Origin of the sequence: Acinetobacter sp. ANC 5054 (genome assembly GCF_002135295.1) — a bacterium.
In the GTDB taxonomy this organism is placed as follows: domain Bacteria; phylum Pseudomonadota; class Gammaproteobacteria; order Pseudomonadales; family Moraxellaceae; genus Acinetobacter.
In genome coordinates, this window is record NZ_NEGG01000004.1 from 115344 (window position 1) to 173014 (window position 57671).

General features: G+C 39.6%; 53 protein-coding genes, 1 tRNA gene and 1 pseudogene (2 of these 55 cut by a window edge). 27 read left to right on the plus strand and 28 right to left on the minus strand.

From position 1 onward, the window contains the following. From hfq to tsaE, 4 genes are all read right to left on the minus strand, one after another. Positions 1 to 517, minus strand: the 5' portion of a protein-coding gene (gene hfq, locus B9T33_RS05645) for an RNA chaperone Hfq (RefSeq protein WP_086177981.1). Its footprint begins 2 nt before the window's first position; the window shows 517 of its 519 coding nt (coding positions 1-517); the start codon lies at positions 515 to 517; its stop codon straddles the left edge of the window (only 1 of its three bases is visible, at position 1). Between the two features lie 92 nt (positions 518 to 609). Beyond that, a complete protein-coding gene (gene miaA / locus B9T33_RS05650) occupies positions 610 to 1554 on the minus strand; it encodes a tRNA (adenosine(37)-N6)-dimethylallyltransferase MiaA (RefSeq protein WP_086177982.1) in 945 nt (314 codons plus the stop codon). 6 nt (positions 1555 to 1560) lie between these two features. Then, on the minus strand, positions 1561 to 3579 hold the full coding sequence (mutL, locus tag B9T33_RS05655; protein WP_086177983.1) for a DNA mismatch repair endonuclease MutL: 2019 nt from the start codon (positions 3577 to 3579) through the stop codon (positions 1561 to 1563). Further along, positions 3569 to 4048, minus strand: coding sequence for a tRNA (adenosine(37)-N6)-threonylcarbamoyltransferase complex ATPase subunit type 1 TsaE (gene tsaE, locus B9T33_RS05660; RefSeq protein WP_086177984.1), 480 nt, complete (start codon positions 4046 to 4048; stop codon positions 3569 to 3571). Before tsaE ends, mutL begins: the two co-directional genes overlap by 11 nt. A 133-nt stretch (positions 4049 to 4181) precedes the next feature. Here tsaE and B9T33_RS05665 point away from each other — a divergent pair, with 133 nt between their 5' ends. The 3 genes from B9T33_RS05665 to B9T33_RS05675 all read left to right on the plus strand — a co-directional run bounded on the left by B9T33_RS05665 (position 4182) and on the right by B9T33_RS05675 (position 6088). Continuing rightward, positions 4182 to 5087, plus strand: a complete 906-nt coding sequence (locus B9T33_RS05665; RefSeq protein WP_086177985.1) for a pseudouridine synthase — start codon at positions 4182 to 4184, stop codon at positions 5085 to 5087. A gap of 112 nt (positions 5088 to 5199) precedes the next feature. After that, entirely contained in the window at positions 5200 to 5547 is a 348-nt protein-coding gene (locus tag B9T33_RS05670) for a type II toxin-antitoxin system RelB/DinJ family antitoxin (protein ID WP_086177986.1), read from the plus strand. A gap of 97 nt (positions 5548 to 5644) precedes the next feature. After that, complete coding sequence (locus tag B9T33_RS05675) at positions 5645 to 6088, plus strand: GNAT family N-acetyltransferase (protein WP_086177987.1); 444 nt, start codon at positions 5645 to 5647, stop codon at positions 6086 to 6088. Positions 6089 to 6213: 125 nt separating this feature from the next. Here B9T33_RS05675 and B9T33_RS05680 read toward each other — a convergent pair whose 3' ends face one another. Further along, positions 6214 to 6921 carry a pseudouridine synthase gene (locus B9T33_RS05680; protein ID WP_086178092.1) on the minus strand — a complete coding sequence of 236 codons (708 nt, stop codon included), beginning with the start codon at positions 6919 to 6921 and terminating at the stop codon, positions 6214 to 6216. A 152-nt stretch (positions 6922 to 7073) separates the two neighbouring features. Between B9T33_RS05680 and B9T33_RS05685 the strand changes: the two genes are divergently transcribed. Continuing rightward, entirely contained in the window at positions 7074 to 7529 is a 456-nt protein-coding gene (locus B9T33_RS05685) for a DUF441 domain-containing protein (protein ID WP_086177988.1), read from the plus strand. A 43-nt stretch (positions 7530 to 7572) separates the two neighbouring features. On the opposite strand, the gene B9T33_RS05690 is transcribed toward B9T33_RS05685, so the two are convergent. From B9T33_RS05690 to B9T33_RS05730, 9 genes and pseudogenes are all read right to left on the minus strand, one after another. Further along, complete coding sequence (locus B9T33_RS05690; RefSeq protein WP_228145790.1) at positions 7573 to 8739, minus strand: CynX/NimT family MFS transporter; 1167 nt, start codon at positions 8737 to 8739, stop codon at positions 7573 to 7575. Between the two features lie 111 nt (positions 8740 to 8850). Then, on the minus strand, positions 8851 to 9861 hold the full coding sequence (locus B9T33_RS05695; RefSeq protein WP_086177990.1) for a sensor domain-containing diguanylate cyclase: 1011 nt from the start codon (positions 9859 to 9861) through the stop codon (positions 8851 to 8853). 253 nt (positions 9862 to 10114) lie between these two features. Beyond that, positions 10115 to 11035, minus strand: coding sequence for a LysR family transcriptional regulator (locus tag B9T33_RS05700; RefSeq protein ID WP_086177991.1), 921 nt, complete (start codon positions 11033 to 11035; stop codon positions 10115 to 10117). A 150-nt stretch (positions 11036 to 11185) separates the two neighbouring features. Continuing rightward, positions 11186 to 12172, minus strand: coding sequence for an ion transporter (locus B9T33_RS05705; RefSeq protein WP_086177992.1), 987 nt, complete (start codon positions 12170 to 12172; stop codon positions 11186 to 11188). A gap of 103 nt (positions 12173 to 12275) precedes the next feature. After that, positions 12276 to 13991, minus strand: a complete 1716-nt coding sequence (locus B9T33_RS05710) for an AAA family ATPase (RefSeq protein ID WP_086177993.1) — start codon at positions 13989 to 13991, stop codon at positions 12276 to 12278. Between the two features lie 86 nt (positions 13992 to 14077). Beyond that, positions 14078 to 16126, minus strand: coding sequence for a hypothetical protein (locus B9T33_RS05715; RefSeq protein ID WP_086177994.1), 2049 nt, complete (start codon positions 16124 to 16126; stop codon positions 14078 to 14080). 105 nt (positions 16127 to 16231) lie between these two features. Next, a pseudogene (locus B9T33_RS05720) lies at positions 16232 to 17001 on the minus strand (1-acyl-sn-glycerol-3-phosphate acyltransferase). Between the two features lie 9 nt (positions 17002 to 17010). Next, positions 17011 to 18126, minus strand: coding sequence for a beta-ketoacyl-ACP synthase III (locus B9T33_RS05725; RefSeq protein WP_086177995.1), 1116 nt, complete (start codon positions 18124 to 18126; stop codon positions 17011 to 17013). 31 nt (positions 18127 to 18157) lie between these two features. After that, complete coding sequence (locus B9T33_RS05730; protein WP_086177996.1) at positions 18158 to 22126, minus strand: DUF3418 domain-containing protein; 3969 nt, start codon at positions 22124 to 22126, stop codon at positions 18158 to 18160. A gap of 413 nt (positions 22127 to 22539) precedes the next feature. Here B9T33_RS05730 and ahpC point away from each other — a divergent pair, with 413 nt between their 5' ends. The 3 genes from ahpC to B9T33_RS05745 all read left to right on the plus strand — a co-directional run bounded on the left by ahpC (position 22540) and on the right by B9T33_RS05745 (position 24353). Beyond that, complete coding sequence (gene ahpC / locus B9T33_RS05735) at positions 22540 to 23103, plus strand: alkyl hydroperoxide reductase subunit C (protein WP_086177997.1); 564 nt, start codon at positions 22540 to 22542, stop codon at positions 23101 to 23103. A 283-nt stretch (positions 23104 to 23386) separates the two neighbouring features. Beyond that, complete coding sequence (locus B9T33_RS05740; RefSeq protein ID WP_143223997.1) at positions 23387 to 23863, plus strand: hypothetical protein; 477 nt, start codon at positions 23387 to 23389, stop codon at positions 23861 to 23863. Between the two features lie 283 nt (positions 23864 to 24146). Next, positions 24147 to 24353 (plus strand): KTSC domain-containing protein, encoded by a 207-nt coding sequence (locus B9T33_RS05745; RefSeq protein WP_078189026.1) that lies wholly within the window; start codon positions 24147 to 24149, stop codon positions 24351 to 24353. 140 nt (positions 24354 to 24493) lie between these two features. On the opposite strand, the gene B9T33_RS05750 is transcribed toward B9T33_RS05745, so the two are convergent. Together B9T33_RS05750 and B9T33_RS05755 are read right to left on the minus strand one after the other, a co-directional pair. Further along, positions 24494 to 25087: an O-methyltransferase gene (locus B9T33_RS05750; protein ID WP_086177999.1), complete on the minus strand. Its 594-nt coding sequence runs from the start codon at positions 25085 to 25087 to the stop codon at positions 24494 to 24496. 47 nt (positions 25088 to 25134) lie between these two features. Beyond that, positions 25135 to 25353 carry a DUF1653 domain-containing protein gene (locus B9T33_RS05755; RefSeq protein WP_086178000.1) on the minus strand — a complete coding sequence of 73 codons (219 nt, stop codon included), beginning with the start codon at positions 25351 to 25353 and terminating at the stop codon, positions 25135 to 25137. 274 nt (positions 25354 to 25627) lie between these two features. Here B9T33_RS05755 and ahpF point away from each other — a divergent pair, with 274 nt between their 5' ends. The 3 genes from ahpF (at position 25628) to B9T33_RS05770 (ending at position 28081) form a co-directional block, all read left to right on the plus strand. Beyond that, entirely contained in the window at positions 25628 to 27193 is a 1566-nt protein-coding gene (gene ahpF, locus B9T33_RS05760) for an alkyl hydroperoxide reductase subunit F (RefSeq protein ID WP_086178001.1), read from the plus strand. Positions 27194 to 27474: 281 nt separating this feature from the next. Continuing rightward, positions 27475 to 27726, plus strand: a complete 252-nt coding sequence (locus B9T33_RS05765; protein WP_086178093.1) for a hypothetical protein — start codon at positions 27475 to 27477, stop codon at positions 27724 to 27726. A gap of 154 nt (positions 27727 to 27880) precedes the next feature. Beyond that, positions 27881 to 28081 (plus strand): hypothetical protein, encoded by a 201-nt coding sequence (locus B9T33_RS05770; RefSeq protein ID WP_086178094.1) that lies wholly within the window; start codon positions 27881 to 27883, stop codon positions 28079 to 28081. An 82-nt stretch (positions 28082 to 28163) separates the two neighbouring features. Here B9T33_RS05770 and B9T33_RS05775 read toward each other — a convergent pair whose 3' ends face one another. Both B9T33_RS05775 and B9T33_RS05780 read right to left on the minus strand, forming a co-directional pair. Continuing rightward, a complete protein-coding gene (locus B9T33_RS05775; protein ID WP_086178002.1) occupies positions 28164 to 28802 on the minus strand; it encodes a LysE family transporter in 639 nt (212 codons plus the stop codon). Positions 28803 to 28966: 164 nt separating this feature from the next. Beyond that, entirely contained in the window at positions 28967 to 29542 is a 576-nt protein-coding gene (locus B9T33_RS05780) for an FxsA family protein (RefSeq protein WP_086178003.1), read from the minus strand. Between the two features lie 132 nt (positions 29543 to 29674). Between B9T33_RS05780 and ruvC the strand changes: the two genes are divergently transcribed. Next, a complete protein-coding gene (gene ruvC, locus B9T33_RS05785) occupies positions 29675 to 30220 on the plus strand; it encodes a crossover junction endodeoxyribonuclease RuvC (RefSeq protein WP_067763317.1) in 546 nt (181 codons plus the stop codon). A 73-nt stretch (positions 30221 to 30293) separates the two neighbouring features. On the opposite strand, the gene B9T33_RS05790 is transcribed toward ruvC, so the two are convergent. Both B9T33_RS05790 and B9T33_RS05795 read right to left on the minus strand, forming a co-directional pair. Beyond that, positions 30294 to 30569, minus strand: a complete 276-nt coding sequence (locus tag B9T33_RS05790; protein WP_086178004.1) for an acylphosphatase — start codon at positions 30567 to 30569, stop codon at positions 30294 to 30296. Between the two features lies 1 nt (position 30570). Beyond that, a complete protein-coding gene (locus B9T33_RS05795) occupies positions 30571 to 32058 on the minus strand; it encodes an NAD(P)H-hydrate dehydratase (RefSeq protein ID WP_086178005.1) in 1488 nt (495 codons plus the stop codon). A gap of 22 nt (positions 32059 to 32080) precedes the next feature. Between B9T33_RS05795 and queG the strand changes: the two genes are divergently transcribed. Both queG and bioB read left to right on the plus strand, forming a co-directional pair. Then, complete coding sequence (gene queG, locus B9T33_RS05800; protein ID WP_086178006.1) at positions 32081 to 33175, plus strand: tRNA epoxyqueuosine(34) reductase QueG; 1095 nt, start codon at positions 32081 to 32083, stop codon at positions 33173 to 33175. A 291-nt stretch (positions 33176 to 33466) separates the two neighbouring features. Further along, complete coding sequence (gene bioB / locus B9T33_RS05805) at positions 33467 to 34456, plus strand: biotin synthase BioB (RefSeq protein ID WP_086178007.1); 990 nt, start codon at positions 33467 to 33469, stop codon at positions 34454 to 34456. A 73-nt stretch (positions 34457 to 34529) separates the two neighbouring features. Here bioB and B9T33_RS05810 read toward each other — a convergent pair whose 3' ends face one another. Together B9T33_RS05810 and B9T33_RS05820 are read right to left on the minus strand one after the other, a co-directional pair. Continuing rightward, positions 34530 to 34757: a hypothetical protein gene (locus tag B9T33_RS05810; protein ID WP_086178008.1), complete on the minus strand. Its 228-nt coding sequence runs from the start codon at positions 34755 to 34757 to the stop codon at positions 34530 to 34532. A 533-nt stretch (positions 34758 to 35290) separates the two neighbouring features. Further along, the gene (locus B9T33_RS05820) at positions 35291 to 37495 is read right to left on the minus strand and encodes an OsmC domain/YcaO domain-containing protein (RefSeq protein ID WP_086178010.1); all 2205 of its coding nucleotides are present in this window, start codon (positions 37493 to 37495) and stop codon (positions 35291 to 35293) included. Between the two features lie 414 nt (positions 37496 to 37909). Here B9T33_RS05820 and B9T33_RS05825 point away from each other — a divergent pair. From B9T33_RS05825 to B9T33_RS05835, 3 genes are all read left to right on the plus strand, one after another. Beyond that, positions 37910 to 37986 (plus strand) — tRNA-Ile (locus B9T33_RS05825). Positions 37987 to 38742: 756 nt separating this feature from the next. Then, a complete protein-coding gene (locus B9T33_RS05830) occupies positions 38743 to 39312 on the plus strand; it encodes a 1-acyl-sn-glycerol-3-phosphate acyltransferase (RefSeq protein ID WP_086178011.1) in 570 nt (189 codons plus the stop codon). A gap of 366 nt (positions 39313 to 39678) precedes the next feature. Then, complete coding sequence (locus tag B9T33_RS05835) at positions 39679 to 40431, plus strand: YebC/PmpR family DNA-binding transcriptional regulator (protein WP_086178012.1); 753 nt, start codon at positions 39679 to 39681, stop codon at positions 40429 to 40431. A gap of 91 nt (positions 40432 to 40522) precedes the next feature. Here B9T33_RS05835 and B9T33_RS05840 read toward each other — a convergent pair whose 3' ends face one another. Continuing rightward, a complete protein-coding gene (locus B9T33_RS05840; RefSeq protein ID WP_086178013.1) occupies positions 40523 to 40993 on the minus strand; it encodes an Lrp/AsnC family transcriptional regulator in 471 nt (156 codons plus the stop codon). Between the two features lie 481 nt (positions 40994 to 41474). On the opposite strand from B9T33_RS05840, the gene B9T33_RS05845 reads away from it, so the two are divergent. Both B9T33_RS05845 and B9T33_RS05850 read left to right on the plus strand, forming a co-directional pair. Then, positions 41475 to 42008 carry a hypothetical protein gene (locus tag B9T33_RS05845; protein ID WP_086178014.1) on the plus strand — a complete coding sequence of 178 codons (534 nt, stop codon included), beginning with the start codon at positions 41475 to 41477 and terminating at the stop codon, positions 42006 to 42008. A 21-nt stretch (positions 42009 to 42029) separates the two neighbouring features. Further along, entirely contained in the window at positions 42030 to 42794 is a 765-nt protein-coding gene (locus B9T33_RS05850; protein ID WP_086178015.1) for a hypothetical protein, read from the plus strand. 65 nt (positions 42795 to 42859) lie between these two features. Here the strand turns inward: B9T33_RS05850 and B9T33_RS05855 are convergent, their stop codons facing one another. Beyond that, on the minus strand, positions 42860 to 43624 hold the full coding sequence (locus B9T33_RS05855) for a glutathione S-transferase family protein (protein WP_086178016.1): 765 nt from the start codon (positions 43622 to 43624) through the stop codon (positions 42860 to 42862). Between the two features lie 273 nt (positions 43625 to 43897). On the opposite strand from B9T33_RS05855, the gene ychF reads away from it, so the two are divergent. Beyond that, positions 43898 to 44989 (plus strand): redox-regulated ATPase YchF, encoded by a 1092-nt coding sequence (gene ychF / locus B9T33_RS05860; protein WP_086178017.1) that lies wholly within the window; start codon positions 43898 to 43900, stop codon positions 44987 to 44989. A 331-nt stretch (positions 44990 to 45320) separates the two neighbouring features. Next, the gene (locus B9T33_RS05865) at positions 45321 to 45758 is read left to right on the plus strand and encodes a hypothetical protein (protein WP_086178018.1); all 438 of its coding nucleotides are present in this window, start codon (positions 45321 to 45323) and stop codon (positions 45756 to 45758) included. A 61-nt stretch (positions 45759 to 45819) separates the two neighbouring features. On the opposite strand, the gene B9T33_RS05870 is transcribed toward B9T33_RS05865, so the two are convergent. After that, on the minus strand, positions 45820 to 46362 hold the full coding sequence (locus B9T33_RS05870; protein ID WP_086178019.1) for a DUF962 domain-containing protein: 543 nt from the start codon (positions 46360 to 46362) through the stop codon (positions 45820 to 45822). A 103-nt stretch (positions 46363 to 46465) separates the two neighbouring features. On the opposite strand from B9T33_RS05870, the gene B9T33_RS05875 reads away from it, so the two are divergent. Continuing rightward, positions 46466 to 47173: a Crp/Fnr family transcriptional regulator gene (locus tag B9T33_RS05875; protein WP_086178020.1), complete on the plus strand. Its 708-nt coding sequence runs from the start codon at positions 46466 to 46468 to the stop codon at positions 47171 to 47173. A 98-nt stretch (positions 47174 to 47271) separates the two neighbouring features. On the opposite strand, the gene B9T33_RS16445 is transcribed toward B9T33_RS05875, so the two are convergent. Together B9T33_RS16445 and B9T33_RS05880 are read right to left on the minus strand one after the other, a co-directional pair. Next, the gene (locus B9T33_RS16445) at positions 47272 to 47442 is read right to left on the minus strand and encodes a hypothetical protein (RefSeq protein WP_171263583.1); all 171 of its coding nucleotides are present in this window, start codon (positions 47440 to 47442) and stop codon (positions 47272 to 47274) included. Positions 47443 to 47854: 412 nt separating this feature from the next. Next, a complete protein-coding gene (locus B9T33_RS05880) occupies positions 47855 to 48334 on the minus strand; it encodes a hypothetical protein (protein ID WP_086178021.1) in 480 nt (159 codons plus the stop codon). A gap of 102 nt (positions 48335 to 48436) precedes the next feature. Between B9T33_RS05880 and B9T33_RS05885 the strand changes: the two genes are divergently transcribed. From B9T33_RS05885 to dapC, 6 genes are all read left to right on the plus strand, one after another. Beyond that, positions 48437 to 49189: an AzlC family ABC transporter permease gene (locus tag B9T33_RS05885; RefSeq protein WP_086178022.1), complete on the plus strand. Its 753-nt coding sequence runs from the start codon at positions 48437 to 48439 to the stop codon at positions 49187 to 49189. Beyond that, positions 49186 to 49527 carry an L-valine transporter subunit YgaH gene (gene ygaH / locus B9T33_RS05890; RefSeq protein WP_086178023.1) on the plus strand — a complete coding sequence of 114 codons (342 nt, stop codon included), beginning with the start codon at positions 49186 to 49188 and terminating at the stop codon, positions 49525 to 49527. Before B9T33_RS05885 ends, ygaH begins: the two co-directional genes overlap by 4 nt. A 136-nt stretch (positions 49528 to 49663) precedes the next feature. Further along, a complete protein-coding gene (locus B9T33_RS05895; protein ID WP_086178024.1) occupies positions 49664 to 50266 on the plus strand; it encodes a hypothetical protein in 603 nt (200 codons plus the stop codon). 177 nt (positions 50267 to 50443) lie between these two features. Then, the gene (purT, locus tag B9T33_RS05900; RefSeq protein ID WP_171263584.1) at positions 50444 to 51658 is read left to right on the plus strand and encodes a formate-dependent phosphoribosylglycinamide formyltransferase; all 1215 of its coding nucleotides are present in this window, start codon (positions 50444 to 50446) and stop codon (positions 51656 to 51658) included. A 29-nt stretch (positions 51659 to 51687) separates the two neighbouring features. Beyond that, positions 51688 to 54354, plus strand: a complete 2667-nt coding sequence (glnD, locus tag B9T33_RS05905; RefSeq protein ID WP_086178026.1) for a [protein-PII] uridylyltransferase — start codon at positions 51688 to 51690, stop codon at positions 54352 to 54354. A gap of 24 nt (positions 54355 to 54378) precedes the next feature. Then, on the plus strand, positions 54379 to 55548 hold the full coding sequence (gene dapC, locus B9T33_RS05910; RefSeq protein ID WP_086178027.1) for a succinyldiaminopimelate transaminase: 1170 nt from the start codon (positions 54379 to 54381) through the stop codon (positions 55546 to 55548). A gap of 87 nt (positions 55549 to 55635) precedes the next feature. Here the strand turns inward: dapC and B9T33_RS05915 are convergent, their stop codons facing one another. Then, positions 55636 to 57671, minus strand: the 3' portion of a protein-coding gene (locus B9T33_RS05915) for a TonB-dependent receptor (protein WP_086178028.1). It continues 154 nt past the right edge of the window; the window shows 2036 of its 2190 coding nt (coding positions 155-2190); the start codon falls outside the window, past its right edge — the gene reads right to left on this strand; its stop codon occupies positions 55636 to 55638.

Consider the following 57671-nt stretch of genomic DNA (forward strand, 5'->3'; position numbering starts at 1 on the left):
AACGATTATTATTTTCGTCGTCTTGAGCTTCATCAAATTTAGTTTCACCTTCAAAGCCAGCGCCTTGACCACCGAAGCCACCTTGACCACCAAAGCCACCTTGTTGACCGCCGAAGCCGCCTTGACCGCCGAAGCCACCTTGACYACCGAAGCCACCTTGACCACCAAAGCCACCTTGACCACCAAAGCCACCTTGACCACCGAAGCCACCTTGACCACCGAAGCCACCTTGTTGACCGCCACCGAAGCCGCCTTGTTGACCACCGCCGAAGCCAGCAGCACCTTGTGCACCAGCAGGAGCGCCAGCTGGACGTGGGTTACGTGCAGGAACAACAGTTGAAATAGCATGTTTGTAAACCATTTGGCTTACAGTATTTTTCAAAAGCACTACATATTGGTCAAATGACTCAATATGACCTTGTAATTTAATACCGTTTACAAGAAAGATAGAAACTGGAATACGTTCTTTACGGAGAGAATTTAAGAACGGATCTTGTAAAGTTTGACCTTTAGACATGTTATAACTCCAAAAAATAATAAAAATCAGCGCAAAAGCTACCTTTACTTTTCAATTAAAAATTATCAAAAAGGTAGTCACTAAATTTTGCTTTATCCGTAGCACTTTCGCAAGTCTTCTTGAGCCTGCTTCGCAGTTAAATATGTAGTAAATTTATGCGTTTCTTGCAAAGATCTTAACCAAGTATATTGACGTTTTGCAAGTTGTCGTGTTGCAAAAAGCGCCTTATCCTCCATTTCCTGCTGTTTTTCGCTACTTTGGTCACTGTTTTTTAAAAAATCTAGGGCTTGACGATATCCAACTGAGCGCATTGAGGGTAAATCTTCGTCTAAATCGTATTTTTCCATTAGACCTTTTACTTCATTTAAAAATCCAATTTCCCACATTATTTTTAGACGTTGGGCTATACGCTCATGTAATTCTAATCTGTTGGGCAATAAAGCGTAATTATGAAAATTGTAACGATACGGTAAATTTTTCGGTTGCTCAGCTTGTAGCTTGGTAATCGGTTGCCCTGTTAGTTTATAGACTTCAAGCGCACGAATAATACGTTGCTTATCACTGGGTTTAAATTTTTCACCTGCAAGGGGGTCAACTTGACATAATTCAGCGTAGACCGCTTCCCAGCCTTCACGTTCACCTTTAGCTTCAATTTCTGCACGAACAGCATAATCAGCACTAGGTAAATTTGACGACAAGCCCTCTAATAAAGCTTTGTAATACAACATTGTACCGCCAACCAAAATAGGCGTTACACCACGTGCATGCATATCATCAATGAGCACACATGCATCTTCTACAAAGTTGGCAGCAGAGTACACTTCAAGCGGGCTAATGATATCAATCAGATGATGAGGATAGCGTGCTAATTCAGCTTTATTTGGCTTGGCTGTACCAATATCCATATCTCGAAAAACCAAGGCAGAATCAACTGAAATTAATTCAAATCCACCCTGCTCATAGAGTTCACATGCCAGCGCGGTTTTGCCACTTGCAGTAGGTCCCATTAAATTGATGACCGGCAATTGATTTGACATGTAAAACTACTCTCCCCGAGCAAAAAGTTTATCAAGTTGTGCCAATGGAAACGCACGCCAAGTTGGGCGACCGTGGTTACATTGACTCGCAAATTCAGTTTGCTCCATCTGCCTGAGCAATGCATTCATTTCCGAAAGGCTTAAAATACGATGTGCCCGAACTGCGCCATGACATGCCATTCCTGCTAAAATTTGATCACGCTTTTGTAATAATCCTGCAACCTGATCACTTGGATCTAAATCATTTAATAAATCAGGAATTAATGCATCGAAATCAGCTTTATGCAAAATCGCAGGCACACCACGGACAATGACTTGCTCATCGCCATATTGATCAATTTCGAGCCCTAAACGGGCAAGCTGTTCTTTAAGCTCATCGACGCGCATCGCTTGCATACGATTGATGCTAATAACTTTTGGTATGAGTAACTGCTGTGATGTCCAAAACTCAGGCTTATCCCACGCAGACTTCATTTGCTGCAACACAATACGCTCATGTGCGGCATGCATATCGACAATGATCAAACCTTCAGTATTTTGCGCCAAGATGTAAATACCATGCAGCTGTGCAATGGCAATCCCCAATGGATGTTCATCTACTTTTTGCTGAATATGTGCTTGGAACGACTCATCCGCAGAAGCAATGTCATTCGATTGACGTAGTGGCGCTAAATAGCTCTGTAATGCGTTATTGAGCTGTTTGGAGCCCGAAGTATTCGAAGTATATCCATTCGTTTGATTTGAGCCATTAAACGCACTTTGAGCACTATTACCATAAACCTGCTCTGCATGATCTGCATGCGTTGAATATTGTACTGGCATGGGTGAACTAAAATCAGTCAAACCCCCTGCAATATCTGGGCTTACAAATGAACTTGGTGTGCTTTTGTTTTCGCTATTTTGATGTAATTGAAATTGTTCCTGATGTCTAGGCTGAGGAACCTGACTCTCAGGTGTTTGCCCATCCAACTTCATGGCCGTTGAAAGTTCAGCCGTTGCAGTTTGAAACTGCGCTAAAGTTGATTTCGCATAATGACGAACAAACTCATGGACTTCACGTTGGTTCAAAAATCGAATTTCATGCTTGGTTGGATGCACATTGACATCAATATTTTCAGGATCGACTTCCATAAACAGTAAATATGCTGCATGCTGGTGCCCATGCAAAATACCATCATAAGCCATGCGCAGTGCATGTGATACGGTCTTGTCTTTCACAATCCGTCCATTCACATAGACATATTGCATATCTGCCTGCGCACGTGCATCTGATGGATGTCCAAGCCAACCACTTAAGCGCATATTGATACTGTCAGCATCTATCCAATAGGCATTTTCAGTAAATTGGCGACCAAGCAGTTGTTGTACACGCTGAAACCGTAACGCTCCACTATCTGCAATTGGCAAATTCAGCTTAATACTGTTGTTATGTTCCAGTACAAAGCGAATATCAAAATGGGTCAAGGCTAAACGACGGACAATTTCTTCAATATGTCCAAACTCTGTGCCCGGTTTTTTTAAAAATTTGCGTCGCGCAGGCACATTAAAAAATAAATCTTGCACACGAATGGTGGTGCCTTGGGTTGCAGCAACGGGCTGAATTTCTTGCGAATCAAACGCTGTGCCATTCACTTCGACCTGATAGCCCACGCCGTCATCGTTTTGACTACTAGTTAAGGTTAAGCGAGAAACGGCAGCAATTGAAGCCAACGCTTCGCCGCGAAAGCCTAAACTCACAATAGCATGTAAGTCTTCAGCAGTTTGAATCTTACTGGTGGCATGACGCATTACAGCAAGCGGCAAGTCCTCAGGATGAATCCCGCGACCATTATCAATGATTTCAATCAGTGTACTGCCGCCTTGTTCCACACGAACAATCAACTCAGTTGAGCCAGCATCAATGGCATTTTCCAGTAATTCTTTGACCACTGATGCAGGGCGTTCAATCACTTCACCTGCAGCAATTTGGTTGGCTAAAGCAGGATTAAGTGTATGAATTCGGCGGGCACTGATATCATTCAGCATGGTTAAATTTTTGCTCCAACGCATGTTGTAGATTTTCTGAATTAGACGTTAAGGTCGCTTTACGGCTAATTTCATCTTCTGATTTTTCAATTTGAATTACTAAATCTGCAGCAGGAATTTCATCACCGCCCTTAGATGGCCATTCAAACAAAAATAAGGCATTTGGCGTTTCTAAATAATCACGAATACCCATGAGTTCTAATTCATAGGGATCGTTTAGACGATACAAGTCAAAGTGGAAAATGTCTTTGCCTTGAATATTGTAGGGTTCAACCAAGGTATAGGTCGGACTTTTTACCGCACCTTGATGTCCAAGTTGCTGTAGGAAATAACGGGTTAACGTGGTTTTGCCTGCGCCCAAATCGCCAATAAGGTAAACTACGCCCGTGGTAAAATGCGTCGCCAGTACGGTAGCTAAGTTTTGGGTATCGACTTCACTATTTAAATCCAGACTGAATGAATACTGCATATTACTCACAACATGTACATAAGAATTAAATATGATAGCATCGCACTGGCTAAAATTGATATGACAGCTTTCGGTTTGAACATTTTTCGCATCACATTCAGCACATTATTTATTCAGTTTTAAGATTGACTCCATGCCCAGTTCAGAATTCACCCCGCCTATGATCAATGGTGTCAGTGCCAGTCAAGTATTCTTAGATGCGAATAAATCGAATGCATCCACTGTATATGAATATTTGTGTCAGCAATTTCCACATATTGCATCAGCTGAATGGCAGCAAAGATTTAAAGACGGTTTAGTCTTTACCGAAAATGGTGAAATCTTAACAACGCTAAGTGCCTTTATCGCAAATAGTCATGTGTTCTATTACCGCTTTTTAGCACATGAAATTCATGTGCCCTTCGAACATCAAATACTGTTTGAAAATGATCATTTCATCGTCGTTGATAAACCCCATTTTTTAACCATGAGTCCAACTGGACAATATGTACAAGAAACGCTTTTGGTTCGCCTAAAGAAACAAATGCAAATCGAACATCTTACCCCCATTCACCGACTTGATCGTGAAACTGCGGGCGTTGTGCTGATTTCAAAATGTGTGGAAAGCCGTGGCTTATATCAGCAAATGTTTGCAACTCGCCAAGTGCAAAAAACCTATCATGCCATTGCGGGCTATCGTGAAGATTTAAGCTTCCCTATGACCACTCAATTTCGCATGGAAAAAGGACAACCCTTTTACACCATGCGCATATGTAGTGGTGAAGCAAACAGTGAAACTCAGATCGAGTTGCTTGAGCAGCATGGTGAATGGGCGAAATATGAGTTAAATCCCCATACGGGTAAACAACATCAATTACGTGTCCATCTCAATCAACTTGGTATTCCAATTCAAAATGACCCGTTTTATCCCACGGTTCAACACAAACCCGAAGATGATTTCAGCCAACCTTTGCAGCTCCTTGCAAAGCACATAGAATTTATTGATCCTGTGACTCAGCAAGCTTTTCTGTTCCATTCTACCCATGAATTGACACTGTAATCTGATTGTCATTACATTAAATTGATAAAATTACATCGAACAATATTGAATTTATGGTAGTTTTGATTAGAATAAATGCGAAAAGTTAAGTATTTAAAAGCTTTCTAAGAATATGAGAAAAACTGAAGTCTACCAAATCCGCCTCGATTCACAAGAAAAGAAGCAGGCATTTGCTGTATTTAAACAACTTGGAATTACGCCTGCCCAAGCGGTACGCTTATTCTTTAAACAAGTGGTTTTAACCAAATCCATCCCCTTCTCTATTGAAAATCAAAATATCAATATTGAACAATTGATTAAGTTACGCCGTCTAAAACAGCAAGAAGCCCAAGCTATTGCCAATACAGATATCAGCCCTGCTGAACTTGAAATTTTAAATAATGATCCTTTATTAGATGATGATCATCTGGATCTATTTGAAGAACTCAATGCAATTTTAGGTGAAAGTGACAAAACTTAACACTGTCGCATTTATAAACAATTTATAAATCAACCAATTCCAAAATTTAGATATGCTTCATGCAAGACAGATAAAAACAGCATGGAGTATATAAAAAATGATTGTTAGACGCGCAACCGAAGCAGATCTCCAGCCTCTCGCAGTATTATTCGATGAATATCGCCAATTTTATGGCACTTCTTCTAATCTTGATCTCTCACTTAAATTTCTCACTCAACGTTTTGAAAATAATGAGAGTGTGATCTTTATTTGCTTAAAAGATGAAGTGATTACAGGATTTATATTACTCTATTTAGGTTTTTCATCTGTCGCATGTTCAACTTATTATATTTTAGACGATGTCTATGTCACGCCTGTCTATCGTCGACAAGGTTCAGCACGACAGCTTATTGATACTGCAATTTTATTTGCCCAACATGAAAAAGCTTTAAGGATTAGCTTAGAAACACAAAAGAATAACTACCACTCACATCAATTGTATGAGTCAATGGGCTTCGTCAAGGACGATGAGTTTAGAACGTATCATTACTTTATGCGTTAACTTTTAATCCCATTAATTTTTAAAATTAATTTATTTTTTAAATACTTAAATTGAAATAGCAGCTTCGAGGCTTTTATCACTTAAACTTTGAATCTTGATAGATGAAAGCCCTATATTTACTTTACTTACTGTTCACGGAATTTTGATTGCTCAATTTGGTCTGAAGTTAAATAAACCCATTCGCCTTCAGCAAGATCTTCTAAATCCAACTTGCCAATTTGCGCACGATGTAAATGTTCAACTTTATTACCAACTGCTGCAAGCATTCGCTTCACTTGATGGTAAACCCCTTGATGTACCGTCATTTGCAATTTATGTGTATCTAGCAGATTGACATCGGTAGCAGCAAATATTCCATTTTCATTGCGTAATTCAACACCTTGCTCAAGTTGTTGAATTTGCTCAGCCGTGACTGCATCCGCAGTTTCCATCACATATACTTTCGCCACATGCTTTTTCGGATGCGTTAATGCTTGCAAATATTGCCCATCGTCCGTCAATAACAATAGACCCGTAGTGTCTTGATCGAGACGCCCCACACATTGCAAGCCTCGATTTAATAAGGTCTCATCAAATAATTCAAATACGCTAAAATGATGTGTGGCTTGATGCGAGCATTCATAGCCTTTAGGTTTATTGAGTGCAATATACAGATGCTCACGGTACAAGTATTCTTCACCGTACACACTAAAATGCAAATCGCTTAAATCAAGTTTAAGTTTAGGGTTATCTACAACTTCTGCATTGATTTCGACAGCGCCATTTTTAATCAATTGTTGGCAATATTTGCGCGAACCAAAACCTTGTGATTGCAGCATTTTTTCCAAAAACATAAACCGACCTAAATTCAATTTTTCACTGGCTATTTTAGCCTGAAAATTTGTGCACTGACGACTTAAATCCACCAAATCGACTCATCATATGCTTTGCTCTGTCGAACTAGGTTAAACTTATCACCTCCCCGTCATTTCCCCCGCAACACACTATGTCTCAGTTGGATTTAAACTTAATTGTGCTGATTGTTTTGTTAGCATGTGGTATTTTTAGTCACAACACAGCGATTACCATCGCAGCCGGTGTATTGATTGTCTTTAGAATTACGCCGCTCAGTGAATTTTTTCCTTATCTTCAACAATATGGTTTAAATATCGGGATTATCATCCTAACCATAGGCGTACTGACTCCGATTGCAAGTGGAAAAATTCCCGGTGATTCAATTTTAAAATCTTTTCTCAGCTGGAAATCACTCATCGCCATTGCGATCGGTGTTTTTGTTGCATGGCTTGGTGGTCGTGGTGTAAAACTCATGTCGAATCAACCTGATGTCGTCGCAGGTTTATTGATTGGCACGGTGGCAGGTGTCGCTATGCTGCGTGGCGTTCCCGTCGGCCCACTTATTGCAGCAGGTATTTTATCTTTACTGATCGGGATCAAATCCTAAATTAAATCTAAAATAAAAGCGGAAGTAATTTCCGCTCTTATTTTCAAGCTATTTGCTTTTTGAGATTAAACAAACGTTGACTGAGTAATATCCCAATCACTGAAAGTGATGACATTAAGATCCCAACCCAAAGCCATGTATTCGTTTCTGAAACGATTAAAGCAATCGTTGGTGGTAGCATGAATTGTGAGATTGCAGAACATTGCAATACCAAACCAATGGTTGTGCTAATCGCAGCGGAATACGGCGCAAAATGTAAAGCCTGTGCAAAAATTACTGCTGCAACCAATCCACCAAATAATGAAAAACCAAATACACTTAAATATTGTAATAAAAATGGCAAATAATCTTTAAATAAATAAAAACTTAAGGCACAAATAATTAAAACGACGAAACCAACTTGGACTAAAGTTTTAGCCTGAAAACCACGCTGTAACATCAGACCACATGCAAAAGCCCCAACAGCATTGGCAATGGAAACACTTGCGGTTAGGGCACCTGAAAGCTGTAGTGAAATATGGTTTTGTTCGTAAATCGTGGGGAGAAATCCAACCAAGGCAAACCATTGCCCTGCATAAGTCCCAAAAATCAGCGCCAATAACCATGCAGCGGGATGTGTTAAGGTATCCTTGATTAAGCCCAAAACCGACATATTATTCAACGCTGTATCTGGTCGTGGCACCCAAAAAGTGATCATTAAAAATAAGCTAGCGGTTAAAATGCTCAAGTTTAGCCAAACTGATGCCCAACCAAAGTGCATAATGACAAATGGAGCGATCAATAACGCAATACCCATGCCCCCACCCATGTAAGACGTCCAAAGCCCCATTTTTAAATTCAGCTGCTCAACTGGAACCATTTGGCGAATAAAAGCGGGCGCAGTTAAAGTCACCAGTAGAAAACCAAATCCTTCAAGGATCCGTAAGCCAAGTAGCACATGAATGGATTGCGAAAAACTTCCCAATAAACTGGCCAGTGTCAATAAAGCCAAACCCAGCAAAATACAAAACTTAAATCCAATACGTTGAATATAACTTCCAATCAGCAAGCCAAAGCACATGCCAGCGCCTTGCACCAATGAAAGCAATAAACCTGATTGAATAAAACTAATACCCAGTTGCTGTTGCAGTACAGGTATCGCTGGCGGTAATTTACCAATATGCATTGCTGCAACAAAACCCGCAGCAATAATCAATATATCTTTTGACATCCATTTCATTGAAAAGCGACCGCTCATTGCATGTTCAAGAGTTTCAGCTTAACAACTTCGGGCTTCTGTGTGAGTCAAAAAAGTGCTTAGTTTAGATGAATAATCAATAAATTATTCGATATTGACTTGTTTGCGTTCCCGCTTATTGGCGTACATTTTTAAATCTGCCAGTTCGAGCAATTGATCAATCGACTGAGCATCTTCTGGAAAGAGTGCCAAACCAACACTTGCACCAATTTTCAAACTGATTTGTTCAAAAGCAAAAGGGAGTCCACAACTTTCTGCGATTCGATTCATTGCAGATTTTGCCCTTTCTTGATTGGCAATATTGCTTAAGATCACGGCAAATTCATCACCCCCTAAGCGTGCAACCAAGTCATCTTGACGTGTTTCGCTCAAAATACGCTGTGCAATTTCTTTTAGCGCTGCATCGCCAATACGATGACCAAATTGATCGTTAATTGGCTTAAGCCCATCCATATCAATCATCAAGATGCCGAGGACTTTTTTATTATTACGTGCTTTTTCGATGCCTTGACGTAAAAAATCGACAAACAATGCACGATTTGCCAGACCCGTTAGACTGTCTTGTGTCGCTAACTTATACAGTTCTGTCGCACCATAGCGCGTTGCATGATACATCGCTGCTGCGATCAACTCAGACATTAAACTTAATATGTGTAAATCTTCTTCTTTAAAGGCATCCACCTGTTCCGAATAGATTTTTAGTACACCCACCCCTTCATCACAATGAATCAGCGGTACAACAGCCATTGAACGAAGCCCTACACGACGACAGGCTTCACGATCAACCCGTGGATCATTTTCCGAATCATTGCAGTACAAGGTTTGCTTTTGCTCAATACACATACCCGATAAGCTGTTTTGAATATATAAGCGTAGTCCAAGCAAGTGACTCGCACCATTCGATACAGCGCGATACACCATATCTCCATCTTCTGCCAATTCGACCACAGCACCTTTGGCGTTGGTAATCAGTTGGGCTTGTTCGGCGACCACCGTCATTACCGCATTGAGATCCAATCCAAGTTTGGCAATTTTCGTCTGGGTCTGAATGACCGACATCAGTTGACTTGGCGTAGGTTCAAGGTTCTTAGACATAGTTCAGCTCTTGGGGAAAGCACACAGTTGTAATTCTGACTGATTTTAAAAATTATTCATCCACTTGTATAGTAATGAATTATGCCCTATTCAACGGAAGTAAAAATTATATTTTAAAATGCTTAAAATTCATTTTATCTTCAACTCATCGATGAATATGCACTCCATACAAAAAAATGATCAAAGACAAAATTAGGGAAGTCTAAACGCAAACAACCATCTCAATACCGCTGTTTGCGTATACACCTTGTGATTAACTTGAATAATATTGATTTCGTTTTTGCGAGAATTTTGCCAACTGTTTTAAGAATCCTTCAAAATAACTCTTTTCGGTTTCTTCAGTTCTGTAACCTGCATACAGTGTACGTCTTAAACCTTGTGGCGAGACGCAATCTAGTCGTCGTGATGTTACCCATCCTTTTTGTTCATATTCATTTACCACCCAATCGGGCAATGCTGCAATACCACGACCACTGGCCACCAATTGAATCAGCATCTGAGTCAGGTCAGTTGTACGCACATGCTTAGGTTGAATATTCGCAGGTAAAAATAGCTTAGCCATAATGTCTAAACGATGCTTATCGACAGGATAAGTAATCAGGGTTTCTTCTGCCAACTCTTGTACTGTGATCTCCGTTGCTCGAACTAAGGGATGCGTATTTGATAATACTAAGCGCGACTCATATTCAAAAATTGGAAAGTATTCAACACCCTTCAAGCTGATTGGATCTGCCGTAATCAACAAATCAAACTCACCTGTTTGCAATAACTCATGTGGGTTAGCTTCAAAACCAGAAGCAAAGTCGAGGTCCACATCTGGATATTGCTGACGGTACACATTGAGTAGTGGCATCAACCAATCAAAACAACTATGACATTCGGATGAAAAAATAATGCGTCCAGTTTGACCATGCACAATACGAGTAATGTCAGTTTGGGCAATTTGTACTTGAGGCAAAATGTCATCTGCCAAACGGAGTAAACGCTGCCCCACATTCGAAAATGTCACTGGACGTGAACGACGATTAACCACTTCCACGCCATACCAATGATCTAATTCTTTTAATTGATGTGAAAGTGCCGATGGTGTTAGACACAAATCATTTGATGCAGCCACCAATGAACCGTGCTCTCTCAAAGCCAATAATGTTTTAAGATGGCGTAATTCCAACATTTAATAATCTCTTGCTTATGCGCGATGCTGCAAAATTAATATTCAGCAAAGCATTAATGAATTTCACTCATCTTATCATTATTTTAATCAATTTTATTCAACAAAAATCAAATGCTGTAAATTCAAACAAATATCCCAAAGCTAGGTAGCTTACAGTTCTGGAAGTTTTTTACCGCAGTGCGGGCAATACGCATATTGTTCCCGCTCCTGTTTTAAAGCTTCTTCGCGCTGCTCCCGCATGAGCTGCAGTAAAATATCCTGCGTTTGTTCTTTGGTGAGTCCAATATCTTTTCGGATGTCTTCAATTTTGTCTTGATCAAGCATCAGATCGATTTCTGAATGCTGTAGTAGCTCTCTAAATTTTAGCTCTAAAAATTGTTTACGCTGCTCCAGTTCATTGGCCAAGCCATTGGCTAAAATACCTGCGGGCAAAGCAGCTAAACCCACACCCAGTATGGTAATTAGCGCACCTAGAAAGCGACCTAAAGGTGTAATGGGCGTGACATCGCCATAGCCCACTGTCGTCAGCGTAACAACTGCCCACCACATTGATGCTGGGATAGAGGTAAATACTTGCGGTTGAGCCTTGCTTTCTACTGCATAAATACAGGCTGCTGCTGTAACAATCATAATACTAAGAATGAAAATGACGGCTTGGAAAGATCCTTTTTCGCGCTCAATCACCCGCAATAAAATTTGCAAGGAAACAAAATAACGCGTTAGCTTTAATAGTCTAAGTAGGCGAAGAATACGCAAGAACCGCAAATCGAGCGGCACCCAGAAATTAATATAAGCAGGTAAAATCGCCAGCAGATCAATCAGCGCACCGCCACTTTTGACCCATTTCAACCGATTTTTCCAGCCAGACTCAAAGGGTTCTTTCTCGGCAATAGACCAAAATCTCAACACATATTCGGCACTGAAAATGAAGATAGAAATATGTTCAAAGGCATCAAAAAAAACACGATAGGACTGATAGATATCGTTTACAGATTCCAGCAATACGGCCGTGGCATTGCCTAAAATCAGCAAGATCAGGAAGTAATTGACTGCTCGACTAAACGCCGTTTCGTAGTCGTCATTATGCAAATTATTGTAGACAAACTTGCGCAGCGTATACCAAGCCGTAAATGCCATAGCAGTCAAATTTTAAGGAAAATAATGCACCAGTTTAACTGATGCATCATAAAATTAAATCAAGTGCTTTGCGCAATTTATAAGAACATTACTACCTAGCTCATTATTCAACAAATAGTAGCGCCAAACGTACTTGGTCATAGCCCATACGCGGACTGGTAAGTTCCACAATTGGACGAAGTTTAATGGAACCGTCATCATTGTAATGTGCAGGATCTTGGCGTTTCGCAAGGCGTTTATAAATTTTACGGACTTGTTCCACCACATCTTCACCTGGATGTGCCACAGATATATCCAGACCTTGATCTTTTTGCAGACGCGCCAAATGGTTAATAATGGTGGCTGGGGTTAATCCACGTTCTACTGCAATATCAGAAATTTCATAGCCTTCTTCAAATAGTTCACGTGTTTGATCTAGTGTCGCAGTGGCAAAACTTTGCTTATTGCCCGACTTGGCTATTTTCTTTTCATTACGTTCAATTTCAGTTTCATTCAAGGTACCACCACAATGGCGAATGAACGCTTTATGTTGAACCGTCAAATCACTATCTGCAAAATTGGTTTCAGCTTCATCCGACAATTCTTGGAAGCGTTTATCTGCTTTAATGGCAAGACTATCAAGCTCTAGCGCCTGTTCATTGAACCCAAGTAAACGCAAACCATCCAAGGTTTTTAAACGCGATAACGCCACATAGCCCTGACCATTTTCAAAGGTATGTGTCAAATTAATTTCTGCGGCTTCAAGGGTCATCCCTTGTGATTTATGAATGGTAATGGCCCAAGCCAAACGCAGTGGAATTTGTTGAAAACTGGCAATGGTTTTGCCTTCATCATTATCCACAGACCATGTTTCAGGTTCGACGACTAAGGTTGTTCCATCGGTAAGTTTAACTTTCGGTAAGATGCCGTACTCATCATCTTCCTCAAAGCTCACCACTTCGCCCAAACTACCGTTGATATAGCCTACATCGAAGTTATTTTTAACAAACATGACTTTGGCATTTTTCTTTAAAGTCAGTGTTTCTGGTGCGCGAACCGATGACTTTAAAGTTTCAATCAGTTTGTCATTACCATCACATTGTGCATCAAACTGTTTTGACTCTTGGTCAATTTCATTGAGGTGTTTAAAATTAATACTGTCCACATCCATATTGTGGGTATATAGACGGGTAAAAGTTTCGCCAACATTTTGCGTGCGCGTATTTTGCAATGCCTGAATATGATCCGCATTAATTTGTTGGGCACGAATGGCATTTAAGATGTCATTTAAATAATCATTCCCCTGACGGTGCTGCTCAGTTAAATAGCAAACACGAAATTTCGCTTCAACCCATGCTTCAGACATGAAACAAAATTTATCTCGGTTGCGCTCACCATTACGACCGACAGGCGGTAACTGGAAAAAATCCCCTGCGACAATGACTTGAATGCCCCCAAAGGCTTCTTCACTCTCTTTAAAGAATTTCAAAACTTTATTGACCAAGTTTAATTGCTTGGCATGCAACATTGAAATTTCATCAATAATTAAAACTTGGGCATTTTCTAAATGTTCTTTTAGATATTTTCGTTCTTTTAAGCGCTTCAGTTCATCTTCAGAAATGGCATCTTTAATCCCGATACCTGCCCATGTATGAATCGTCATTCCATTCATATGGGTCGCAGCAATACCCGTTGATGCAGTAATAGCAACAGACACTTTGCGTGCTTTTAAATAATTAATATATTGATTTAAGGTATACGTTTTCCCTGCACCAGCCGAACCTGTTAAAAAGACATTTTCGCCTGCTTTGAGTAGCTTGAGTGCAGTTTCCTGTTTCATAAGACCTATACCGTAAAAGAACGGCTATAGCCTACCGATTTTTGCCTAAAAAGTTAAGCATACAATCCAAATTGCTTGAGCCAATTCTACCCATTTTGCTCTAACTGATTGAACCAACTCACAAATCGCTTTGCGACACTGATCGCCTTTTCTTCGGCTTTGGCGTTATTGGCATATTCCAATTGATCAAATATCAACTGCTGATTTTGGATAATACAACCCAAAGTCATAAACTGTAACTGCGCATGGTGATACATATGGAAGGCAACGTATTCACCGCGAATAATGCGTTCACTATAACTGGCAGCCAAACAATGTCGAAAGCGTTGAGATTCCTCAATGATCCGATCGATGGTCTTTAGCTCTTCAAAAAACCAACTTTCAAAAATTAAATTTTGCGTGCGTGTACGTGGCGTCCAAACAGCAGTGATCAAATTCTTTTTAAGTTTAGTCAAAATTTCTTGCTTATGGGCTTGATCATGCCAATAGGTTGCTTGATGAAATAAACCATTCCAGCTGACATTCTTGGGTATTTCCGTTTTTTGGGAAATGTTCGCGCTTAAAAAATCACGCACATAAGAATCAAAAATGGTCACTCTTAAATTTTGATGCTTTAAATAAAATAACTGCCGAAATTCATTCAGCTGAATTTGATTACGATGCAGTAGATTGTGAAAATCACGATTTTCTTGCTGCTCTGGATGCATATAGGCAATGAGCTCATTTGGCAAATGTGCTGTACAGCGATTTAAATGCAATAAATACGCTTGCATCAAACGACTCAAAGGCTGACAGACTTTTTTAATCGCTAAATCATCCATCGAGACCATGTCACGCATCAGCAGCAACCATTCATCTAAATATAATATGGATGGACTAATTGCCACGCGATGATCGTCCATATACTGACGCTTCTCCTGTAACATAAAATGATGCTGCTGCTCAGGGTTGAACCAGTCATGTTTCATGGCTGTTGTATAACAACTTTGAATAAATATTTTCGCTGCAATGAACTGAAAATATTGTAAGGTCGCCAAAACAATCATGGGATGACTATGTCGCGTATCCACATAACTTAAAGCCATCACTGCAACACGCACACTACTATGTTGAATATTTCGACTTAGCCAATCAACCACCTCAGTCGATTGTTTAAATAGCCATCGAACCGACCGTTTATTATCAAGCAATGGTTGTTTGCCCACTTTCTTTTGCCAAACATGACTTAGTTGCAGGAAATTACATTGACTCAATACATTTTGCTGACACCAAATATTACGTTGCATTAAGCGTACAAAGCCCAACAAATTGGGCCGTTCATGCGCATGATTTAGTAACAGTAGTACATCATCTACATGTTCATTTAACTCATGCAAGTTAAACCGTTCTTCATAGGTCAAACTGATAATGCGATAAATTGCTGGATCTAAAAACTGTGCTGCTGCAAAACAAAAATCATCCAGACTTTCCATCAACATTTGAACAGGTAACACGCTTGGCTCAGTAAAATGATTAAGCACAAAGCATTGTTCCACTCTGTCTAGCATTACTGTAGACAATGCGTGTTGCTTCTGTGCATCGCGCTGTCCATTGCTCTGCATCAGGTCATGCACTATGGGCGTTTGATACTCGCTTTGCTTTTGTCGTAATTGTTCAATTAACTCTGCCTCTGCATCATCCATATTCGCCAGAAATTGTGCGACCCGAGCATGTCCGTCTAGCACTTGAAATACATGCTGTAATATCAAATAGCGTAATTGCTTGGCTTTATTGCGCAGATACAACGGATGTTGAGGTTTTAAATCCTTGGTAAAAAAATAAATGTCATGTAAAAAGAATTCTTCCAACGCATCTGAATTAGAAGCTTGCGAATGAAATGTCGCTATTTTGATTGGCTGAAATGGATGAGGCGGAAATTGAAAGCCTAGAGAAATTGAAGTGTGTAGTTGGATACTGCAAAGTCCATTGCATAAAATAATCTGCTGATGTTCCAAATCAATTTTAAATAAATTTTGCCCATTCATCATTGCAACAAGAGCAATTTGATCTTGATAGAGCTGATGTAGTATCGGTGAAATTCGTATTAATTGCCGAGCTATCTGCTCTAATTGCGGTTTTAAATCATCCTGATCCATCGTCCGCCTCTTTTTGAATATTTTAACTTCAAATCAATATAGTCAATCTCTTAACATTAGACCACTATTATTCATTTTATTATTTTTATTCAATATCTTGCATAATTACTTAGCAATATTTTCATGCTGTTGTGCTCGAACCTGTTTCAGCTGTTCAATCGCTTGATAGATATCTTGCTGAAGTGAATCACGATAAATTTTTAGGTCATCCATACTGTCTATATGAGCCAGACTTTGTCTAGGTAAAACTGAAAATAGAACGGGATACGCTTTGGAATGATTTTTCTTGGTAAGGACGGTATCACATCCCCGTGTCGCAGTAATTTATTCAGTTTTTGTATTTTTAATAATTGTTTAAACCAACGATTTTCAATAATCACACTGGCATCAAAACCAAGATCAAACACTTCATCACCACCTAGAGCAGCAAATGGAATAATGTCATATTTGAATTCTTGTGCTAATTTTAAAAAGCCATAGCGCTCTTTCCAAATCAGCTGATAAGCTTCACCTTTACGTTTTAAGACCTCACGCCCGCCACCTGGAAAGACCAAAATCGAGTAGCCTTGCTGCATCACCGTACGTACATAGTCTTGAATACCTTGTACCGCACCAAACTTTTTTACCATGCCGCGCCAGCCGGGCAAATAAAAATGGCTATGGTCAGCAATACTCACCACAGCCACTTTATGTTCATTGTATAAGTAGTCGATAATCACAGGTGAATCAAGTACACCGTAAATCGTGTGATTACCGACATACATTGCAGGTTTAGACGCATCAATATATTCAGCACCTAAAAAAGTTGGCGTAAAATACATTTTGGATAAAGCACTTACGCGCTTTATCCATTTTGCATCATGCTCAACCTGCAACGTTATTCCTTATGCAGCGTCGTGTTTTTGCACAAGTACAGAACCAACTGAATAGCCTGCACCAAATGAGCAAAGGACACCATATTCACCATGATTCACTTCGTTTGCAGTACGGTGTAATGCAATGATCACGCCTGCTGAAGAGGTATTGGCAAACTCATCAAGAATAATTGGCACTAAATCTGGTTGTGCATTTTCTTTACCGACGACCAGCTTCAAAATCAATTCATTCATACTGGCATTGGCTTGGTGTAACCAGAAGCGTTTCACATCCGTTGCTGCGATTTTGTTATCTTCCAATTGTTTGGTGATCATTTTCGCAACTAAAGGACACACTTCTTTAAACACTTTACGACCGTCTTGACGGAAACGGTTGTTGTCGATGTCTGCATCTACTTCGCTCATGTTCAAATAACCGAAGTTGTTACGGATGTTATTTGAGAATTGAGTGAATAGATCGATATCTAATACTTCAAAGCCTGCTTTGGTTTCAGTTTCTTCAATAATTGATGCTGTAGCTACATCACCAAAGATAAAGTGACAGTCACGCATACGGAAATCAGTGTGACCCGAAGTAATCTCAACGTTCACCAATAACACACGGCGTGCGCCCGCTTTGATCGCATCATATGCTTGCTTAATACCAAAGGTTGCCGCAGAACACGCAACGTTCATGTCGTATGCATAACCTTGGATACCTAAAGCCGTTTGGATCTCAATCGCAACTGCTGGATATGCGCGCTGAATGTTTGAGCAAGACAAAATCACCACATCGATGTCTTCTGCAGTCACGCCTGCATTTTCCATCGCTTGTTTTGCTGCTGCTACGCCCCATTCAGCTTGAATAGATAATTCATCATTTGAACGTTCATGCAACACTGGACGTAAACGTTTTGGATCGAGAATACCGCTTTTTTCCGCAACATAACGTGCTTTTACGCCAGATGCTTTTTCGATAAATTCTGCACTTGAACCGCGACGAGCTTCTAACTCGCCTGCTTCAATTTTTTCAGCGTTGTCGCTGTTGTACTGTTCCACATAAGCATTTAAAGCTTCAACTAACTCTTCGTTAGTGATTACGTCTTCTGGATGGTAAAGACCTGTACCCGTAATGCGGATGCCCATGTAAAACTCCTTTTCTCAAATTACCTATATATTAACTGATTCCAAGTTTATCCCATACTTTTTGCAAGCGGGATGGAGAAATTGGCATCTTGGTCTTCATCGGTTGAGAGAAAATAGAGATACGTAACTCCTCAACCATGAAATACAATTCTTTAAGGCGAGTGTCATTTTTAAACTTGAATAATTTTTCCATCCACGGGTCAACTTGATCAATGGCAGAATTGTCCCTTTGTAGGTTATTTGGCAAGCGATCTAAACGCAAGATTAAAGCTTTTAAATATCTTGGAAATTCCAACCACACATCGGAAGTTTTGCCATAAACAAAGTCTGAAAGTTCCATCAAGTCGAGCTGATCTTCAATATCATCTATATTTTTCCCAAACACAGAATCATCTAAAACCAACAATTTCCGACGTATTTCCTGCCATTGGATGTAAGTTTCGCTCAAAACAGCCAGTGCTTGTTGACCATAGCTTAAGAAAGATTTTTTTACATTTAAAATGAGCTTTTGGTATTCCTCAGCATTGACAGGTAGCTCATTTATTGAAAGTTGCAGTGTGGCATAAACTAACATTTGCTCAAGTTTTGCTTTGTCACCTAAAGGCGAATACGCCAATGCCAACGGTTTTGAAATCTGCTTTTTCAACTGACGAACCAAATCACCCAACTGCATATGCACCAGATGAATGATCCCTTCACGATGTTGTTTTACCGCTTCGGCTTGATCATTAAAGGTCTGAATCACCACGCCAGATTCGTCTTTAGCAGTTAAAGCAGCAAAATCTTTAGATGGCACCAATGCTTGATACTGTTTAACCACAACACCTGTGACTTTTTGTGATGCTTCAAAGACAAAACTGTCTGGGAAATTTTTAAACTCACCTTTTAACTGTTTAACAGGACTATGGGTTTCTGTACGGCAACGCGCTTTCAGCTCATCTAAATCACGCCCGTGCTCAATAACCCGACCTTTCTCGTCGATCACCTTGATTAATGGCAATAGATATTGCTCGACACGCTCCCAAGAAAAGTCTTTTTCCGTAATTTGTTCACCACGTAATTGGAAAGCCAAGAAACTGAAAATATGCTCACGCAAATGCATTGCATCGACACGCCCCATTAATTTTCGAGCGGTATCAGGAATAGGCACCAAATGACGACGTTTCTCTTTTGGCAAGCCCTTAAGTAAAGCTTCAATCAAATCTTGACGCCAACCCGGAATACCCCAAGACCAGATATTTTCATCGACCTGCGGTAGAGCTTGTACTGGAATTTTGACGGTCGCACCATCTTCATCATGACTTGGGTCAAAACGATAACTGGCAGCAAGGCGCAGCTCGCCATTGCGTAAATAATCGGGGAATTGCTGTGTTGTTGGACGGTCATTCAGCCACAGCGCATCATCATCCACAAATAAAAAACGCGGATTTTTTGGTTCTACGGTGGCGCGCCAATCTTCAAAAGAACGGCGGCTAGCAACATCTTCTGGCACTTTAGACGCATAGAACTGGTAAATGGTTTCTTCATCCACCACCAAATCACGACGACGCAGTTTATCTTCAACACGCTCAACTTCTTCGAGTTTTAATAAATTGTGTTTTAAAAATGGCGGTGTAATGCCCAAATGCCCCGTAGTCAAAGCATCCCGTAGGAAAATTTCATGCGCCGCCGGATGATCGACTTTTTCATAATTAATCTGACGACGTGGCTCAATAATCAAACCAAACAATGAAATTTGATCATAAGCATTCACGACACCGGTTTTTTTCGACCAATGCGGCTCAAAATAATGATGTTTCAGCAAATCACCTGCAGCCAATAAAATCCATTCAGGTTCAATTTTCGCTAGTGTGCGAATAAAGACCTGTGAGGTTTCCACCATCTCAAACGCCATGACCCATGGCGTATTGGTTTTATGCAGAGTCGATGCAGGGAAAATCCGTGCCTTTTGCTGACGTACTGCCATAAAGACATTGCGTTCATCAGTTTTATTGGCAATGAAAGATAATAGACCCGTCAATAAAGCACGATGCAGATTTTCATAGCTGGCTTTCTTCTCATTAAAAGAAAGATTTAAGCCCTTTGCCAAATCCACCAATTGCTCATGGGTTTTCTTCCATTCACGTAGGCGCAACCAACTTAAGAAATGATTACGAGCAAAGGTTCGACGTTTACTCTCACTCATACTGTCACGGTTCGAGTGCAAGGTTTCCCACAATTTGGTGTAGAACAGAAAGTCTGAATCTGCTTCACGGAACAAGGCATGCTTTTGATCAGCTTGCATTTGTTTATCTGCAGGGCGTTCACGCGGGTCTTGTACAGCCAAAGCAGCGACAATGACCAAGACTTCATTTAACACACCAAAATGCGCGCCGCCCAAAATCATCCGCGCAAGACGTGGATCAATCGGCATTTTTGCCATTTGCTGACCGATTTTGGTTAAGCCACTCCCCTTAACGGGAGCAAGTCTCCCTTTATTAAAGGGAGATTTAGAGGGATTGCTTTCAATCAAATCTCCCCCTTGCGTAGCAGTGCCACTCACTCTTTCAGAAAGAGGGGCTTTCCCTTTTTCAACCATCGCCCCAAGCTCAATTAAAAGCTTACGTCCATCATTCACCAAACGATGATCAGGCGGCTCGATAAAGTCAAAATCTTCTAATTCACCAAAGCCCAAACTTTGCATCTGCAAAATAACCGAGGCCAAGTTGGTTCGTTTAATTTCAGGCTCGGTAAATTCAGGGCGACTTTGGAAGTCTTCTTCACTGTACAGACGAATACACACACCCGGCGCAATACGACCACAACGACCTTTACGCTGATTGGCTGCCGCTTGCGATACTGCTTCAATTGGTAGGCGCTGCACGCGTGAACGGTAGTTATAACGTGAAATACGCGCAAAGCCGCTATCAATTACATAACGGATATTTGGCACGGTTAATGCTGTTTCGGCCACGTTGGTGGCAATAATAATGCGTCGACCACCGCCTGCTGGGTTAAAAATTTTTTGCTGCTCACCCAAAGCCAAACGTGCAAATAGTGGCAACACTTCTGTATGGCGTGGACCATGTTTAATTAAAGTTTCTTGTAATTCACGGATTTCTTGCTCTGTACTGGCAAAAATTAGAATATCTGCATGCTCAGGATGACCTTTGCTTTGTGCATCCTGTAAGCATTCTTCTACCGCAGAAACCACTGCCCGAGGTAAGTTTTCTTCAAAATCATCAAATTCATCATCATCACTACCGCCAATGTTCATTTCAGAAATCGGACGGTAACGCGTTTCTACAGGGAAACTACGACCTTCTACTTCAAAAATGGGGGCGCCATTAAAGTAATTCGAGAACCGATTAACATCTAGAGTTGCAGAGGTAATAATGACTTTTAAATCTTTGCGGCGCGGCAAAAGCTGCTTGAGATAGCCCATGATGAAGTCAATATTTAATGAACGTTCATGTGCTTCATCAATGATAATGGTGTCGTATTTATTTAAAAAACGGTCATTGGCGAGTTCTGCCAGCAAAATACCATCCGTCATTAAACGAACTATCGAGTCTTGCGAACCTTGCTCATTAAAACGAACTTTAAAGGAGATCGACTCACCCAGCTTTTCACCGACTTCTTCAGCAATACGTTGGGAAACACTACGTGCAGCCAAGCGTCGAGGTTGAGTATGACCAATCAAACCCGTTAAACCACGACCCGCCAACATGGCAATTTGCGGTAGCTGTGTGGTTTTGCCCGAACCTGTTTCACCCGCCACAATAATCACTTGATGCTTTTGAATAGCATCAATCAACTTATCTGCATATTGAGTAACGGGCAGGTCTTGGTTCAACTTAATGTTCGGAATACGCGCAAAACGCTCGCGGACTTTGGTATTCGATTTTTCAAATAATTCCTGATGCTGTTTTTGATCCGCATCTTTGCCCTTTTTCAGTCGGTTTAAACGGTGAAGGTCACGCACCATCACAAGCTGATCTACATTTAAACAACTCTGCACAGAACAAGATTCCTAATAAAAACAACAAAGCGCTATTTTACGCTGTAATGAGATGAAGCGGAAGAACATCCCAGCCCCGATAAAGGAGATATATTTTGTTTAATTTTAACTTTTTTTAAAATTAACCTTGAATTTTAACAACACAGACTTCATGTTCTTAAGCAAGTTGAGGAACTGATGTTTTTTTGCTGATTTTGTCATTTCAGCATTATATGACTATGTTAAAACGACTTTGTTTTTAAACATAAGCATCAAATTTGCTGAAATGTTAAAAATCATGACCTTGCTGAGATGACATTTTAGCTAAGTTCGGTTTTTCCGATATCTTTAATGTAAAAATACCATTTCAGCAATAAAAAGAATTCCTATACTCTATCGGAAATTAAATACAAACCTCAATCATGGAGACAATGATGAGCTTAATTAATACTGAAGTTAAACCATTTAAAACAACTGCATTCCAAAACGGTAAATTTATCGAAGTTACCGAAGCTGATCTTAAAGGCAAATGGTCTGTTGTTTTCTTCTATCCAGCTGACTTCACTTTCGTTTGCCCAACTGAACTTGGTGACCTTGCAGACAACTACGCTGAATTCCAAAAATTAGGCGTTGAAATCTACTCAGTTTCTACTGACACTCACTTCACTCACAAAGCTTGGCACGATTCTTCAGAAGAAATCAAAAAAATCCAATACGTAATGGTTGGTGATGCGAACTGGACTCTTGCTAAAAACTTCGACGTATTAATTGAAGCTGCTGGCCTTGCTGACCGTGGTACTTTCGTTATCGATCCAGAAGGTAAAATCCAAATCGTTGAAATCAATGCTGGTGGTATCGGCCGTGATGCTCAAGAACTTCTTCGTAAAGTTAAAGCAGCTCAATACGTACACGCTCACCCAGGCGAAGTTTGCCCAGCTAAATGGAAAGAAGGCGACGCAACTCTTGCTCCTTCAATCGACCTAGTTGGTAAAATCTAATCTGTATTAGATTGAACTGATTCAAAAAACCACGCTCTATGCGTGGTTTTTTTATGGTTAATTTTTATTTGAAATAATCAACCGAATTCACATTTTTTCTCAAATGATTTAAGTGGTTTAATCATTTTAAAAATAACCCGAAAACCATCTAATTCATAATTACATAAACATAATAAAAATGTAGAGCATCAGTCTATTCCCCTACTATTCATCACTTATAGAGTCCAGTATTTTTAACATGAAATTTTATTCTTATTGCTACGTTCGGGGGAGATACAAGCAAATGAAAAAAATGATGCTCCTTAGTTGTATATTTTTATGTTCATTCAACACTTTTGCCGCCATTGACTGTGACGGACAAATTAAAAATCAAAGTATCCGTGAAGACATTAAAGTCAAAAAAAACTGCCAACTTGAAGGCTTAATTATTCATGGCAATATCATTCTACAATCTGGTGCCACGATCGAACTCCGTGATAATCACATCAAAGGCAATATTGAATCCAATAAAAACTTTTCTAAAATTATTGCAGACCATAACAATATCAGTGGCGATGTTAATTTTAGTGAAGGACAAAATATTCAACTACAGAATAACCAAATTAGCGGCGATCTAAAATTAAAGAAAAATAGTGGACATATTTCGCTAAAAGATAATGAAATTGCTGGCAACTTAATCTGTAGTGAAAACTCGTTCAATATGAACGGAAATAATAATCAGGTCAAAGGCAATAAATCGGAACAATGCCGCACTTTCTAGAGCCTACATTGTAGACCGCTCTTTGTCGTCCATTTTTCAAGTCATTCGAGTCGCTATAAAAAAGACATTCCGTCAGATTTATAGTCACTCGCCCTTTAATATCATTTGCTGATCGCCAAAAATCACAATCAATACGTATTATATTTTTTCAGCAATATTTAGCTGATAAAACTTTATTTTTTAACAAATCTGCAATAGTCCAACATAATATTTTGTCTTAAGTTCAAATAAGAATGACCTTCAACTGCAACACAACAATAACGATGCAATAAGGGGGATTTTTATGACAACAACTGTTGTAACATCTTGGAAATACAGTTCTTCTTCACGTTACTTAAAAATTTTTTATGCAAATGGCTCTGGCGATTTATTTTATCCAGTTTCACCTTTTATTTACGATAATTTATTACGCTGTAGCGATAAAACAGCCTTTGTCCACAAATATTTAGAATATGATTTACATTTTTCCCGTGTCTCTTTGCAGGGTTAAAAGATTAAGATCGTGTCAGGAAGATACTTTGAATAACATGGATATTTCAAGGTAGAAAATTAAAATTTTTATAAAAATCAGGGTGTAAGACCCTGATTTTTTATTGCAAATTTAGACTTCGTTTTGAATTTAAACGCACCCTAATCACGCCAAGTGACCATCAGCAAACCCGCACCGACATTAATTGTCGTACTGACAAAACGTGGGTCTGCTTTAACCACACGAATAAATTCAACGACATCCTGTGCATGCGATAAGACATTATCCACAAATAACACCCCACCTTTTCTACTAAGCAATTGAGGTAAATGGGTCCAGTATTCGACATAAGCATCACGCTCCGCATCAAGCAAAATGAAATCATATTGTGTTGAACAATCTTGTAGAAATTGCAGTGCATCACCTTGGTTAAATTGAATGAACCCACTTAGTCCAAGCTTTGCCGCATGCTCTTTTGCTTGCTCAATACGCGATTGATCAATTTCAATGGTTTCAACAATGCCTTGTGTGGATTGTGCTGCATCCGCCAACCAAAGTGTCGAATAGCCTGTCGATGTACCAATTTCTAAAATCCGTTTCGCTTGCTTCATACGGATTTGCATAGCTAAGAGCAAAGCGGATTCTGGCTCAATATTACGGTAGCGAGAAAGTCGATCATTTTGCTGTGCATCATGCGCAGTGAAGTCAGCATATAGCTTTTGCATATAATTCAAAAAAGCAGCATCCAAGCTCATCTTTTAACCTCACTCTCAGCTTAAACTTAAAATATATTTGTCTATATTTAATGGGTTTCTTGAATCAATTTAAAACGTGGAAGAACCTCTCCATCGATTTTGACGGTTTCAGTAAACATTTCAAGTGGTCGTACCCACATCGAATAATCACCATATAAACATTGATATACCACTAATTTTTCTTCAGTTTCACTGTGGGTTGCCACATGAAATACTTGATATAACTTGCCTTTATAATGTTGATAAATACCTTGTTTTACTTGCATTTCCATTCTCAAAAATCAGATTCAATTTAGTAAAATAGACTCTAACACTACAATACATTCATATCGACAAAATCCGTTATCTTTCATTTAATTGACTTGTTTTACGTCTCTTAGCCCCCACCTATAGCTCAGATATTCTTCTGATTTAGAAAGATATTTTAATTATTGATTAGTAAAACCGATTGTTTTTATAAAAACAAACCGTTTCACCTATGTGATGGTTTGTCCTATCATTCTCTCATCGAATAAATTTACTCCTTTGGAGACGTTAGCAATGTTAGACCAAAATACTTCAGCTCAACTCAAAACACTTCTTGAACGCCTTGAAGGTCCGATTGAAATCGTGGCGACTTTGAACGGTACGGATAAATCAGACAAAATTAAAGAATTAGTGACTGAAGTTGCTGCACTTTCAAACTTAGTTACAGCGCGTTTTGACGGTACAAATAGCCGTGCGCCAAGCTTCGGAATTGCAAAAGCAGGTGAAGCACCTCGTGTATTCTTCGCAGGTCTGCCTATGGGCCACGAATTCACATCACTGATTTTGGCATTGTTACAAACGTCTGGTTATGCACCTAAAGTGTCTGATGAAGTATTGGCTTCGATTAAAGGCTTAGGCATTCAATCTAACTTTGATGTATTCGTATCGTTAAGCTGCCATAACTGTCCTGACGTGGTTCAAGCATTGAACCTGATTGCTATTAACAATCCAGGCACAACAGCAACCATGATTGATGGTGCATTCTTCCAAGACGAAGTTGAAGAACGCAAAATCATGGCTGTACCCATGGTGTTCCAAGATGGCGAACATATTGGTCAAGGTCGTATGACTTTGGAAGAAATCATTGCCAAATTGGATACTAACTCTGCGGCGAAAGATGCTGAAAAGTTAAATGCCAAAGATGCCTTTGATGTTCTTGTGATTGGTGGTGGCCCTGCAGGGAATACCTCTGCAATCTATGCAGCACGTAAAGGCATTAAAACGGGTATCGTGGCTGAACGCATGGGCGGTCAGGTCATGGATACGATGGACATTGAGAACTTTACCTCGATTCAAAAGACTCAAGGTCCTAAGTTTGCCGCTGAAATGGAAGCACATGTACGTGAGTACGGTGTGGACATTATGAACCTTCAACGTGTATCCAACATTAAAGGTGCGGACGAAACTGCCAACGGTTTAGTAGAAGTAACTTTAGAGAATGGTGCAAAACTTGAGTCTAAAACTGTCATTTTATCAACTGGTGCACGTTGGAGAGAGATGAATGTTCCGGGTGAGCAAGAATACCGTACACGTGGYGTAGCTTACTGCCCACACTGTGATGGTCCATTGTTCAAAGGCAAACGTGTTGCCGTCATTGGTGGTGGTAACTCTGGTGTTGAAGCAGCGATTGACCTTGCAGGTATTGTTGAGCATGTAACGCTTGTTGAGTTTGATACTAAACTTCGTGCTGACCAAGTGCTTCAAGATAAATTGAACAGCTTGCCGAACACCACTGTGATTTTGAATGCACTTTCTACAGAAGTGGTGGGTGATGGTTCACAAGTGACTGCATTGAACTACAAAGACCGTGCAACAGATGAAATCAAAACTGTTGAATTGGCGGGTATCTTTGTACAAATCGGTTTGTTACCAAACACTGATTTCTTAAAAGACACAGCCGTTGAACTTTCAAACCGTGGTGAGATTGTAATTAACGAACGTAACGAAACCAATGTGAAAGGTGTGTTTGCTGCGGGTGACTGTACAACAGTTCCTTATAAACAAATTATCATTGCTACAGGTGAAGGCGCGAAAGCATCGTTATCTGCATTCGATTACATCATTCGTTCTGGTCAATAAGCACTGATACAAATCTAAAGTTAAATTATAAAGCCAGTCTTAGGACTGGCTTTTTTGTAGCTACATTAATCTCTTTTATAACTTTACCCATATTTTAAAATAATGATTTAACAGCAAATAACAGAATATAAGGTCAATCTCTTACACAATGATGCGCAATCCATATCGTTTAAAACTTGTGCAATTTCATTAAAAAGCATTAAGATGAAATAAGTGATCAAGGATTGCTGATGAATAAAAACTACAAGAATGTTGGTCAGGCCCAAGACTGGAGAATGACGATGCTACACTATCAATATCACTGTGCTTGTTGCAACAAAGTCGTTAATTCAACCGATAAAGAGTGTCCTGAATGCGGCTCACATAATATTCGTAGTCCATTTGGTTTCTGGATATTTTGTATACTCACTTGCCTTGCTGTTGCCATTCTATTTAAAAGCGTACAAGTGTATTTACAGCAGCATGATACAGACACACCCGCTCAAATGAATATTTTTGAAATTTTACAACACGACGAAAAAACCAATAAATAACAGATTTTCCATCAACAGAACTTAAATTATATTTTTTCAAAGCCTGAGTTTACTTGGGCTTTTAGTTTTTCTACCCTATGGAATACTCAACACCTTAACCTGTGGGCTTTTTTTATTTAAAATAGCCGCTACAAGATTTATGTAAGTGAATGTCATGGTTCAATTGATAAAGAAAGGTGGTTTACGTGAACGTGCAAATCGCAGTCGTTCGTATAAAGGGTCGGAAAATACTGAATCGACCCTTAAACCTAATCGCTACCGTGAACATTTAGAACAGACTGAAACCGTAACAACTGATGAGCCACAAAAACAAGACTTATCGGATTCAAAAACAACAGAAATGACTCAAAAATAATTACGCTTATAATTTACTTCATCATGAAAAAGCCAAGCAGTTTTGCTTGGCTTTACAGCATTGAATTTTATGTCCTCTGCGCTTAAGCACGGAAAAGACTGATAGCATCAAACCACAACCAAATAGCAAAGATCAGGAACAATACACCTGAAATGATATCAATATAACTTCCTGAACGCTGATACAACACTTTAATTTTTGGCATTGAGACAATCATCATGAGCAGACTGAACACCAAAAAAGTTTGGATGGGAATAATAAATGCCAATTGAGTTTTTAAATCCGAACCCGCAGAAGAACTCAGCGCCAAGGAAAATACACTACTAAAATAGATGAGCGTTTTAGGATTGGATAGATTGGTGAATAAACCCTGTAAAAAATAATTCTGCGGCTTTCCCAACTCGTCTGAACTGTCCAATGGAACATCTTGCGTAAGCGACTTTAAGCCACCACTCAGCATACCCCAACCCATTTTTGCTAAAAATAATCCACCAATTAGCATGAGTACTTGTTGAATCCATGGAAACTGTTCAATTAAAACCGTGAAACCGAGTAAAGTCAGCACGACCCAAACCACAATACCCACTGAAATTCCGGCAATAATTTTTAAAGTATTGGCACGTGTTGTGGAGGCTGCACTTTTAGCAATCAGTAGAACATCTGGACCTGGGCTAAGCTGCGCCACAAAATGCAGCGCACAAATGGTAAATAACAGAGACATGAAGCAATATGTAGAGTGAAATAACCACGATATTATATCGACTGTTCAAACTAATAACTCGAAATGAGTGCACTTAATTTGAAAATCTAAGTGTTTAAATCTTATATTAAATAAAAGCCATAAAAAAAGCCGAATAGGTATTCGGCTTTCAATTACTGATTAGATTATTTTTGATTTACATCTTTCAGTTCAATTTGTTTCGCATCTGGTGTCACTTCACGTGCTTCGCCATCAATCACACTTGAATCACGGCTGCCACCCTGCTGATTTTGCATATCTTGCATTTGACGCATCATGTCCGCGAAAGGATTTTGTCCCTGAGCACCGCCCATGCCTCCCATATCGCCCATCATGCCACCCATCATTTTTTCCATCATAGCTTGCTGACGTTTCATCATGGTTTTCATCATGACTGCTTTAAGAGCATTTTGCACAGGTGGAATTAATATCAATAGTGCCAATACATCTGAGATTAGACCCGGCAACAGCAACAGAAAACCAGAAATAATTTTCGGTAAATTGCCAGTTAATGCAGGATCACTACTCATTTGCCCAGCTTGCATTTGCTGCATTTGTGGCATTAAACCAGTTGAATACTTGCGAATAATATTCAAACCAATGAAAAATGCGATCACGAACCAGAAAAAGACGTACCACATACTACCGACGAGGTCGCCCACACCGATCCAGACAAACACTTCGAGGATCAAGCCTGCGAAAATCAGAAGAAATAATTTCATGAAAATTAATCAAATCTCAGTAAATTAATTTAAGGTGTAACAATCAATTGCTTAATCACTATCAAGCTTTTTTGACACGCTTATGTAACAATATGGGCATTATTTTATTTTTAAAGGGCAAATAGGGCAAACATGTCATTAATTATCGGTATTGACCCAGGTTCTCGCTTAACTGGTTATGGCATCATCGAACAAGATGGTTCAAAACTACGTTTTGTCGATGCGGGCACCATTCGTACCGAAACGACTGAAATGCCCGAACGCTTAAAACGTATCTTTGCCGGCATCGACCGTATCGTAAAGTTCCATGGCCCAACCCAAGCTGCTGTAGAACAAGTGTTTATGGCGCAGAACCCTGATTCAGCGTTAAAACTGGGGCAAGCACGTGGTGCAGCAATCGCAGCTTTAACGAATTTAGATTTGCAAGTCGCAGAATATACCGCGCGCCAAATTAAACAGTCTGTGGTGGGTTATGGTGCTGCGGATAAAGAACAAGTCCAAATGATGGTGATGCGCTTACTCGACTTAAGCATCAAACCACAACAAGATGCTGCCGATGCCCTTGCTGCAGCCATTTGCCATGCCCATGCCTCTGGTAGTATGAGCAAAATGGCGGTTTTAAATGCACTTGGTGGTATGGCACGTGGGCGCAGTCGAGTAAGTAGCCGTCGTCGTTAATACAAATAATTCTGTGTTTGTATCCACCTGACAACGAGATGATTTTAAAATCACCTGCTCTTAACGATTAATCTTAACGCATCATTTTAAAATCATCATAATCTAAGTCATGCATCGGGATAATGTGCTGATCTATTTGAGTAACATTAGCACGTAAAGGCCCAATTTGACTGTGTTTCAGGATTTTATGAATGGCATCTTCGCTGCCTATCACCAGTGCTTCAACATCGCCTGTCGCTAAATTTTTCACATAGCCTTTGAGATCGAGAGCAATCGCTTGTTGCTCAAACCATCGACGATAGCCCACGCCCTGCACTTTGCCTTGTATCAATAGTTTTACTGCATGCATTTTAAACCTCAGCCATTGAATGGTTCACCACATGATAAACCGCTTGCGCCATATCTTGCGCTTGCAAGCCACGCATGCCTTGCTGCGCTAAATAGTCTCCAGCAATAGCATGTAGGGTCACGATTTCATGCAGATGAATGTCTTGATGAAATTGAGCTTTTAAACTTGCGACCATTCCTGCAAGTACATCGCCCATACCACCAGTGCCCATACCTGCATTTCCTGCGGTACAAATCCATAATTCATCTTCCAGAATCAAACTACCTGCACCTTTTAATACCCACTGTCCTTGGTATTTTTCTTGCAGTTGCTGAATCGCCTGAATACGATCTGCTTCTATTTGTGCAGTTGTTATTCCAAGTAATTTTGCCGCTTCACCAGGATGTGGCGTTGCATAGCTTTGTGTATTCAACTGAACGGGAAATTCTGCTAAATACCAAAGTGCATCCGCATCTAGAACTATTTCTAAATCTGAATTTTGAATCAGTGGAAACCACGCCTGAAATTGTTGTTCTGCCCAAGCATCACGTCCCAAGCCCATACCAAAACTAATGGCATCGACATGATCAATCAGTTGCTGAATGTCCGATTGATTGAGTTCGTTAATATCTCGTAGCATGATATTTGGCGCACGAGACAATATGGCGGTGTGATGACGTGCATCACATACAACAGTCACTTTACCAGCACCTGCATGAAAGGCCGCTTCGGCAGCCATTATCACTGCTCCGCCCATGTCGGCATGACCACCGACAATCAACACATGACCATAACTGCCTTTGTGTCCAAAAGCCTGACGCTGTGGTAGATGAATAGTATGCGAAGAGAGTTGTGCCAGTGGACGAAGCTCGGCATCAGTCGGAATACAATCAATGACACCAACCAGACCTGCAAATTCTTTACCTTGACCAGTAAACAGCCCTGCCTTTAAGCCCAAAGCGGTATAGGTATAATCCGCTTGAAATGCAATGGGTAAAGGTTGCCCAGTATTCGCCTGTAAACCGCTTGGGATATCAATGGCAATTTTCAAACCTGTAGATAGATTGAGCCGTTGGACGATCTGTTGCCAATCTTCAGCTAACTCACGGTTTAAGCCAATGCCAAACAAGGCATCAATGTAGACATCGTAAGAATGTTGAAAATTAAAATGTTCATAGATATTTAAGTCAGCAGCTTCAGCTTCTTTATGCGCCAAATGCAAATCCTTTGACTCACCCAATTCAGCCGCATAAATATCTACTTGAAATCCAGCTTGCTTTAAATATTTCGCTGTTAGATAACCATCGCCAGCATTATTCCCCTGACCGCAGCATACCGCGACACGTTGAATTTGTTGTTTTAAAAATAGCGGGATTAGCTGCTGCGCAATCGACCAAGCCACCTGCTGCATCAACCCATAACTGCTATTGTGCAAGGCAAACCAACGCTGCTCCCACGCTTGAATACTTTGGCTATGATAAACAGGGCTATGGTAAACTTGCGGACGCATTGTATTTCCTTGTTATTCGATTATGGCCGCTTCTACTCCTGCTCAAAAAATTCCTGTTGATCAATTAGATCCAGAATCCTTAAAAGCATGGATTAAAACGCAGGCACTTAATTTAGGTTTTTCTGATTGTGTCATCGCCAAGCCAGATGCTCAAGAGGAACTCCCGCGTTTTAAGGAATATTTAAAACGCGGCTATCACGGCGACATGAAATTTTTAGAAGAAAATCTCGAAAAACGCGCCAATCCTGCCCTTTTGGTTCCAGGCACTCGCAGTATTATTTGTGTACGTATGGATTATTTGGTGGAAACTCCGAAGCCTCGCTATGTCCCGCATGAACCGAATGCCGCCATTATTGCGCGTTATGCACGCGGGCGTGATTATCACAAAACTATGCGTGGACGCTTAAAAACCTTATCTCAAATTATTCGTGAAAAAGTTGGCGATTTTGAATCACGTCCCTTTGCCGACTCGGCACCCGTATTTGAAAAATCTTTAGCTGAAAATGCGGGTATGGGATGGACAGGTAAACACACCCTGCTCATTCATAAAAAATCTGGTTCCTTCTTTGTCTTGGGCGAATTGTTCACTTCACTGGATTTACCTTTTGATGGGCCAGCCGAAAAACACTGCGGATCCTGTTCAGCCTGTATCGACATTTGTCCAACGCAAGCCATTGTCGAACCTTATATGTTGGATGCACGCAAATGCATTGCCTACTTAACCATCGAATATAAAGGCATCATTCCAGAAGAGTTGCGTAGAGGGATTGGCAACCGTGTGTTTGGCTGCGATGACTGTCAGTTGATTTGCCCTTGGAACAGCTTTGCCAAGAAAACCACCATTGAAGACTTTCACCCGCGTCATGGTTTAGATCAGGTGTCTTTATTGGATTTATGGCAATGGGATGAGGCAACATTTTTAAGCTGTACTGAAGGCAGTCCAATGCGCCGCACGGGTTATCAAAGTTTTATGCGCAATATCGCGATTGGACTAGGTAATGCTGATTATTCACCAGAAATCATTTCCGCATTAAAGCAAAACCGTGAATTGCATGATGAGATTGTGCAAGTCCATATTGACTGGGCAATCGCAGAACAACGCGCTAAAGCAGATTAAGATATATCCATATTGATTCAACAAGTTCGCTTTCAAGTTCAAGGCTAAGTTTGCAAAATTTAAAACTTGAACTGACCCATTCCATGCAATATTTAATTTTCATTAAAAAACTTTGCGACTAATTCACAGCAATAATGATTAAGTTTGCAACTAAATATACAATCTTATATTTCAATCCATTTAAATGTTTTATCGTTAGATACTATCAAACTTGACGTATATTGCCTTTAGCCTTGGCATGCTTTCTGTATGATCTATACAACGATAAAACAATGATGATGGACAGCTAGCATGAATTTACGTAATGACTGGACGCGTGAAGAAATTCAAACTTTATATGAGCAACCTTTTTTAGATTTGGTTTTTGAGGCACAGCGGGTACATCGTGAGCATTTCCCTGCAAATACCATTCAGGTCAGCACATTACTTTCCATTAAAACGGGTAAATGCCCTGAAGACTGCAAATATTGTTCTCAGTCAGCACATTATGATTCAAATTTAGAAGCTGAAAAACGCATTGCGGTGGATAAAGTTATTTCTGAGGCCAAAGAAGCTCTTGCCTCTGGTTCTTCACGCTTTTGTATGGGGGCTGCTTGGCGCAATCCACATGAACGTGACATGCCTTATGTCTTGGAAATGGTGCGAGAGGTCAAAGCACTTGGTCTAGAAACCTGTATGACACTAGGTATGCTGAACGAATCGCAAGCGGTACGACTTAAAAATGCTGGACTCGATTACTACAATCACAATCTAGATACCTCTCGCGAGTATTATTCGCACATTATTAGCACACGTACCTTTGATGACCGCTTAAATACCTTGGAATATGTACGCGGCGCTGGCATGAAAGTTTGTAGTGGCGGCATTGTGGGTCTCGGTGAAAATCGTAATGACCGTATTGGATTGCTACAAGAACTCTCTACCTTGCCGATTCATCCTGAATCAGTACCCATCAATATGCTGGTACCCATTGATGGCACACCACTGGCAGACGTTGAAAAACTCGATGTAACCGAATGGATTCGTACCATTGCTGTGGCACGTATTATTATGCCAAAAAGCTATATTCGCCTATCTGCAGGTCGTGAATCCCTTTCGGATTCAGATCAGGCATTAGCATTTATGGCGGGTGCAAATTCACTCTTCTCGGGTGAAAAGCTACTGACCACGCCAAATGCGGGTGAAGGTAAAGACCGTCAACTGTTTGACAAACTTGGATTGGTCGCTGAAAAAGCCAAACTCAATGCGGCTCAGCTTTCTGTCGATGCGATGACAGTTTAAAGATAATAGATATTTAAATGCCCCTAGATTGGGGCATTTATTATATCGTGGCAGTTCATACCTCGTTGCATTTTCAAGGCTTAGCAAAATTGTGTGCCGTAATCAAAATGCCATAACCTGCATTCAGATAGTCGCCTTCTCGGATCACGTCTTGCCCGTTTGCATGTTCCACGACTAACTGCTGCTGTATGGCATCGTAGTGAAAAGATTCAAAACAATCCTGATGTTGCAATAGCCACGTAATGGTATCCGCTATATTGGCATCGACCGTATAACGCTCTGCTTGAAAGTCTTTGGTCATCTCTTATCTAAAATTATAAAATCAACACTCAGTGTACTGAATTCATATATTTCAGACATTAAAAAAGTGAGCATTAGCCCACTTTTTTTACAGCAAGATTAATCATTACTTAGTCACACCACACTTTCTGCATTCCTTGTGTGAACCGATCTCTTCCATTTGCTCGTATTCATAAATATGGACGCAAAATAGTTTTCTGAATAAATGAAGCATGTTCTTAAAACTCCCGTTTAATTTAATGTTGTGCTTCTTAATATTTCTTCCTGAAATATTTTGGCTTGTGAAAACCATAAATAATTAATAATCATATTTTGCCAATGAGTCAAATTTTTTAGTTTAATTTTCCTTAATTTCAGATAATCGGTTAAGACTTAGACAAAACTAACATTCCACTGAGTTCTAAGAGGTTTTATTATTAAAACTAACTTAATAAAAGATCACAACTCAACTAATTCGATAGAAAAAAACTCCCCCTGAGGAGAGTTTTTCTAAACATTTATGCCAATCAACTTATAAAGTTGATTAATTTCACACTATGCATTCTGTCCTGCAAACTTTGCACGTGCTGCATGAAGTTTTTTATAGCTATCGATCAGACGTAAATGACGATCTAAGCCCTCAAGCTGCATATTGGTTTCAGTGAGACCATAGAAACGAATGCTGCCGTCCATCGAACCAATCACAGCATCCATACGTTCATCACCGAACATGCGACGGAAATTTGGCTCATAATCATTGAGATCTAAATCGTCATCCAATTCAACTTCTAAAACGACATTCATACATTGATAGAACAAGCCACGTTCTACCGTGTTGGTGTTGTATTGCAAGAAGGTTTCGACCAATTCTTTTGCTTCTTCAAATTCTTGTAGCACAATATAGATCAACAGTTTTAGCTCAAGAACCGTTAATTGTCCCCACACCGTATTATCATCAAACTCGATACCAATGAGCGTCACAATATCCGTGTAATCATCGACTTCGAGTTCTTCTAAACGTTCGGCCAATGAAACTAACTCGTCTTCATCTAAACGATGAAGATTCAAGATATCTTCACGGAAGTCCAAAGCTTTATTGGTATTGTCCCAAACAAGGTCTTCTACCAAATACACTTCAGAATAACCCGGCACCAAGATACGGCAAGCTGTCGCACCTAAGTGTTGATACACTGCCATATAAACTTCTTTGCCCATTTCTTCCAAAATCGCAAACATTGCGGCAGCTTCTTCCGCATTGGCATGTTCACCTTCAGATGTGAAATCCCACTCGACAAAGTCATAGTCCGATTTTGCGCTAAAGAACTTCCATGACACCAAGCCGCTTGAGTCAATAAAATGTTCAACGAAGTTGTTTGGTTCAGTAACCGCATTTGAGCTAAAGGTTGGTTTTGGTAAATCATTTAAACCTTCAAAACTACGACCTTGTAGTAACTCAGTCAAACTACGCTCTAATGCAACCTCTAGTTTAGGGTGTGCGCCAAAAGAAGCGAATACACCACCTGTACGTGGGTTCATGAGCGTCACACACATCACTGGGTATTGACCACCTAATGAGGCATCTTTTACCAGAACTGGGAACCCTTGCTCTTCTAAACCTTTAATGCCTGCGACAATACTCGGATATTTCGCCAATACTTCTGCTGGCACATCTGGTAAAGCCAGCTCACCTTCCAAAATCTCACGTTTCACTGCACGCTCGAAAATTTCAGATAAACATTGTACTTGTGCTTCAGCTAAGGTGTTCCCTGCACTCATACCATTTGAAAGGTAAAGGTTTTCAATTAAGTTTGATGGGAAATAAACGGTTTCACCATCTGAATGACGTACAAATGGTAATGAGCAAATACCACGTTCCGTATTACCTGAGTTGGTATCAAATAAATGCGTGCCTAACAACTCATCTTCAGGGTTATAAATTTCACATGTGTAGTCATCTAAGATTTCTACAGGTAACTCGCCTTCTGGACCCGGTTGGAACCATTTTTCATCTGGATAATGCACAAAATCTGCATTGGCAATCTCTTCACCCCAAAACTGATCATTATAGAAGAAGTTACAGTTTAGACGCTCAATGAACTCACCCAATGCTGATGCTAAAGCACTTTCTTTAGTTGAGCCCTTACCATTGGTAAAACACATCGGAGACTGCGCATCACGAATATGCAATGACCAAACATTGGGTACGATATTACGCCATGACGCAATTTCAATTTTCATGCCTAAACCAGCCAAAATACCCGACATATTGGCAATAGTTTCTTCTAATGGCAGATCTTTACCCGGAATAAACGTCGTACTTTCTGACGCTAAGTTTGGCATGAGCAAAGCTTGTGCATCTGCATCAATGCTTTCGACTTCTTCAATGACAAACTCAGGACCGGTTTGAATGACTTTTTTAACCGTACAACGGTCAATTGAGCGCAAAATACCTTGACGATCTTTTTCAGAAATATCAGATGGTAGTTCGACTTGAATTTTGAAAATTTGCTTGTAGCGATTTTCAGGATCAACAATATTGTTCTGAGATAAACGAATATTGTCGGTAGGAATGTCTCGCGCTGCACAATAGACTTTCACAAAGTATGCCGCACAGAGTGCTGAAGATGCCAAAAAGTAATCGAATGGTCCGGGAGCAGAGCCATCCCCTTTGTAGCGAATTGGCTGATCGGCAATTACCGTAAAGTCATCAAATTTCGCTTCTTGTCGAAGGTTATCGAGATAATTAACCTTAATTTCCATGTGGGCACCTAAATATTTTTATGTGTCAGTGCAACACATAAAAATGCAAAAACATAAGCCAATTTACAGCAGGAAAAGGACTTAAAAAATGAAGCCCGTACACATGGCCACAAACTTGGCAGGTACAGGCGAGAATGGAGCGTATTATAAGGTCTTTTTGGTTGATTGATAAATTCTATTCTCCCAGACCTTTCAGATTTGGTCGACGCATAGTTTCGTATTCGTGCAAATTTCTTTATAGATCAAGTTTTTTAATTGTATTTAACCGACTTACTACACCGCATCAATTTTATTCAAAGCATGGAATTGTTGCGTTAGTGTGCAGCCGTGAAGAAAAAGGCTTGTCTTTTAAAAAAATCTTCGCTAGTATGCTTTGCGTCTGAACTTGTTGATATATAACGCTTTCAGAATATAGGGCCTATAGCTCAGTTGGTTAGAGCAGCGGACTCATAATCCGTTGGTCCACAGTTCAAGTCTGTGTGGGCCCACCATATAAAACAACCTCTTACGTGCATTAATCGTAAGGGGTTTTTTATTGCTTAAATCAATGTAAGCACTGTATAAGCAAAAATGACTCTAGAATAGCAATTACAAAGGGTTGAATAAAATTAATTGATTAACCGAGAGTTCTGATAGAAATTTAAAAAAGCTTAACAAAAACTTTAATTATAAATTCAATTTCAGGGGGACTTTTTTATTATGAATAATTTGACTAGTAGATGAATCACTGATACCTAAAAACGATTACTCAATCTCTAATAAGTAAAAGTTAAATGATTCATCACCTAAAGATATATTATATTAATCACTCAAATATTGAACAAAAATTAAGATTCAACTTGTTCTGGCTTTCTTAAATCCAAATAAAATTCGATTAATGACCAAATTGTGATCAAAGCAAACATTACAACAGCAAACATGATAGCAGTTAAATAGATCATGATTGAGTTCTCCGTCAAAATACAGGATAAAAAGTTAAGCTAATAAAAAACAACCTACGACAAAAGTCTAATAATTATTCATCTGTATGCATAGAGACATTTCTTATTTTTTTAATAGTATTTTTATCTCTTATAATAGTTTCCCTGTATAGTTTTAAATCAATTATTATAAATAACGATTAATCAAATGCGGTGAGTGCCGAAATTTTATACCTTAGGACAGTTCCATAAGCTACCGAAAAGCGCTTGACTCCTTCAACAAACTGGCAGAAATTACACCTTTTTAAAGTCACCGTTTCATTCATTATGTTGAAAAAGTTTATTGGCGAATCCGCATTTAAATTAGCCGGCTGGAAATACCACGTAGAGCCTGATATTTTAGAAAACAAGCAAGTCATTGTGGGCTTTGAACATACCTCAATGATGGATGCAGTACTATCACTTGCGCTTTGCCAAATATACGATATTAAAATTCATACACTAATCAAAAAAGAACTATTCAAAGGTCCTTTTAAACCTGTATTAGAAGCCATCGGCGGGATCCCTGTCGATCGTAAAGCCAATAAAGACATCGTGACCCAAATGGTTGAGCACTTTGAAGGCAACGAAAAATTCAACTTGGTGATTGCACCTGAAGCAACGCGTGCTGAGCGCGGTGAAGCACGTAAACCGATTCGTACTGGTTTTTGGTATATTGCCAAAGCCGCGGGAGTGCCAATTGTATTCATGTATGCCAACTCTCGAACCAAACAAGGTGGCATTTTCGGGAAAATCTATCCAACAGATTTAGACCATGACTTAGCACTGATGAAACAACTGTATAAAGAAAAAGTTGGCTTAGATATCGTGATTCCAGAACCAAAAATTAAAGATTAATCTTTAAAAGGGATTTCCATTCGAAAGCATCTACATTCGAATGGATATCCCCCCCCTCACCAACGATCTTTAGCTTGATAACTTTCCTGCTTATTTTATTCAATTAAACTGTTTTGATTTTAGTGATTTGTTCAAAAATTAATGCAGCTCATAATTTATCAGAAAAAATCATATCTTTTTAAGCCTTTACCTATTTACATAATTTGTGGTTCTTACTCAAGCGGTATCAATAATCATAGCAATCTGAACATTTTTTTTTCATCTATTCATTTCCTGAAATCCAGCACTTTCACACAAAAAAGCCATTATGGTAGAATTTGCTCAATTTGATAGGCATAAGGCCAATCTACAAGGAGCATATTTCGCATGGCGGGTCATTCCAAGTGGGCTAATACTAAGCATCGTAAAGCAAAACAAGATGCGAGCCGCGCTAAAGTATTCACAAAATTCATCCGTGAAATCGTTACAGCTGCACGTTTAGGCGGTGGTGATGTTGCCTCTAACCCACGTTTACGTGCTGTTGTTGAAAAAGCATTAGTTGCAAACATGACACGTGACACCATCAACCGTGCCATCCAACGTGGTGTTGGCGGTGAAGAAAATGCTGATCTAAAAGAAGTAACTTACGAAGGTTATGGCGTAGGTGGTGTTGCTGTAATTATCGAAACAATGACCGACAACTTGAACCGTACTGTTCCTGATGTTCGCCACTGTTTCTCTAAAACTGATGGTAACTTAGGTACCGCTGGTTCTGTTGCATACATGTTTACCAAACGTGGTGAGATTACTTTTGAAGATGTTTCTTTAGAAGATCAAATCATGGACATCGCGTTAGAAGCAGGTGCTGAAGATATCGAAGTGGACGAAGAAGAAATTTTAGTCATTACAACACCTGAAACTTTTGGTGAAGTACAAGATGCCTTAACAGCAGCAGGTTTAAAATCTGATAACGCCGAAGTAGTGATGAACCCTTCAACTAAAGCGTTGATTTCAGATATCGAACAAGCGAAGAAAATCATCAAAATGATTGATATGTTTGAAGATCTAGATGATGTTCAAAACGTGTATACCAACGTTGAGTTCACAGATGAAGTAATGGCTGAATTAGAAGCGCTATAATTCAATCGAGTGAAGTTAAAAACGCACCCATTGGTGCGTTTTTTATTGCAATATCTTTTGTTTATTTCAAATCAAAAGTTAAGACAGTATTTTAGAGCTTATTGAGTAAGCCATTACAGTTAAAGACATTGTATTGTTTAATCACAAAACTGGAATGCAGTGCGACCACATGTTCAATTTTACCAATACGTTTGAGTAAAATTTCACTGTAATTTTCCATATCCCGCGCAACCACTTCCACAATAAAATCCGCAGATTGCCCTGTCACTAAAAATGCATTTATCACTTCTGGAATGCTTTCGAGTTCTTCCAAGAATTTAGCGAAAGTATCAGTATCATGTTTACTCAGTGAGACTTGCAACAACACATGTAAGCTAAACCCCAGCTTCTGATAATTAATCTCACGTTTCAAGCCACTCATGATGTTATGGTCAATCAATTGCTTGATACGTCGATGGACTGAACTGACCGATAAATTTACACGTTCTGAAAGCTCATTTAAATTGACATCTTCATGCGTCAAAATTTCTAAAATTTGTTTATCAAAACGGTCCAGTTCCATTTTTATTACTCCAGACAAATTTGAAAACTGCGTGCTAGATTTAAAGTCGACCAGACCACGCTTTAAGTTTTCATGTTATTTTTAAATATAAAAGCCAGCAGTTAATTTGCATGTTTTCTCAGGTATAACATGCTTTATTGTAAAAAATAAGTCTTTTAAAGCTTTTATATATATTATTTCCCAATATTAACCATATTATTTGAATGTTTTTTCATCGGAAGTTAAATTTTAGTTTCTCGTTTGATGATTATGACTGCAACCGTGAAATGATTAACCACTTATCTGAAGATTGCATTTTTAGACAAACGTATATCAATTTTAATAATTTTAAATCATATATTTATTTTTACTGGAATAATCAATATGTGACTGAGTTTACATACTCATTTTTCTCATCCTTTACATCAGCCTTGCATTGAATTAAAAAATATTCGCGGTTCATTTATTAAACAAAAAACAATAACGATGGAATACAATAATCATGGCAATTAAATCATTAAGCGCACTGACCTCTAAACTGAGTTCAGTACTCACACCTTCACTACAACTCAGTACAATTACAACTACGGTTTCAAACCTACTTGCCCCACTAAAAACCTCAACTATCACTGATTCGCTCACAGGATTACTGGGTAATATCGGAAGCACAAAAAGCTTTGACTTTAGTGCCTTGACCAAAGCCCTCCCTCAAGTCATTAGCACCATTCAAAATTTGACATCGAATACAGGGTCAAATTCAGATGTCCTAAAAACACTCATGAGCACCTTACAGCCTTTGCTTCAAAATTTAGGCAATAGCTCAAGCTCAACTGAAATGAATCAATTGGTTCAATCCTTACCCACCATTGTAAAAAGTTTACAAGGTTTGATTGGTAGTGCAGGTAATCAAGGAAATTTACCTGAAAATGTCAGCTCAGCAATTAAAGCCATTCAACCTTTACTTGATTTACTAGGCAATGCTTCAGGATCTTCGGATTCCACTCAAATTATTGAAACCTTAAAGCAGGTACTGTAATATGCACAACCGATCATCGAATTGGTAGGCAATATCGGCTCTGGTGATATCGATTACGGCAAGTTAGCACAAGGTGCTACATCGGCCTTATTGCCTTTACTTGCTTCGATTAATAAAGGTGACTCCTCCATTGATATGGACCAACTTACCCATGTGCTACCAACGGTTGTTGGCAGCGTGACCAATTTAGTCAGCGCAATTTCAAAAGCAAATCAAGGGAATATTCCTGAAACCATTTCAGGTGTGATTAAAGGACTAAATCCTTTACTCGATATTTTGGCAAAAAGTGATGTAATTGATGCAGACCAAGCTCAAACCGTTAAGGCCGTTTATGATGTCTTAAACAGTGTAAATACAATTCTAGACTTTGCAAATAATCCTTCATTACTCACCCTTTCGTCTGACTTGGATAATGTGATTGATTCACTTAAACCTGTGATTGCATTAATGGATAGCAGTGGCGAAGCAAGCCAATTCTTAGACAATATTAACATTCCAAATATTGGAGATTTACTGGCCAATCTTGCACCAGAAAAAATCGACTTGGGCTCTCTCAGCGACAAATTTGGACAGATTGGAGACACTATCACTGGTTCACTTCCAGATATCAGCGAACTCCTGCAAAATGTAGGTGGCTCATCGGGTAATTTCGACATCTCTACTTTGGTACCAAGTATTAGCGACGCATTGGGTCAAATTTTATATCCAATAAGCACCTTGCCGATTGATCACACTACCACTTCATTCAATCTATTAGATTTAAATACAACTCAATCCTACGTTTAATAAATTTTAGGTTTAACGTCGAAATGTAGACATAAAAAAACGCATCTTAAGATGCGTTTTTTATTTTAAACACCACGCCAATCCACACGAGCATTGCGCTCTGTTGCATAGATACGCCGTACATATTGACCCAAAGGTAAATCATTCAAAATCGCTTTATAAGCACGAAAATCCTCAGACAATGTCTCACCATGTTCTTTTTCCCATGGCGTGCCTTCAACTTCTAAAAGAGGCGCTAACATTGAACATACCGCGATATCGGCCAAACCCAATCGATCACCAACAAAATAACGTCCACCCTGTTCGACCAAACGTAGATTTAATTGCTCGACGATTTCCTCAATCCGTTGACGTGATTGTTCAACTTTATCTGTATCGAGCTTATAGCCTTTTGACACTAAAGCTTTAATAATTGGTTTTGAGTATTTTTCAAATTGTCTCAAATAGCCTTTTTCACCAATCAAAATATCCAGTGATTCTTCACTTTCATTTAAGGTATGCGCAAGCCCCCATCGACGGACATGCTGACCGAGCTCAACTGTCCATTCATTAATTTCTAAAGCTTCTTCACGCAGTTTGGGATCTGGACGGATTAGGCTATGTTCTGGATAGACTTCATCTAAATACAGTGCAATTTGCGTCGAATCTGCAACCCAATGTTCTTGGTCACGTAAAATAGGTAATTTGTTTTGCCCTGTTTTTAATTGTGCAAATGCCCGATGAACACCCGGCATAAGATTATGGGCAATATAGTCGAGCTCTTTATGATCGAGCAACCAGCGCGCCTTTTCACAAAAATGTGAGAGTGGAAACTGGTAGAGAGTACGCATAAATGCTCCAATTTTTTGTTGTGACTGGCGTATTTAAAACCCCAGCAATTTTAGTGAGATACTTTAGTCACAGTCAGCTTTAAACACAATGTCATTTTTACACCAATGCTTCACTGTTTTGGCAAACTCATTTGATCAGATAGTAAAATCATATCACCCTTCACCCTTTAGTTTTATGCAAGTTATGAAAACAAAAGCCAGATCACCTGACTTTATTATGGCTTTCATGTAAAATCACCCACAATTTTTTTATAATACTTTGTGAGTTCTTTCATGGGTTTTAACTGTGGTATTGTCGGCCTGCCGAACGTTGGTAAATCAACGCTTTTCAATGCATTAACCAAAGCTGCGATTGCTGCTGAAAACTTCCCATTCTGTACGATTGAACCAAACACAGGGATCGTTCCTGTGCCAGATCCACGTATGGACAAACTTGCAGAAATTGTAAATCCACAACGTGTTGTTCCAACGACAATGGAATTCGTTGACATTGCAGGTCTAGTTGCTGGTGCATCTAAAGGTGAAGGTTTAGGTAACCAATTCTTAGCAAACATTCGTGAAACTGATGCGATTGCGCACGTTGTACGTTGTTTTGAAGATGAAAATGTCATTCACGTGAACGGTAAAATTGACCCACTTGACGATATTGCAACCATCAATACTGAACTTGCACTTGCTGACATGGAAACAGTGACCAAAGCAGTGACACGTTTAGCTAAATCTGCAAAAGGCGGCGATAAAGAAGCCATTGCGACCAAAGCAGTTTTAGACAAAATTTTACCTTTACTCGATGAAGGCAAACCTGCACGTGCAGCTGATTTAGACGATGACGAACGCAAATTGGTTCGTGGTTTTGGTCTAATGACATTAAAACCAACCATGTACATTGCAAACGTTGCTGAAGACGGTTTTGAAAACAACCCGCATCTTGAAGCGGTTCAAAAATTAGCAGCTGAAGAAAATGCAATTGTGGTCCCACTTTGCAACCAAATCGAAGCTGAAATTTCATTGCTTGACGATGAAGACCGTGCTGAATTCCTTGAAGCACTTGGTATGGAAGAACCTGGTCTAAACTTAGTCATCCGTGCAGGTTATGGCTTACTAGGCTTACAAACTTATTTCACAGCTGGTGTACAAGAAGTTCGTGCTTGGACAGTTAAAATTGGTGCGACTGCACCACAAGCAGCTGGTGTAATTCACACTGACTTCGAAAAAGGCTTTATTCGTGCTGAGTGTGTTGCATACAACGACTTCGTACAATACAACGGTGAAGCTGGTGCGAAAGAAGCAGGTAAATGGCGTTTAGAAGGTAAAACTTACATCGTTCAAGACGGTGATGTTCTACACTTCCGTTTCAACGTATAAGTTGAATACACAAAAAGCCAGCATTACGCTGGCTTTTTTTATTATTGAAATTAATTCACAGCAATTTTCAATACGCCTCATAGATCAATATTTCAATTGTTTTTTAAATATAGAATTCTTTAAATCTGAATACAGTGATACACAATTTATCAGTTCATCCCTCTAAGCTTAAATAAAGCTTAAGAACTTAAAATCATCTTAAATACAAAAATATATAAACAACATCTATATCTTTTTTTTCCGTTCTTCAACACGCTTACTACTTATTATTTATGCTGACTCGATTAAATTAATTTACAGGCGCTAATGCCTGTTTTAAAGAACAATAGCAATGAAAAAAATCAGCACAATACTCGCAACAGGCCTATTGACTATGCTTAGCGCAACCGCATTTGCATGCCCACAAGGCACCACTTTATCAGGTGGCACAGGCGCAAATCATAAAGGTGGAACCTGCATTACTGTGTCTAAAGATGCAAAACATCAAGCACGTACTGCTGGAAATGCAGCAAAAGTTGCACGTCATGATGCTAAAGCAGCTCAACATGATGCAAAAAAAGCACAACAATTAGCACAGAGTAAATCGGTTAAAAATGAAAAAGCGGCGCATAAAGATGCAGCCCTCGCTCGTCAAGATGCACAACAAGCAAATAAAGAAGCTAAAATTTCTGCAAATGCAGCAAAAGCAGCATCTACAGATCTCAAAGTAAAACCTGAAGTACATAAAGTTTCAGCTACTACAGTGAAAACCGCTCCAGCAAAATCATAAAATCAGTCATAGAAAAAGCCAGCAACTCGCTGGCTTTTTTATTTGCCTAATTCAAACAGGCTTATGATGAATGCACAGAATGCAAAGTCTTTGCATCCATTTCTGCTCTTTGTTTGCGTGCTGAACTCAGCATACGTTGCTCGAGGTCTTTACGAAAACCAAGCAAGAAAACAAATTCTGCTAGAACAAACAAAGGACCAATAGCCAGTCCAATCACATCATCCATGAAGGCTGGTTTTTTCTTTTCATAATAATGACCAATAAATTGGATAATCCAGCCGACTACAAATATCCCAATACTCCACGCCAACCAAGCACCTAAACTCATTGCTGCGACTTTTAAAGCTAAAGGATATACCGCTGCAAAGATCAGCAGCATAATCAAACCAAAGATTTTATCCAGACTGAAGTAATAAATCACACTTGCAATCATTAACAAAAAAGCCAAAGTAATTTCGAAACCAGAAAGACTTATAGCTGCACGTGCAGTTAAACAAATAATTGAAAAGACGATCAGTGGGATACCAATAAAATGCGTAATAATGTTTTTTCGATCTAAATGATATGCTGCATACTGGCTCAGTAAATTTTCTAATTTATTCATGGCACAACTCCTTGTTCACCCATGCCTTCCACTATATAAAAGAATAAAACTTAAAGTTGTCTTGTAGCAGACAAGTTTAAAGAATTTCACATAAGGACATGTTGTGATTGAACCGATTCATCAACTCCAGCTCAATAAAAACGTTTGGTACTCAGGCTTAGATGAGCACTTTAAACAATTTATTTGTGAGCAAGCACACATACAACATATGGAAAAGAATCATCGTGTATTTCTTTCTGGAGATGTATTTAATGGTATTTATGCGGTATTAGATGGGGCTGTGCAACTGGGCTATATTGATATTCATGGCAAGGAGGCAATTGCAGCAATTGCTGAACCCATCATGTGGTTTGGTGAAATTTCATTGGTAGACTCCCAGCCACGTTCACATGATGCTATTTGCTTAAAAAAAACAATCATTTTGCAAATACCTGCGTTGGCCATCCAACAACTACTGAAACAACATCCTGAGTTTTGGTTTCATATCGCCCAGCTCACCAGTCAAAAACTTCGTTATGCATTTATGGAATTGATTTCACTACAAACACAAAGCCTCAACCAACGTCTAGCACAGCGCTTATTATTTATATTAAATGGTTATGGCAATCATCTAGAAATCCAACTACACACAATTCACATTTCACAGGAACAATTGGCACAGCTACTCAATTGTTCAAGACAATCTGTCAATCAGTCACTTCAGCATTTAGAAAAATTAAAGATTATTAAAGTGGCATTTAAACAAATTGAAATTTTGGATTTAAACCTTCTGCATCAGATTGCTCATGCACTTCCTGAGCATGATCACTGATACATGGTTGGTTTATTTCGGTGCAATTTAAAGCACCAGTATCGCGCTTATTATTATTTTTGCTACAAATTAAGTCGTTATTTTAAAAAGCAAAAAAATTAAGACAATAATTGACATACATTGACGCTATCAAAACCATTGGTACATGCTGCAACTTCTTGACTTCCCACATGAGATTTGGTTGCTTGTTCGGTTTGAGTGTTAGCTTGAACACTTTGAACTGCTGCAAATGACATCATTAAACTTGCTAAAACCAATACTTTTTTCATTTCTTTATCTCACAATTTAAATATTTCGCTTCATACTACGTATCTTATGAAATCAATAATAACCTCTTTTATCAAAATGTGATAATTCACATTTTTTATAACCTTATTGTTCGTTTCTATTATTAATACATTTTAAATCTTATATCTTGAGATATAAATTATGTGCCACAGGATAAAAAATACCTAAAAAGTCTTAATAGAAAATTATAAAATATTGTTTTATATATTTTTAAATGGTTTTTAAATTTTTAATTTCTTCATTTTTAGCTAAAACTTTTCCTACTAAATACTTCACATATTTATAAATAATTTGAATTTAAAATTTTTAAATAAGCTGAGAATAATGCCCTATTTTTATCAAAATAGAAAAAATGGCATAAAAAAAGCAGTGACTGAGCACTGCTTTCTTTGTTTAAACCCCAATTTTCTTTGGGTCAGTATTCCCAAGGTTAGGGTTATCAATAGCATCCTTACATTGCGCTTTATCACGCTCGTAATCGGTTTGCCTTTGATTAACTGTACTGCTTTGATCCAAAGTTTCACGCGCCCAGATTTCAAGACTGGTCAATGCTTTGCGGCAAAGTGCATATTTGCCCTCAGTCACAGAATCCGTCATTTTCACATTTATACGCCATTCTGTACTCAGCTTACGTGCAGGCTTACGAACTTGCTCATCAATTAAATTGCGCTGCTTTTTATATACAATTCCATCCACTTGATTAATGAATGTCCAAGCTTTTTCCGCATAAGCTGTCGCATCATTAGTCAGTTTTGGCGCGTCTTTAATTTCAACCTTCGTTTGCTCAGCACTTTCATTTCCACAGGCCTGCAGTAACACTGTACTGCACAATAATGAAACAATCAGTATCCCACGCATCTTTAACCTCTGCATATCAGGCTCGTTTCAACAAACATATTCGGCAATATGCTAGTGAATTCGAGTAGAATACTCAATCGTCATTTGACCTGTTGTTTAACTCTTTTAAGGTGTGTCGTGTCAGAGCACAATTCCTCCACAGCGAAACCTGCGGGTTTTTGGCAAGGTGCTAAAGATAGTCAGGCGATTATTTTTACTTATCTCCCTGTTTCTTTTGCATTTGGTGTTTCTGCCACTCAATTTGGTTTTAGTGCATGGGAAGCCTTATTTCTTTCCTGTTCAATGTATGCGGGTGCAAGTCAATTTCTTGTGGTGGCTTTACTCGGCAGTGGTACTTCCATTTGGATGACTGCACTAACGGTAATTGCACTGGATATTCGCCATTTACTCTATGGCCCTGCACTTCAAAACTTAATTCAAGATCGACTCAATCTAAAAAAAACCGCCGTTTGGGCTTGGGGTTTAACCGACGAAGTTTTTGCCTCTGGCATGATTAAACTCTCACAACGACGTCAGGAATGGTCAGAATCGTGGATGTTAGGTTTAAGTCTTTTTAGCTGGCTATCTTGGGCAACAGGTTCATTTTTAGGTGGCTTATTTGCCGATCAGGTCAGTAACTTACCACAGTTCCTACAAGCTGCTCTCGACTTCCTCTTACCAGCCCTATTCTTAAGCTTCTTATTGGCTGCCTTTGAAAAGAAACACACCTTTATCGTGACTGTGACGATTATTGTTTCAGCCATTGCGTGCTATTTCATTGATTTATCTGCTGCGATCTTTATTGGTATTTCGTCAGGAATCATTGCAGGTTTGGTAAAACATTATGTCTTGAAAAAACCAGACCCTGAACATGTAGGAGAAGCATCATGAATCTCGAAATTATCATGGTCGGCATATTGGTCGGTATTGCCAATTTTGCTTCTCGCTTTGGACCATTTTACTTTATTCAAAAATTTCAAAAGAGTTCACAACAACGTGGCTCTCTTTGGCTGAAAATTGCACTTGGTTCAATTGGGATTGCCGCGATTAGCTCTATGCTTGTCGTAGCAACGTTGCCACCATTACTGGAAACACCGAATAAAAGTATGGCGATGCTGGCAGGTTTTATCGTACTTGCGGGCTTATACTTTAAATTTAAACAAATTGTTCCAGCCACACTGACCGCAGCCCTCACCTATGGTTTGGTCTATACCTATATGCCTTTTTAAGTTTAAGTCGTTTTAACCCAAAGTATTTTATCCCGGATAATTATTCATGCGCAGTCTTTATCAAACTGCGCTTTTTTCTCTTCTACACATATGACATAGTCAGCACATTATAAAAAAACTATGAAAAATCGAATACATGACGACATACCGCTTCGTTCAAGGCAAAATTTTTATTCACTCTAGACGACCGTCTACACTCAGTTGGGGACTGCATAAGCCAGTTGATAGCATTTATTTTGAGTACATCATTCAGAATCAATTATTTCACGGCAATTTCTGTGGATTGCATTGTCAGCCCGCAGATCAAATTCACGCGATTTATAGCGAAGATAATCAGAAAAAAACCATTCTTGGTTTATATAACGCGACACAGCAGATCTTGCATTTACATCCAAAGCAGCAGTTATACCCTCAAATTTCTTGGTCAAAGTTATGGAAAAATTGCATACAGCTGATCAGCTTTCTACTGATTTTTCTATTTGTCGTTTTCAGCTTCAGCGCATGGCAAAGTGCTTCATTTCAAGTTTTAAACGTACTCACTGATACCCTCTACTTCACCGCTATTTTAGCTGGAATAATATTGATGTTAAGCTTATCTGCTGCCCCTGTGATCTGGCTGCTGTACTGGCCCAACTTCCGTCAAACCGCTACACAACTCAAGCTGCTGCAATGTTCAAATCTAGACATTCAAGCATTACCAGCATCCGTACAAACCGCGGCCTTTTTAAAATTAACTTAAATAAAAACATATGAATAATCATTTCAAAGTTCCTTCAAAAAAGTTCAAGCCCCTTAGCTGCGCTGAGTGTAGAATATATAAATAAAATTGTTGGACAATATCATTTATTTATGTGAATACGCGCTTAACAGCTAAAGAAGTTCTGCTATGCTTAAAACCCCATAAAATCAAGCATGGATGATTTACATGAGCGTAACAATTGGTACTCCACTTCAATCTTCTGCGTTTAAAGTCCTACTTTTAGGTTCAGGTGAACTAGGTAAAGAAGTCGTGATTTCATTACAACGACTCGGGGTCGAAGTCCATGCTGCAGACCGCTATGATCATGCACCTGCCATGCAAGTTGCTCATTTTTCTTATACTTTAAATATGGCTGATGCCACAGAACTCAAACAACTCATCGAAAAAATAAAACCCAATTTAATCGTGCCTGAAATTGAAGCCATTGCGACACAAGTTTTGGTCGAAATTGAAGAACAAAATATTGCCACCGTGATCCCATCTGCAAAAGCCGTGAATCTGACCATGAACCGTGAAGGTATTCGTCGGTTAGCAGCTGAAGAACTCGGACTTCCAACATCTGCATACCGTTTTGCCGATACCTTAGAATCATTCCGCGCGGCTTGCGACGATATTGGCTATCCAAACTTTGTAAAACCTGTCATGTCTTCATCAGGTAAAGGCCAATCTCGCGTTAAGGAATTCTCAGAAGTTGATGCTGCTTGGGAATATGCGCAAACAGGTGGACGCATCAATCAAGGCACTGTGATAGTTGAATCACAAATTGATTTTGACTTTGAAATTACCTTACTAACGGTTCGTGCTAAAAATGCTGAAACAGGTATGATTGAGACTTCATATTGTGACCCGATTGGGCATCGTCAAGATGCAGGTGACTATGTGGAAAGCTGGCAGCCACAACAAATGACCACTGTTGCTTTAGACGAAGCTAAGCGCATTGCCAATAAAGTAACCGTTGCTTTAGGTGGCTGCGGTATTTTTGGCGTGGAACTGTTTGTCAAAGGCGATAAAGTGTGGTTTAGTGAAGTATCACCTCGTCCACACGATACAGGCCTAGTCACGCTTGCCTCTCAATTCCAAAGTGAATTTGAGTTACATGCACGTGCCATTCTCGGGCTACCTGTAAATACAGCTCGACACAGCACTGCTGCAAGTGCGGTCATTTACGCAGGTGTGGATGATACCAATTTATCATTTACTGGCTTAAATCTTGCTTTGGCTAATGCCAACACTGATTTACGTCTTTTTGGTAAACCAGAAGGCTTTAAACGTCGCCGTATGGGCGTGGCAACTGCACGTGCTGAAACTACAGATCAAGCACGTGAACTTGCTCAACATACTGCACAACAAGTCAGTGTTCAACAAAACTAAGTTTGTAACACCTTAACGGACCACTGTTCATGATCAATACGCTTCCTCTGCTGAATTACATTAAAAGTAACCACGACATTCAAGCCATCAACCAATGGCGTACAGATGTTGAAAATCAGCTACAGGAGTGTTTTGAAAATGGACAGTCCATCCGAGAAGTCATTCTTGCACGTTCAAATTTAATTGATGAAGCCCTCAAGTTTTTGTGGACGCATGCTGAACTTGATGGCACTGATTTAGGCTTATTTGCTGTAGGTGGCTATGGTCGCCGCGAAATGCTGCCCTATTCAGATGTCGACATCATGATTTTGTCTGAAGATGACATTAGCCCTGAACAAGAAAAATTGATTTCCACCTTCATCTCTTCACTTTGGGATGTCGGTAACTTCAAACCGGGTATCAGTGTACGCACAATTAATGATTGCGTGATGCAAGCTACCAATGATTTAACCGTCGCAACTGCACTGATTGAAGCACGCCTCATTGTTGGTAATGAACATTTAGCCAAATGGCCACGTCGTATTGTGTCGCAAACATGGACAGACAAAACTTTCTTTGACGCAAAAATGCAAGAACAAGCCAAACGTCATGCGCAGCACAACAATACTGAAAGTAATTTAGAGCCCGATATTAAAAATGCACCGGGTGGTATCCGTGACATTAATCAAATTGGTTGGATTGCCAAACGCCATTTCCGTGTCAACCGTATTTATGATTTAGTACATTTGGGCTTTATTTCCGAGTTTGAACTTGGCGTCCTTGAAGAAACCGAAAGTTTTCTCTGGGAAATTCGCCATCATTTGCACCGCTTAACCAAACGCGATGAAAACCGTTTATTGTTCGATTATCAACGTGATATTGCAGCAAAATTTGGTTATCAGCGCGAAGAAGGTAAGTCACCGAATTATCCAATTGAACAGTTCATGAAGCGCTACTACCGTAGTGCTCAACAAGTGTCAACTTTGAATGAAATGTTATTGGCCTATTTCAATGAGTCTGTAATTACACCTCGTCTACCAGACTATGAACGTAATATTGAAGAAATTAATGCCAACTTCAAATTGGTCGATGGTAAATTAGCGGTTCAACATCATAAAATTTTCTCGGAAAATCCAAGTGCCATATTAGAAATCTTTTATTTACTGGCAAATCGCCCAGAAATTGAAGGCATTCGTGCACGTACATTGCGTCTACTGACATTAGCTGCAAAACGGATTGATCAAAATTATCGCAACAACCCTGCGCATCAAGCTTTATTTATGGCGATCATTCGCTCACCTTACCGTTTATACGACACCATGGTGGCGATGAAGCGATATGGTGTATTGGGGAATTATATTCCTGCATTTGGTCAAATTATGGGCCTCATGCAATATGACTTATTCCATATCTATACCGTTGATGCTCATACCCTGCTATTACTGCGTAATCTAAATCGCTTTAAAGAACCTGAATTTGCCAAAGATTTCCCTGTCGTAAGTTCGGTATTCCAGCGTCTTGCACGTCGTGACATTGTTTATCTAGCAGCTATTTTCCATGACATTGCCAAAGGTCGTGGTGGCGACCACAGTGAACTTGGTGCAGCAGATGCCATTGAGTTCTGCCGTGCGCATGGTTTTACCGAACGTGAATGTAATTTAGTCGCTTGGCTCATTCAAAATCATTTGCTTATGTCTGTAACCTCGCAGAAAAAAGATATTTCCGACCCAGATGTAGTGAAAGAATTTGCTGAGAAAATGGGTGATATGGAGCATTTGGATTATCTGTACACCCTGACCGTCGCAGATATTAATGCAACCAACCCAACGCTATGGAATACATGGCGTGCCTCGCTCATGCGTCAGTTATACACCCAAGCGCGTGATGTGATTCGCTCTGGTCTCGGTCGCCCTGTCGATTATCCTATGCTAATTGAAGACACTAAATTTGCTGCAAGCGAACTTTTGGTGAATGATTTTGCCTTATATGACGTAGAAACAGTGTGGCAAGAACTCGGTGATGAATACTTCCTTAAAGAATCAGCCGACGAGATTGCATGGCATACCCGCGCGATTTTACAACATGGCAATAATGCTGAACCGCTCGTTCTGATGCGTGCCCACCGTAAATTCGCACAAGATGCCGTTCAGATCTTTATTTACACCCAAGATCAGCCAAACTTATTTGCTACAACAGTTGCGATTCTGGACCGAATGAACCTCGACGTTCAGGATGCCCGTATTATTACAGCTTCGACCGCCTTCAGTTTAGATACCTACGTCGTGCTTGACCGTTTTGGTACATTACTGACAGACCCAGAGCGCGAACAGACTGTGATTGAAGCCCTGAAAAAAGCGCTAAGTCAATCCGACAAATATCCAGGCCTGATGCAACGTCGTATTCCACGCCAGCTTCGCCATTTTGATATTGAAAATACTGTCGATATCACACTAAATGAAGCCTTACAGCAAAACATGGTTGAAATTGCAACACTTGACCATCCCGGCTTACTTGCCAAAGTTGGTGGATTATTTATGATGCAAGGCTTAGACATTCACTCAGCCAAAATTGCGACTTTGGGCGAACGTGCTGAAGATATTTTCTATGTCACTAAAAAAGATGGCTCACCTATGAATGATGCTGAAGCTGAAACTTTTGCTGCACAGCTGAAGTTGGCTTTAGATGAAGCATCAAATCAAGTTTCAGGTCATCATTAACTTAAATTGTTCGGTATTTATTCCATGAATTCCAGTTTGTCATTATTGCACCCTTATCCATTCGAAAAATTGAATAAACTTTTTCAGGATGTTAAGCCCGCAGATTTGCCTTTAATTCCACTTTCAATTGGTGAACCGAAGCATCCTGCACCAGAATTTGTGAAGCAGGCAATTATTGACAACTTCCAACACCTATCGACTTATCCAAATAGCAAAGGTTTACCTGAACTTCGCAATAGCATTGCTCATTGGCTTACTCGTCGTTTTAAGCTGAATAGCATCAGTACAGAAAGCAATATTTTGCCTGTATCAGGCACACGTGAAGCGATTTTCTCTTTTGTTCAAGCGTTGATTAAACGTGAAGATGCTCCTTATGTGGTCATGCCTAATCCCTTCTATCAAATTTATGAAGGTGCAACATTACTCGCTGGTGCAAAGCCTTACTTCATCAACTGTACTGAAGAAAACCATTATCTTGGTGACTTCGATGCTGTTCCTGCTGAAGTTTGGGAAAAAACTGCTTTGTTATTTGTCTGCACACCGGGTAATCCAACTGGTGCAGTGCTGTCTAAAGAACAGTTTAAAAAGCTCATTGCGCTGTCAGACCAATATGGTTTTGTGATTGCTTCGGATGAATGCTATTCAGAACTTTGGTTTGATGAAGCCCCTGTCGGTCTACTTGAAGTTTGTGCCGAAATGGGTCGTGACGATTATAAAAATTGTGTCGTGTTCCATTCATTGTCTAAGCGTTCAAACCTTCCGGGTATGCGTTCTGGTTTTGTTGCGGGTGATGCCGCATTGTTGAAACCTTATTTGCAATATCGTACTTATCACGGTGCTGCAATGCCTGTTCAACATCAATTGGCATCGATTGCTGCTTGGGACGACGAAGCACATGTTGAAGAAAACCGTGTGCAATACCGTGCGAAATTTGATTTATTCCAACGCGAACTTGGTCACTTGCTCCCACTACAAAAGCCAGATGCAGGATTCTACTACTGGTTAAAAGTGGATAATGACGAAACTTTTGCCAAAATGCTGATGGAAAAAGCACACGTTAAAGTGTTGCCTGGTCGTTATTTATCGCGTGATACAGAACAAGGCAATCCCGGTGAAAACCATGTTCGTCTCGCATTGGTTGCAGACATTGCGCAATGTGAAGAAGTGATTCGACGTTTAAAAGCAGTGCTTTAAATGATTTGAATCGTTCTGCTCAAAAAAATGCCCCAGATTTGGGGCATTTTTTTGATTCCTTTTTTAACAATCATTCAGAGATAATCGTTAGAAATCAAATGTGGCACTCAGTTTAAAAGTTCGAGGTTCGCTCAGTGACAAATATGTATAGTCGTTAACAGATGCTGAAGCCCAATAATCTTTATCTAAAACATTGGTCACACTAAAATTCAAACTGGTCGGTACACTTTTAATCTGCGTTTTATAGTTTGCACCTAAATCCACACGTGTCCAATCTTTGAGTTTCAATGTATTGGCATTGTTCGCATAGGTTGAACCCGTATATACAACACGCCCATTTACACTGATATCTTGCTCAATTGGTAGTTTCCAGTCCGCTTCGACATTGGCCTGAAACTCTGGCACACCAATGACACGATATCCATCAAATAAACCTTGGTACGTATCTTTTTGTTCCGTATCAATCCAAGTCGCGCCACCCAATATTTTGATTGAATCAGTTAATTGACCATAGGCATTAAATTCTAATCCTTGGTGGATATTTGTCGCTTGACTGATTTGTGCTGTGCCTGAGGCATTCACTGAGGCTTTTTGTCGATCTGTATAGAAATAACTTAGTGTTCCGCCAATCAAGCCATTTTCATATTTCAATCCCAGTTCTTTTTGTTTCGACACAAATGGATCGGCAATAAAGTTATTGCCTTCGCTATCCAAAATCGCTTCACCCTGAACCAAAGCTTCGATGTAATTGGCATACATAGACCATTCAGGTGTTAATTTATAGCTCACACCCAATGCCGGAGTGAGCTGATTTTTATTAATATTGTATTTATACGTTCCATAAGAATAAACATCCTGATCAACTTCCTGATAACGCGCACCAAGCATGAGGGTCAAACGATCATCTAACATCGAAATATTGTCGCCCAAAGCGAAACTTTTCAAAGTACTTACACCCGCTTTCGGATATGTACCTTCCACACCCAACCATTTATCAATGTTTGAATTTTCAGTGTAAATCGGATCATAAAAATTATCATTCAAACTGGTGGCATAGCCATAGCTATAACGTTTATCTGCACGATATAAAGAACCAGAAGCGACCACTTGATGTTTTAAAGCACCTGTTTCAAATTTAGTTTTGACACCTAGTTCTGCTGAGTGGTTGCGATCTTTACGCGGAATCATCGATGCCGAGAGTTTTGCTGTTCCTGCTGCGGTATCACTTAATTGCTGGCTTGAGTAAACACCTGCTTCTTCTGATTTGCGGAAACCATACGCTGCATAGGCAGTCGTTGCATCAGTTAAGTCATATTCTGCACGTACACTTCCGAATAAATCTTCTTCGTTTGAATAAGTCCACGCTTGACCATGATAATTGGCATATTGAGCAGCACTCGGAAGCTGTGTAACCGCATTGGTTAAACGTAAACTCGGTCGATTTTCTGAAAGGCGGTTATTGTTATAACCCAAATCACCAGATAGGCGGAAACGATCACCTTTGTAGTCCGCAGAAATTAAAGCCAATCCAAGTGTTTTATTTTCTTGATCAATCTCGGTTCCGCTATCATGGTAAGCGGTATTTACCCGCACCCCAAATCGATCTTCTGTCCCAAAGCGACGAGATACATCCGATGCAACATAGGCACCATTGAAGTTTGTACCCACCGTCACACGTGTTAATGGATCATTACTGGCACGCTTTGGCAGTAAGTTAATCGAACCACCAATTCCTGTTCCACCCGGTATTGCACCATTTAAAAATGCCGAAGCCCCTTTGAAGACCTCTACCCGTTCAAACAGCTCAGTTGGAATATATTGACGTGGCAAAATACCATACAGGCCGTTGTATGCCGTATCATCTGATGCCAGTGCAAAACCCCGAATAAAATAGGCTTCTTGAAAGTTCCCATAACCTTTAGCAGTTCGCACACCTGCGTCTGCTTGTAGCACATCCCCTACGCTTTTCGCTTGGCGGTCTTGGATATATTGCTGGGTATAACTGGTGATATTAAATGGTGTATCTAAATTCTTCTGATTACCGAAAATACCCACTTTACCGCCTGTCGCGACTTGACCGCCTGCATAAGGCTTCATCAAACCATTTGCAGAAGCATCTGCAC

Excerpts from the sequence above, each read along its gene's own strand:
- miaA (WP_086177982.1), bottom strand. The coding sequence starts at position 1,554 with ATGTCAAATCAATTGCCGGTCATCAATTTAATGGGACCTACTGCAAGT.
- mutL (WP_086177983.1), bottom strand. The coding sequence starts at position 3,579 with ATGCTGAATGATATCAGTGCCCGCCGAATTCATACACTTAATCCTGCT.
- tsaE (WP_086177984.1), bottom strand. The coding sequence starts at position 4,048 with ATGCAGTATTCATTCAGTCTGGATTTAAATAGTGAAGTCGATACCCAA.
- B9T33_RS05665 (WP_086177985.1), top strand. The coding sequence starts at position 4,182 with ATGCCCAGTTCAGAATTCACCCCGCCTATGATCAATGGTGTCAGTGCC.
- B9T33_RS05670 (WP_086177986.1), top strand. The coding sequence starts at position 5,200 with ATGAGAAAAACTGAAGTCTACCAAATCCGCCTCGATTCACAAGAAAAG.
- B9T33_RS05675 (WP_086177987.1), top strand. The coding sequence starts at position 5,645 with ATGATTGTTAGACGCGCAACCGAAGCAGATCTCCAGCCTCTCGCAGTA.
- B9T33_RS05680 (WP_086178092.1), bottom strand. The coding sequence starts at position 6,921 with ATGTTTTTGGAAAAAATGCTGCAATCACAAGGTTTTGGTTCGCGCAAA.
- B9T33_RS05685 (WP_086177988.1), top strand. The coding sequence starts at position 7,074 with ATGTCTCAGTTGGATTTAAACTTAATTGTGCTGATTGTTTTGTTAGCA.
- B9T33_RS05690 (WP_228145790.1), bottom strand. The coding sequence starts at position 8,739 with ATGTCAAAAGATATATTGATTATTGCTGCGGGTTTTGTTGCAGCAATG.
- B9T33_RS05695 (WP_086177990.1), bottom strand. The coding sequence starts at position 9,861 with ATGTCTAAGAACCTTGAACCTACGCCAAGTCAACTGATGTCGGTCATT.
- B9T33_RS05700 (WP_086177991.1), bottom strand. The coding sequence starts at position 11,035 with ATGTTGGAATTACGCCATCTTAAAACATTATTGGCTTTGAGAGAGCAC.
- B9T33_RS05705 (WP_086177992.1), bottom strand. The coding sequence starts at position 12,172 with ATGGCATTTACGGCTTGGTATACGCTGCGCAAGTTTGTCTACAATAAT.
- B9T33_RS05710 (WP_086177993.1), bottom strand. The coding sequence starts at position 13,991 with ATGAAACAGGAAACTGCACTCAAGCTACTCAAAGCAGGCGAAAATGTC.
- B9T33_RS05715 (WP_086177994.1), bottom strand. The coding sequence starts at position 16,126 with ATGGATCAGGATGATTTAAAACCGCAATTAGAGCAGATAGCTCGGCAA.
- B9T33_RS05725 (WP_086177995.1), bottom strand. The coding sequence starts at position 18,126 with ATGGGCATCCGCATTACGGGTACAGGTCTTTACCATCCAGAAGACGTA.
- ahpC (WP_086177997.1), top strand. The coding sequence starts at position 22,540 with ATGAGCTTAATTAATACTGAAGTTAAACCATTTAAAACAACTGCATTC.
- B9T33_RS05740 (WP_143223997.1), top strand. The coding sequence starts at position 23,387 with ATGAAAAAAATGATGCTCCTTAGTTGTATATTTTTATGTTCATTCAAC.
- B9T33_RS05745 (WP_078189026.1), top strand. The coding sequence starts at position 24,147 with ATGACAACAACTGTTGTAACATCTTGGAAATACAGTTCTTCTTCACGT.
- B9T33_RS05750 (WP_086177999.1), bottom strand. The coding sequence starts at position 25,087 with ATGAGCTTGGATGCTGCTTTTTTGAATTATATGCAAAAGCTATATGCT.
- B9T33_RS05755 (WP_086178000.1), bottom strand. The coding sequence starts at position 25,353 with ATGCAAGTAAAACAAGGTATTTATCAACATTATAAAGGCAAGTTATAT.
- B9T33_RS05765 (WP_086178093.1), top strand. The coding sequence starts at position 27,475 with ATGCTACACTATCAATATCACTGTGCTTGTTGCAACAAAGTCGTTAAT.
- B9T33_RS05770 (WP_086178094.1), top strand. The coding sequence starts at position 27,881 with ATGGTTCAATTGATAAAGAAAGGTGGTTTACGTGAACGTGCAAATCGC.
- B9T33_RS05775 (WP_086178002.1), bottom strand. The coding sequence starts at position 28,802 with ATGTCTCTGTTATTTACCATTTGTGCGCTGCATTTTGTGGCGCAGCTT.
- B9T33_RS05780 (WP_086178003.1), bottom strand. The coding sequence starts at position 29,542 with ATGAAATTATTTCTTCTGATTTTCGCAGGCTTGATCCTCGAAGTGTTT.
- ruvC (WP_067763317.1), top strand. The coding sequence starts at position 29,675 with ATGTCATTAATTATCGGTATTGACCCAGGTTCTCGCTTAACTGGTTAT.
- B9T33_RS05790 (WP_086178004.1), bottom strand. The coding sequence starts at position 30,569 with ATGCATGCAGTAAAACTATTGATACAAGGCAAAGTGCAGGGCGTGGGC.
- B9T33_RS05795 (WP_086178005.1), bottom strand. The coding sequence starts at position 32,058 with ATGCGTCCGCAAGTTTACCATAGCCCTGTTTATCATAGCCAAAGTATT.
- queG (WP_086178006.1), top strand. The coding sequence starts at position 32,081 with ATGGCCGCTTCTACTCCTGCTCAAAAAATTCCTGTTGATCAATTAGAT.
- bioB (WP_086178007.1), top strand. The coding sequence starts at position 33,467 with ATGAATTTACGTAATGACTGGACGCGTGAAGAAATTCAAACTTTATAT.
- B9T33_RS05810 (WP_086178008.1), bottom strand. The coding sequence starts at position 34,757 with ATGACCAAAGACTTTCAAGCAGAGCGTTATACGGTCGATGCCAATATA.
- B9T33_RS05820 (WP_086178010.1), bottom strand. The coding sequence starts at position 37,495 with ATGGAAATTAAGGTTAATTATCTCGATAACCTTCGACAAGAAGCGAAA.
- B9T33_RS05830 (WP_086178011.1), top strand. The coding sequence starts at position 38,743 with ATGTTGAAAAAGTTTATTGGCGAATCCGCATTTAAATTAGCCGGCTGG.
- B9T33_RS05835 (WP_086178012.1), top strand. The coding sequence starts at position 39,679 with ATGGCGGGTCATTCCAAGTGGGCTAATACTAAGCATCGTAAAGCAAAA.
- B9T33_RS05840 (WP_086178013.1), bottom strand. The coding sequence starts at position 40,993 with ATGGAACTGGACCGTTTTGATAAACAAATTTTAGAAATTTTGACGCAT.
- B9T33_RS05845 (WP_086178014.1), top strand. The coding sequence starts at position 41,475 with ATGGCAATTAAATCATTAAGCGCACTGACCTCTAAACTGAGTTCAGTA.
- B9T33_RS05855 (WP_086178016.1), bottom strand. The coding sequence starts at position 43,624 with ATGCGTACTCTCTACCAGTTTCCACTCTCACATTTTTGTGAAAAGGCG.
- ychF (WP_086178017.1), top strand. The coding sequence starts at position 43,898 with ATGGGTTTTAACTGTGGTATTGTCGGCCTGCCGAACGTTGGTAAATCA.
- B9T33_RS05865 (WP_086178018.1), top strand. The coding sequence starts at position 45,321 with ATGAAAAAAATCAGCACAATACTCGCAACAGGCCTATTGACTATGCTT.
- B9T33_RS05870 (WP_086178019.1), bottom strand. The coding sequence starts at position 46,362 with ATGAATAAATTAGAAAATTTACTGAGCCAGTATGCAGCATATCATTTA.
- B9T33_RS16445 (WP_171263583.1), bottom strand. The coding sequence starts at position 47,442 with ATGAAAAAAGTATTGGTTTTAGCAAGTTTAATGATGTCATTTGCAGCA.
- B9T33_RS05880 (WP_086178021.1), bottom strand. The coding sequence starts at position 48,334 with ATGCAGAGGTTAAAGATGCGTGGGATACTGATTGTTTCATTATTGTGC.
- ygaH (WP_086178023.1), top strand. The coding sequence starts at position 49,186 with ATGAATCTCGAAATTATCATGGTCGGCATATTGGTCGGTATTGCCAAT.
- B9T33_RS05895 (WP_086178024.1), top strand. The coding sequence starts at position 49,664 with ATGACGACATACCGCTTCGTTCAAGGCAAAATTTTTATTCACTCTAGA.
- purT (WP_171263584.1), top strand. The coding sequence starts at position 50,444 with ATGATTTACATGAGCGTAACAATTGGTACTCCACTTCAATCTTCTGCG.
- glnD (WP_086178026.1), top strand. The coding sequence starts at position 51,688 with ATGATCAATACGCTTCCTCTGCTGAATTACATTAAAAGTAACCACGAC.
- dapC (WP_086178027.1), top strand. The coding sequence starts at position 54,379 with ATGAATTCCAGTTTGTCATTATTGCACCCTTATCCATTCGAAAAATTG.